The 57,671-nt window shown below is 41.9% G+C and carries 55 protein-coding genes and 1 riboswitch (2 of these 56 cut by a window edge); of the genes, 37 read left to right on the top strand and 18 right to left on the bottom strand.

From position 1 onward, the window contains the following. The 9 genes from CO692_RS06965 to CO692_RS06920 all read left to right on the top strand — a co-directional run. Positions 1-208 carry the end of a PTS sugar transporter subunit IIC gene (locus CO692_RS06965; RefSeq protein ID WP_096741909.1) on the top strand. It extends 1,085 nt beyond the left edge of the window, so the window shows 208 of its 1,293 coding nt (coding positions 1,086-1,293); the start codon falls outside the window, past its left edge; the stop codon is at positions 206-208. Between the two features lie 63 nt (positions 209-271). Beyond that, positions 272-1,741: a glycoside hydrolase family 1 protein gene (locus tag CO692_RS06960; RefSeq protein WP_096741908.1), complete on the top strand. Its 1,470-nt coding sequence runs from the start codon at positions 272-274 to the stop codon at positions 1,739-1,741. Between the two features lie 298 nt (positions 1,742-2,039). Next, the gene (locus CO692_RS06955; RefSeq protein WP_096741907.1) at positions 2,040-2,492 is read left to right on the top strand and encodes a MarR family winged helix-turn-helix transcriptional regulator; all 453 of its coding nucleotides are present in this window, start codon (positions 2,040-2,042) and stop codon (positions 2,490-2,492) included. 198 nt (positions 2,493-2,690) lie between these two features. Beyond that, entirely contained in the window at positions 2,691-3,389 is a 699-nt protein-coding gene (locus CO692_RS06950) for a B3/4 domain-containing protein (protein WP_096741906.1), read from the top strand. Positions 3,390-3,645: 256 nt separating this feature from the next. Beyond that, a complete protein-coding gene (locus CO692_RS06945) occupies positions 3,646-6,207 on the top strand; it encodes a cation-translocating P-type ATPase (RefSeq protein ID WP_096741905.1) in 2,562 nt (853 codons plus the stop codon). 309 nt (positions 6,208-6,516) lie between these two features. Beyond that, positions 6,517-6,978, top strand: a complete 462-nt coding sequence (locus CO692_RS06940; RefSeq protein WP_096741904.1) for a helix-turn-helix domain-containing protein — start codon at positions 6,517-6,519, stop codon at positions 6,976-6,978. Positions 6,979-7,120: 142 nt separating this feature from the next. Continuing rightward, the gene (locus tag CO692_RS06935; protein WP_015510561.1) at positions 7,121-7,327 is read left to right on the top strand and encodes a hypothetical protein; all 207 of its coding nucleotides are present in this window, start codon (positions 7,121-7,123) and stop codon (positions 7,325-7,327) included. A gap of 172 nt (positions 7,328-7,499) precedes the next feature. Further along, entirely contained in the window at positions 7,500-7,793 is a 294-nt protein-coding gene (locus CO692_RS06925; protein WP_096741902.1) for a hypothetical protein, read from the top strand. A 13-nt stretch (positions 7,794-7,806) separates the two neighbouring features. Further along, positions 7,807-8,199 (top strand): hypothetical protein, encoded by a 393-nt coding sequence (locus tag CO692_RS06920; protein ID WP_096741901.1) that lies wholly within the window; start codon positions 7,807-7,809, stop codon positions 8,197-8,199. Positions 8,200-8,360: 161 nt separating this feature from the next. Here CO692_RS06920 and CO692_RS06915 read toward each other — a convergent pair whose 3' ends face one another. Together CO692_RS06915 and CO692_RS06910 are read right to left on the bottom strand one after the other, a co-directional pair. Then, the gene (locus CO692_RS06915) at positions 8,361-8,687 is read right to left on the bottom strand and encodes a YbjQ family protein (RefSeq protein ID WP_096741900.1); all 327 of its coding nucleotides are present in this window, start codon (positions 8,685-8,687) and stop codon (positions 8,361-8,363) included. A 15-nt stretch (positions 8,688-8,702) separates the two neighbouring features. After that, positions 8,703-9,434 (bottom strand): MerR family transcriptional regulator, encoded by a 732-nt coding sequence (locus CO692_RS06910; protein ID WP_074934191.1) that lies wholly within the window; start codon positions 9,432-9,434, stop codon positions 8,703-8,705. 461 nt (positions 9,435-9,895) lie between these two features. Here CO692_RS06910 and CO692_RS06905 point away from each other — a divergent pair, with 461 nt between their 5' ends. After that, positions 9,896-12,235: a bacterial Ig-like domain-containing protein gene (locus CO692_RS06905; protein WP_192940730.1), complete on the top strand. Its 2,340-nt coding sequence runs from the start codon at positions 9,896-9,898 to the stop codon at positions 12,233-12,235. A 777-nt stretch (positions 12,236-13,012) separates the two neighbouring features. Here CO692_RS06905 and CO692_RS06900 read toward each other — a convergent pair. Both CO692_RS06900 and CO692_RS06895 read right to left on the bottom strand, forming a co-directional pair. Then, a complete protein-coding gene (locus tag CO692_RS06900; protein ID WP_096741898.1) occupies positions 13,013-14,827 on the bottom strand; it encodes an alpha/beta fold hydrolase in 1,815 nt (604 codons plus the stop codon). Positions 14,828-14,881: 54 nt separating this feature from the next. Beyond that, positions 14,882-15,466 (bottom strand): TetR/AcrR family transcriptional regulator, encoded by a 585-nt coding sequence (locus CO692_RS06895; protein WP_087628122.1) that lies wholly within the window; start codon positions 15,464-15,466, stop codon positions 14,882-14,884. Positions 15,467-15,642: 176 nt separating this feature from the next. On the opposite strand from CO692_RS06895, the gene CO692_RS06890 reads away from it, so the two are divergent. The 4 genes from CO692_RS06890 (at position 15,643) to CO692_RS06875 (ending at position 17,237) form a co-directional block, all read left to right on the top strand. Next, entirely contained in the window at positions 15,643-15,891 is a 249-nt protein-coding gene (locus tag CO692_RS06890; RefSeq protein ID WP_096741897.1) for a hypothetical protein, read from the top strand. A 283-nt stretch (positions 15,892-16,174) separates the two neighbouring features. Next, positions 16,175-16,459 (top strand): hypothetical protein, encoded by a 285-nt coding sequence (locus CO692_RS06885; protein ID WP_086338784.1) that lies wholly within the window; start codon positions 16,175-16,177, stop codon positions 16,457-16,459. Positions 16,460-16,576: 117 nt separating this feature from the next. Then, the gene (locus CO692_RS17890; RefSeq protein ID WP_096741896.1) at positions 16,577-16,948 is read left to right on the top strand and encodes a hypothetical protein; all 372 of its coding nucleotides are present in this window, start codon (positions 16,577-16,579) and stop codon (positions 16,946-16,948) included. Between the two features lie 31 nt (positions 16,949-16,979). Then, positions 16,980-17,237 (top strand): hypothetical protein, encoded by a 258-nt coding sequence (locus CO692_RS06875; RefSeq protein ID WP_081117146.1) that lies wholly within the window; start codon positions 16,980-16,982, stop codon positions 17,235-17,237. 636 nt (positions 17,238-17,873) lie between these two features. On the opposite strand, the gene CO692_RS06870 is transcribed toward CO692_RS06875, so the two are convergent. Next, the gene (locus CO692_RS06870; RefSeq protein WP_186366407.1) at positions 17,874-18,302 is read right to left on the bottom strand and encodes a hypothetical protein; all 429 of its coding nucleotides are present in this window, start codon (positions 18,300-18,302) and stop codon (positions 17,874-17,876) included. 152 nt (positions 18,303-18,454) lie between these two features. On the opposite strand from CO692_RS06870, the gene CO692_RS06865 reads away from it, so the two are divergent. From CO692_RS06865 to CO692_RS06850, 4 genes are all read left to right on the top strand, one after another. Continuing rightward, on the top strand, positions 18,455-19,096 hold the full coding sequence (locus CO692_RS06865; RefSeq protein ID WP_015510550.1) for a hypothetical protein: 642 nt from the start codon (positions 18,455-18,457) through the stop codon (positions 19,094-19,096). 26 nt (positions 19,097-19,122) lie between these two features. Then, positions 19,123-20,532 (top strand): amino acid permease, encoded by a 1,410-nt coding sequence (locus CO692_RS06860; protein WP_010748933.1) that lies wholly within the window; start codon positions 19,123-19,125, stop codon positions 20,530-20,532. 29 nt (positions 20,533-20,561) lie between these two features. Then, on the top strand, positions 20,562-21,956 hold the full coding sequence (locus tag CO692_RS06855) for a glutamate decarboxylase (RefSeq protein ID WP_005233215.1): 1,395 nt from the start codon (positions 20,562-20,564) through the stop codon (positions 21,954-21,956). Positions 21,957-22,491: 535 nt separating this feature from the next. Beyond that, positions 22,492-23,940, top strand: a complete 1,449-nt coding sequence (locus CO692_RS06850) for a helix-turn-helix domain-containing protein (RefSeq protein ID WP_096741895.1) — start codon at positions 22,492-22,494, stop codon at positions 23,938-23,940. Between the two features lie 292 nt (positions 23,941-24,232). On the opposite strand, the gene CO692_RS06845 is transcribed toward CO692_RS06850, so the two are convergent. The 6 genes from CO692_RS06845 to CO692_RS06820 all read right to left on the bottom strand — a co-directional run bounded on the left by CO692_RS06845 (position 24,233) and on the right by CO692_RS06820 (position 31,410). After that, entirely contained in the window at positions 24,233-24,631 is a 399-nt protein-coding gene (locus CO692_RS06845) for a YxeA family protein (RefSeq protein WP_096741894.1), read from the bottom strand. Positions 24,632-25,041: 410 nt separating this feature from the next. Beyond that, a complete protein-coding gene (locus CO692_RS06840; protein WP_096741893.1) occupies positions 25,042-26,463 on the bottom strand; it encodes a cryptochrome/photolyase family protein in 1,422 nt (473 codons plus the stop codon). Between the two features lie 240 nt (positions 26,464-26,703). Then, positions 26,704-27,069, bottom strand: a complete 366-nt coding sequence (locus CO692_RS06835; RefSeq protein ID WP_096741892.1) for a DUF2512 family protein — start codon at positions 27,067-27,069, stop codon at positions 26,704-26,706. Between the two features lie 385 nt (positions 27,070-27,454). Further along, positions 27,455-28,639 carry a PTS transporter subunit EIIC gene (locus CO692_RS06830; RefSeq protein ID WP_096741891.1) on the bottom strand — a complete coding sequence of 395 codons (1,185 nt, stop codon included), beginning with the start codon at positions 28,637-28,639 and terminating at the stop codon, positions 27,455-27,457. Between the two features lie 11 nt (positions 28,640-28,650). Further along, the gene (locus CO692_RS06825; RefSeq protein WP_096741890.1) at positions 28,651-30,732 is read right to left on the bottom strand and encodes a glycoside hydrolase family 3 protein; all 2,082 of its coding nucleotides are present in this window, start codon (positions 30,730-30,732) and stop codon (positions 28,651-28,653) included. A 204-nt stretch (positions 30,733-30,936) separates the two neighbouring features. Beyond that, a complete protein-coding gene (locus CO692_RS06820; RefSeq protein ID WP_096741889.1) occupies positions 30,937-31,410 on the bottom strand; it encodes a DUF3955 domain-containing protein in 474 nt (157 codons plus the stop codon). Positions 31,411-31,835: 425 nt separating this feature from the next. On the opposite strand from CO692_RS06820, the gene CO692_RS06815 reads away from it, so the two are divergent. The 5 genes from CO692_RS06815 (at position 31,836) to CO692_RS06795 (ending at position 36,007) form a co-directional block, all read left to right on the top strand. Beyond that, positions 31,836-32,150 carry a rhodanese-like domain-containing protein gene (locus CO692_RS06815; protein ID WP_010748940.1) on the top strand — a complete coding sequence of 105 codons (315 nt, stop codon included), beginning with the start codon at positions 31,836-31,838 and terminating at the stop codon, positions 32,148-32,150. Positions 32,151-32,152: 2 nt separating this feature from the next. After that, a complete protein-coding gene (locus CO692_RS06810) occupies positions 32,153-33,811 on the top strand; it encodes an FAD-dependent oxidoreductase (RefSeq protein WP_096742858.1) in 1,659 nt (552 codons plus the stop codon). Further along, positions 33,804-34,103: a rhodanese-like domain-containing protein gene (locus CO692_RS06805; protein ID WP_010748942.1), complete on the top strand. Its 300-nt coding sequence runs from the start codon at positions 33,804-33,806 to the stop codon at positions 34,101-34,103. Before CO692_RS06810 ends, CO692_RS06805 begins: the two co-directional genes overlap by 8 nt. Next, a complete protein-coding gene (locus CO692_RS06800; RefSeq protein WP_005230585.1) occupies positions 34,100-34,360 on the top strand; it encodes a metal-sensitive transcriptional regulator in 261 nt (86 codons plus the stop codon). Before CO692_RS06805 ends, CO692_RS06800 begins: the two co-directional genes overlap by 4 nt. 330 nt (positions 34,361-34,690) lie before the next feature. Further along, the gene (locus CO692_RS06795) at positions 34,691-36,007 is read left to right on the top strand and encodes an MATE family efflux transporter (RefSeq protein ID WP_096741888.1); all 1,317 of its coding nucleotides are present in this window, start codon (positions 34,691-34,693) and stop codon (positions 36,005-36,007) included. 65 nt (positions 36,008-36,072) lie between these two features. On the opposite strand, the gene CO692_RS06790 is transcribed toward CO692_RS06795, so the two are convergent. Both CO692_RS06790 and CO692_RS06780 read right to left on the bottom strand, forming a co-directional pair. Then, positions 36,073-36,279: a hypothetical protein gene (locus tag CO692_RS06790; protein WP_005230591.1), complete on the bottom strand. Its 207-nt coding sequence runs from the start codon at positions 36,277-36,279 to the stop codon at positions 36,073-36,075. A 368-nt stretch (positions 36,280-36,647) separates the two neighbouring features. After that, positions 36,648-37,388 (bottom strand): SDR family oxidoreductase, encoded by a 741-nt coding sequence (locus CO692_RS06780; protein WP_096741886.1) that lies wholly within the window; start codon positions 37,386-37,388, stop codon positions 36,648-36,650. 165 nt (positions 37,389-37,553) lie between these two features. On the opposite strand from CO692_RS06780, the gene CO692_RS06775 reads away from it, so the two are divergent. Then, positions 37,554-37,991, top strand: coding sequence for a MerR family transcriptional regulator (locus CO692_RS06775; protein ID WP_005230594.1), 438 nt, complete (start codon positions 37,554-37,556; stop codon positions 37,989-37,991). Between the two features lie 142 nt (positions 37,992-38,133). Here the strand turns inward: CO692_RS06775 and CO692_RS06770 are convergent, their stop codons facing one another. The 4 genes from CO692_RS06770 to CO692_RS06755 form a co-directional block, all read right to left on the bottom strand. Then, positions 38,134-38,883 carry a SagB/ThcOx family dehydrogenase gene (locus tag CO692_RS06770; RefSeq protein ID WP_010748947.1) on the bottom strand — a complete coding sequence of 250 codons (750 nt, stop codon included), beginning with the start codon at positions 38,881-38,883 and terminating at the stop codon, positions 38,134-38,136. 351 nt (positions 38,884-39,234) lie between these two features. After that, positions 39,235-41,118 (bottom strand): glycosyltransferase family 2 protein, encoded by a 1,884-nt coding sequence (locus CO692_RS06765; protein WP_096741885.1) that lies wholly within the window; start codon positions 41,116-41,118, stop codon positions 39,235-39,237. Positions 41,119-41,288: 170 nt separating this feature from the next. Continuing rightward, a complete protein-coding gene (locus CO692_RS06760; RefSeq protein WP_096741884.1) occupies positions 41,289-42,389 on the bottom strand; it encodes an iron-containing alcohol dehydrogenase family protein in 1,101 nt (366 codons plus the stop codon). Next, on the bottom strand, positions 42,325-43,326 hold the full coding sequence (locus tag CO692_RS06755; RefSeq protein WP_010748949.1) for a bile acid:sodium symporter family protein: 1,002 nt from the start codon (positions 43,324-43,326) through the stop codon (positions 42,325-42,327). Before CO692_RS06755 ends, CO692_RS06760 begins: the two co-directional genes overlap by 65 nt. A 600-nt stretch (positions 43,327-43,926) precedes the next feature. Here CO692_RS06755 and CO692_RS06745 point away from each other — a divergent pair. The 9 genes from CO692_RS06745 (at position 43,927) to CO692_RS06705 (ending at position 54,673) form a co-directional block, all read left to right on the top strand. Further along, positions 43,927-44,562 carry an NAD(P)H-binding protein gene (locus tag CO692_RS06745; RefSeq protein WP_005230609.1) on the top strand — a complete coding sequence of 212 codons (636 nt, stop codon included), beginning with the start codon at positions 43,927-43,929 and terminating at the stop codon, positions 44,560-44,562. 345 nt (positions 44,563-44,907) lie between these two features. Beyond that, entirely contained in the window at positions 44,908-47,556 is a 2,649-nt protein-coding gene (locus CO692_RS06740) for an HAD-IC family P-type ATPase (RefSeq protein WP_096741883.1), read from the top strand. A gap of 194 nt (positions 47,557-47,750) precedes the next feature. Continuing rightward, positions 47,751-47,889: riboswitch (FMN riboswitch) on the top strand. 112 nt (positions 47,890-48,001) lie between these two features. Further along, entirely contained in the window at positions 48,002-49,078 is a 1,077-nt protein-coding gene (gene ribD, locus CO692_RS06735) for a bifunctional diaminohydroxyphosphoribosylaminopyrimidine deaminase/5-amino-6-(5-phosphoribosylamino)uracil reductase RibD (protein WP_096741882.1), read from the top strand. Then, positions 49,063-49,650, top strand: coding sequence for a riboflavin synthase (locus CO692_RS06730; RefSeq protein WP_096741881.1), 588 nt, complete (start codon positions 49,063-49,065; stop codon positions 49,648-49,650). Before ribD ends, CO692_RS06730 begins: the two co-directional genes overlap by 16 nt. Next, on the top strand, positions 49,628-50,839 hold the full coding sequence (ribB, locus tag CO692_RS06725) for a 3,4-dihydroxy-2-butanone-4-phosphate synthase (protein ID WP_096741880.1): 1,212 nt from the start codon (positions 49,628-49,630) through the stop codon (positions 50,837-50,839). The genes CO692_RS06730 and ribB overlap by 23 nt, the downstream gene beginning before the upstream one ends. Before the next feature lie 21 nt (positions 50,840-50,860). Continuing rightward, a complete protein-coding gene (gene ribE / locus CO692_RS06720) occupies positions 50,861-51,334 on the top strand; it encodes a 6,7-dimethyl-8-ribityllumazine synthase (RefSeq protein WP_005230622.1) in 474 nt (157 codons plus the stop codon). A gap of 472 nt (positions 51,335-51,806) precedes the next feature. Further along, positions 51,807-52,880 (top strand): FecCD family ABC transporter permease, encoded by a 1,074-nt coding sequence (locus CO692_RS06715; protein ID WP_005233272.1) that lies wholly within the window; start codon positions 51,807-51,809, stop codon positions 52,878-52,880. Positions 52,881-52,884: 4 nt separating this feature from the next. Beyond that, positions 52,885-53,667 carry an ABC transporter ATP-binding protein gene (locus CO692_RS06710; RefSeq protein ID WP_096741879.1) on the top strand — a complete coding sequence of 261 codons (783 nt, stop codon included), beginning with the start codon at positions 52,885-52,887 and terminating at the stop codon, positions 53,665-53,667. Next, entirely contained in the window at positions 53,660-54,673 is a 1,014-nt protein-coding gene (locus tag CO692_RS06705) for an ABC transporter substrate-binding protein (RefSeq protein ID WP_005233274.1), read from the top strand. Before CO692_RS06710 ends, CO692_RS06705 begins: the two co-directional genes overlap by 8 nt. A 149-nt stretch (positions 54,674-54,822) precedes the next feature. On the opposite strand, the gene CO692_RS06700 is transcribed toward CO692_RS06705, so the two are convergent. After that, positions 54,823-55,164, bottom strand: coding sequence for a MazG nucleotide pyrophosphohydrolase domain-containing protein (locus tag CO692_RS06700; RefSeq protein WP_034872892.1), 342 nt, complete (start codon positions 55,162-55,164; stop codon positions 54,823-54,825). Positions 55,165-55,250: 86 nt separating this feature from the next. Between CO692_RS06700 and CO692_RS06695 the strand changes: the two genes are divergently transcribed. The 4 genes from CO692_RS06695 to CO692_RS06680 form a co-directional block, all read left to right on the top strand. Continuing rightward, positions 55,251-55,811 carry a TIGR00730 family Rossman fold protein gene (locus CO692_RS06695; protein WP_096741878.1) on the top strand — a complete coding sequence of 187 codons (561 nt, stop codon included), beginning with the start codon at positions 55,251-55,253 and terminating at the stop codon, positions 55,809-55,811. Positions 55,812-55,957: 146 nt separating this feature from the next. Further along, positions 55,958-56,944: a tRNA dihydrouridine synthase gene (locus CO692_RS06690; RefSeq protein ID WP_096741877.1), complete on the top strand. Its 987-nt coding sequence runs from the start codon at positions 55,958-55,960 to the stop codon at positions 56,942-56,944. 150 nt (positions 56,945-57,094) lie between these two features. Then, positions 57,095-57,535 carry a MarR family winged helix-turn-helix transcriptional regulator gene (locus CO692_RS06685; RefSeq protein WP_096741876.1) on the top strand — a complete coding sequence of 147 codons (441 nt, stop codon included), beginning with the start codon at positions 57,095-57,097 and terminating at the stop codon, positions 57,533-57,535. Beyond that, positions 57,532-57,671, top strand: the beginning of a protein-coding gene (locus CO692_RS06680) for an MDR family MFS transporter (protein ID WP_226818265.1). The gene runs 1,297 nt beyond the window's last position; the window shows 140 of its 1,437 coding nt (coding positions 1-140); the start codon lies at positions 57,532-57,534; the stop codon falls past the right edge of the window. The genes CO692_RS06685 and CO692_RS06680 overlap by 4 nt, the downstream gene beginning before the upstream one ends.

Here is a 57,671-nt window from a genome sequence, read left to right as displayed (position 1 = left end):
AGCGGCGCTGTTATTAGCTGCCAATCAGTTTGGACTAATCGGCTCGAACATTGTGGATGTACCTTTTGGCTTACCGATCATTGTCGGTGCCTTTCTTGGCTGGGGAATCAATGGAGTCATTTTACAATTGCTGATTATTGTAGTCGGGGTGTTCATTTATTTGCCATTTATTTTCTTGAGCAATCGTCAAAGTGAGTTAGCTGAATAGTAAGAGGATTCTCAAGATGGGTCTGTTTAAGAATACAAGGGAATAGAATGAAGGAGGAGTTTTATGACAAAAAGTTATTTTCCAGAAGGATTTCTATGGGGCGGTGCGATTGCAGCCAATCAAGCAGAAGGGGCATGGAATGTTGACGGCAAAGGCATGTCAGTTGCAGATGTGGCACTATACAAGCCAGATGTTTCTGTAGAAGACTATAAGAAGCAGTGGCATGTCGATGAACAAGCCATTGCTGAAGCGATTGCCGAAAAAGGAACAGGGAACTATGCAAAACGCCGTGGCATTGATTTTTATCACCGATACAAAGAAGATATCGCACTGTTTAAAGAAATGGGCTTTAAGGTACTGCGAGTGTCGATCGCATGGACGCGGATTTTTCCTCGGGGCGATGAAGCAAAACCAAATCAAGCAGGACTAGCATACTATCGAGACCTTTTGACTGAACTGAAAGAGAATGGCATTGAACCATTGGTGACGCTTTCTCATTATGAAATGCCGCTGCATCTTGTCACCGATTATCAAGGGTGGGTCTCTCGAGAAGTCGTTGATTTCTTTGTCAAATTTTGCAAGGTCGTTTTTGCCGAATACAAAGATCTAGTGACCTATTGGTTGACATTCAATGAGATCGATAGTGTCTTCCGTCATCCCTTTACGACCGTGGGTGTAGTCGAAGAACGTTATGAAACAAAACAAGCCGCAGAAGCCGCTATCTACCAGGCCTTGCATCATCAATTTGTGGCAAGTTCGTTGGCAACCAAGTATGGGCGTTTATCAAACCCACAAGCAAAAATCGGGGCGATGGTCACCAAGCTCATGACCTATCCAGAAGATTGCCATCCCGAGAATATTGCTTTAGCAGAAAAAGCTAACCGAGAAAATCACCTGTATTCTGATGTACAAGTCTGGGGAGAATATCCAAAATGGCTTTTGCGAGAATGGCAGGAAAAAGGCATTGAAGTGGCGATGGAAAACTGGGATTTGGCAACAATCAAGGAATACACAGTAGATTTTCTTTCCTTCAGTTATTACATGTCCCTAGTAGTTTCAAAAGATGCCGAACAGCGAGAAAAAGTCAGTGGCAACATTGCGACAGGGGTGAAAAATCCCTACTTGCCGATGACAGAATGGGGCTGGCAAATTGACCCAGTCGGACTCCGAATCTCATTGCTCTCCTTGTATGATCGCTATCGAATCCCTTTGTTTATTGTAGAAAACGGCATAGGCGCAGCAGATGAAATCGATGAGAAGGGAGAAGTCAATGATCAATACCGCATTGATTATTTCAAAGCCCACTTTGAACAAATCAATTTAGCCCTAAAAGAAGGCGTTGAACTGATGGGTTATACCTCATGGGGCTGCATTGATATCGTCAGTGCCTCGACTTCGCAAATGAGTAAACGCTATGGCTTTATCTATGTTGATGCTGATGATGAAGGAAATGGCACCTACGATCGGAAGAAAAAGAAATCCTTTGATTGGTATAAAAAGGTGATTGCGTCAAATGGGAGTGATTTGGCGTAGGGGGTTAAGACGAATTTCGCAGGCTAGGAAACCTTCCTTTCTTTCTCTGTTGGTCTAAGCAATCATCTTCATGAATTTGATTTTGAAATTAGGAGAAATTTGGATAGTATTTCCACTTGTAATGTTTGTAAAAGGAGAGTACAGAGAAGTTTTTCTCGGTATTCTCCTGCTTTTTTGAGACAAGCTTATTCAATACACCCATTTTCTAAGAGTGAGTAAAAAAGTAAATCAAGCCCATTATTGTTGCATATGCAACAATAATGGGCTATTATAGTGCTAGATAGGGAGGGGATAGTTCGTGGAGGATATACTTCGTGAGATAGGTTCGATCAGTAGAATGTTGGAATCCATTGCTAATATTGAATTTAAAGAGGTTCAACTCAGTAAAGGACAATACATTTACTTAGTTCGTATATTTGAAAATGAAGGAATTATTCCTGAACGATTAGCCGAACGGATCAAAGTTGATCGCACGACTTTGTCCCGGGCGGTAAAAAAGTTAGAGGAAAATGGGTTTATTCTAAAAGAGTCAGACAAAGAAAATAAAAAAATCAAACACTTATACACAACCGCCAAAGGGAAACAAGCGGTTCAATTAATCATAAGAGAAAATAACTATTCAAATAAAGTAGCGATTCAACAGTTATCTGCTTTAGAAAGAAAAAAGCTTGCGGAAATGCTGAAAAAAATAAAATCTTCGGTAGAAGTTGATTGGGTCAACGTCAAGAATGGGATCAAAAGAAACTATTAAACGAATAACGCCGCTGGGGAGATTGGATCTGATTGAATGTACATTCATGCTACCTAGGGTAGGAAGCACAGGTAGCTGATATTTTGTTAAAAAGGATATAGCTCGGCTGGCTGCTGAAAAAACAGATATCCTGAAAAATAAAGGACATGAATTTGTTCAAATAAACTAAGTAGGAGTGTAGAGAAAGTGAAGAAAATAATGATCGATCAAGAATTTTGGGCGCTATTTCCAGAAGCCCAAATCAACTGCCTTGTTGTAAAAAATATAAACAATGTTGCCGATGCTGCACACGAAACGTTTTTTACTGACTTGCTAAAAAGTAGTAAAGAACAAGCAAAGCGCTACTTAACGACCGACACCTTCAGTGAAAACCAAGTGATCCAAGAATGGCGAAGTGCTTTTCAGCAATTTAAAACGAAAAAAGGGGTACGCTCTTCCATCGAAGCACTATTGAAACGTGTGAACCAAGACAGAGAATTTTCTCCCATCAACCCCCTAGTAGATATCTATAATAGTATTTCCTTGAAATATGGTGTCCCTTTAGGCGGAGAAGACCTCGATACAATCGTTGGCGACCTTCACTTAGGCGTTGCAAAAGGTGGTGAATCTTTCTTCCCTTTAGGTGCAGATACTGATTCCCCAGCCTTGGAAAAGGAAGTCATTTACTATGATGAGAAAGGTGCAATTTGTCGATGCTTGAATTGGCGGGAAGCCCAACGTACGATGCTAACAGAAGAGACCACCCATGCTGTTTTATTCATTGAATCGATCAATGAAACGCAACGGGCTCGGGCGAATGAAGCAATCAAAGAGTTAAGTCAGTTGGTTCAAGAGTATTTTAACGTAACAGGTAATGATTATGTGCTAAGGAAAGAAAATCCTGAAATCATTTTGTAGAGGCGTGCTTCTTATCTTTAGGATAAGGATGTACACGTACTTTTTCTCGATTTTGCATACCATTCTCTCATTTTGATTGATTAGTCATCTTGAAAATCTTGACCCGAATATTCGGATGTGCAATAATTAGGTGGAATTTAAATAATGACATTAGATTTGTTCGCCGGAATAAATCTTATTGAAGTCAGAAAAACTAACCTTAGGCTTTTATGGTTAGTTTGTCTGACTTCTTTTTTGTTTTAGGAGGTATAGGCAGATGTTAAAAGAACAATTGAAAGAAAAAGGAAACAGCCCTAACCAGTTGGGACTTTCCAGCAAAGAAGCAGAAATGAAGCTAGAAAAATATGGGTTTAATTCCATAGAAAGCGAAGAGGAGAAGCACTTTTATGACTATTTGAAAGAGTCGATGAAGGATATTACCATCTTGATATTAATCGTTGCAACACTCTTATCTAGTTATGTTGCATTTCAAAACCACCCTGATGATTTTACGGAACCAATAGTCATCTTTTCAATTGTCATTCTTAATCTATATTTGTCGATTCGACAGCAAAAACATGCGGAAAAATCAATAAGTGAATTAAATAAGATGAGTGTTCCCGTAAGTAAAGTATTCAGAGATGGGGCGTTAAAAGAGATTGAAAGTTTGAACATTGTTCCTGGTGATATTGTTCAGTTGGCATTAGGGGACCGTATTCCAGCAGATGCTAAGCTTTTAACGAGTAGTAGTTTCTTTGTTGATGAATCGTTTCTAACTGGTGAAAGTGAACCAAGTGAAAAAGACCCCACCTATATTTCTTCTAGTGAAGATTCTTTAGGGGACAGAAAAGACTTGGTTTTTTCTGGCTCATTAGTAGTCACAGGAAAAGCAAACGTTCGAGTTGAAAAGACAGGAATGAATACGGAAATTGGTAAAATATCGAGCTTATTAAGCAAGGAAGAAACAACCATAGCACCTCTACAAATAAAAATGCAAAAACTTGGGAAAGTTCTAGGACTAATCGCTATTCTCTCTGGCTTTCTAGCGATTGCTATAGGAATCAGCAAAGGATTGTCTTTAGAGACCAGTATCATGACTGCAATATCAATGGCTGTTGCTGCTATTCCAGAGGTTTTGCCAGTCGTAGTAACAATCTCTCTAGCTGTTGGGATGAGGAATATGGCACTGAAGAAAACCATCGTTAGGACTCCTTCAACAGTAGAAACCGTTGGGGGTGTTTCAATCATCTGCTCAGACAAAACTGGAACGATTACCGAAAATAAGATGATCGTAAAAGAAGTTATTATGATGAAGGATAGACTGACTTCCTGCTTAGAAATAACAGAAGAGAAGGAAAAAAATCTCTTATTTCTTTTCTATCTTGCTAGTTCGATGGAAGAAAATACAGCAGTAACCAGCAATCCAACAGAGTTGGGGATCAGAAAAAAACTGGCATCGCTCTTCACTGAAGAGGAATTAGGTAAAGTCGCTTCAACCTTTGAACAGATTCATGAAGTTCCCTTTGATTCAAAACGAAAAAGGATGACCGTCTTATATAAAGTAAACGACCAATATGTTTCTGTCACAAAAGGGGCTTTTGATCGCTTGAATCTCATTGATGCGAACAACCCTGCCTACTTGAGTAAGCATGATGAGTTGGCCAACCAAGCCTATCGTGTTTTGGGCGTTGCTTATAAAAGATACGATGAAAAACCTACACGTTTTACTGAAGAAATTCTTGAAAGTCAGTTAGAATTTGCAGGATTTGTTGGGATTATCGACCCAGCTCGGCCCGAAAGCTATACGGCTGTTTCTATTGCAAAACAAGCAGGGATTCAAACCGTAATGATCACAGGGGACCACTTACTGACAGCAAAGAAAATCGCAGAGGATGTAGGAATTCTCACCGATGGGAAAAAAGCAATGACCGGAGCGGATTTATATGAAATGAGCGATGAAAAATTAGCTCGTGTGATTGATGACTATCGAGTCTTTGCTCGTACTTCCCCAGAAGATAAAATTCGAATCGTAAAAGCATTCCAAAAAAACGATGAGATTGTCGCTATGACTGGCGATGGTGTCAATGATGCACCTGCATTAAAAGCAGCTGATGTAGGGATCGCAATGGGAGGTGGCACAGAAGTAGCAAAAGAAGCCTCTGATATGGTTTTAGTAGACGATAATTTTGCGACGATTGTGCAGGCGGTTGAAGAAGGACGACGGGTATACAGCAATATCAGAAAATCATTATATGCGATGTTAGGTTGCAACATTTCTGCACTGACAATCGTTTTAATTTCCTTGCTCGTTGGGTGGGGAGCACCTGTTACAGCGGTTCAATTGTTAATCATAAAAGTAGTTGCAGATGGAATCCCAGGAATGAGTCTTAGCATTGAACCAGTCGATAAAAAAGCAATGATGGAAGCCCCTATCACTAAATACACGAGCATTTTTGCGCAAGGATTATTGGTAAAAATTGTAGAAATCTCAATTGTTTTTACAGGCGTCACATTAGGCGCGATTCTAATTGGACGTCTAGAATCGATAGAGGTTTCGCAAACAATGACATTTATTGTATTGGGATTATCAACTATTGTGCATATGTTTAATTGTAGAAGTAAAGAATCTATCCTGAAGCTGCGTTTTTTGAGCAATCCGTTGTTAGTAATGACAACCTTCATAGGTGCATTGATCATTATCTTGTTAGTAACGATTCCATTCACGCAAACCATTTTTGGCTTTGTCTCTCTTCGTGCAGTTGACTGGCTATGGGTAATCGGCTTATCCATTTTTCCTTTAGTGTATATTGAAGTGAAAAAATACTTTGGCTTGTTTTAATGTGAATGATAGGAAGAGAATCTTCTATTAACATATTTTCTTGAGAAATGAGGGAGGGCAAAAACTGGGAAGTTTTTGCGTCTCCTTTAATTATTTACAGATGCTTATGATTTCTGGTTTGATATTATTTAGAAGATATCAGAATGCACAACAACTATTGTTGTAAGGAAGGATTCGGTAGTATATTTCAGGTAAATCACCAGAAGTAGCTAAAAATCCCCTCTATTCTACTCTCTTTTTCAAGAATTCCTGTTAAATGGTAGGTTTTATGTCAAAATGAAAGGTAGAAATCGATGAGGAGTGGTCAATATGAAAGAAACGATATTAGCAATGAAGCTGAAAGAATATAGAGAAAAAAACAAGCTAACGCAAAGTATGCTAGCAGAATTATTAGAAGTAAGTGACAAGACAATCTCAAAATGGGAGTTAGGTGCTACCTACCCTAGCAAAAAAAATATGATCAAAATAGCCGAAGAATTGGATATCTCATTAGAAACATTACTTTTGGAAGAAACTAAGAAAGACAATGAGAATTTAAAAGTAAGTATCAAGTATGGGGTGATTAGTTTTTGCTTGCTCTTTTTTGTCACGATGATCGTTACTTCGTTCAATCAAGACTTCAGCACGATTATGAATCTTTCTATTCAAGAAAAATTTGGTGTGCTTTTAAACACTGCTTTAAAATTATTGAGTATCTCTGTGCCGCCAGCGATCATCATTGGCTCCGTGTTTTATTTTTATATCTTCCCTAAAAATAAAAAAGAGAACTAACCATTTCCTCGGTTTCGACAGAAATGGTAGATTAGAGTATAGGAATCAAGTAATGGACAGAAAAACGCATTTTAGATAAAAAAGAATGCTCAGTCTGGCTGGTGTGAAAAGCGCATAAATTTTATAAGAAGGGGAGAACAGGATGGGATTCTTTGGTAAAAAGAAAGAAGTCAGAAATTTAACGAAGGAAGAAGAAGCAGAGATCAAAGAAGAAATGGCACGACAAATGCTTTCAAAAAACGAAAATGATATTGGCATGGTCAAGAAAATTAAAGTCCTGACAAACATGAGTACAGGACAAGCGAAAGACCTATTCCTGAAATTCAGGGATGAGTTAACCGAGAGATAGCGGATAGGGAATCAGCCAACAACAGCCTTTCAAATGCGAGGCAGATTCGCTTCATTGACAGCTTATGCGGTTGAAAAGGATACTGTCTTCTGGTCGATTAGTATTACAAAATTCGGTTACGCCGTAGCACTTCTATTACAATCAATTTTTTCTTCAAATGGAGGGCACAACGATGTCGAAAGAGTTAAAAAAGGTTTACAGTATTACGGTTATTCAGGTAGTGATTTACGTGATTGCATTCGCCATGGCTTTTCTTAATCGCGGGATCTCACCGAACTGGCCCTTCTACTTGGTCCTAGTAGGAATATTAGTAGGATTTTTTATCCCCCAAAAATATCGCTCCCAATTTTCTTCGACTGCTTCGAGTATTTTTTTAAAGAGCCGTACGAGACGTACAGAAAATATAATCGAACTGACCGTCACTTGTTTCGTCATTTTTCTGGTTATTTATTTAAATCTTGTCTAGAGGGGGTGTGACTATGAATACTAGCAAAAAGAAGCGGCGGTTAGGATTGGTGGGTCTTTATTTACTTTTAGTTACAGTGTCCGCACTTATACGACAAGTGAAGTACTATGGCATAACGACGATGCTTATGATCATTCTCACTTTCCTCGTACTGGTCATTTTATGGGGGTCTTTGCTTCGTCACAAAGTTATTCGTGTCACTTGGACAAGTATGGCATATGAACCAAATCTTCATAAAAGTGAACGGGCGTTTTTGTTTAGCCTCGTTACTTTAGTAGCGCCGATTCTTAGATTTCAGGACCTAACTGTCTATGAACTAATCGTTTCTGTTGTAGCTATATTGGTAGGGATAGTTGGTTTTGTAATAAATGAGCATCGATTAAATCGGAAAAAACAAACACTATAGTAGAATTTTTCATTTGATCTCAGAAGTGACCGTTTTTATGCGGTCGCTTTTTTAATGAAATAAATGATCTTTTAAGTGTATAGAAAATAAATCAGATCACGGTGATCCGCACCGTGTCTACTTTATTTTGAACCGCTTTTTATAGAAACATACAGAATTCTCTAGTCTTCAACAACAACCGCTGTTCCACTGGCTGTCACCACAATTAACATAATATCTGAATTTACAAATTGATTGTAGCTGATATGCGTATTGACTATGGCGTTTGCCGATAAGCGATGCGCTTGTTCTTCCAACTCCAATAGAGCCAACTTTCTTCCTTTAGAGTATTCATCAGAATAGGTAGTAGATTTTCCACCAAATATCCCTTTGATCCCACTTATGGCATCCTTTACGATGTTCACGGAAATCACTTGTTCATTAAAAATAGCTCCTTTTACTTCACTGATTTTTTGGTCTGCAATGGTCTCGGTTGTTACTAAAAACATAGTAGATTCCTTCTTTCACAATTTCATTTCTACAGTAAAAATAGTGGCGCTGTTATAGGCTAATGAGCAATAGACGTTTTCAAAAAATAAAAGTTGATTTTGAGAAATATCTCTGACAGATAGCAGTTTGTCCGCTAAAAAAAGGTCGATATTTTGCTTGATACAATCTTCCGTCTCCACGATAAAACTCATACTTGCATAAGTCCCTTTAGTAAAAGTAAATTCCCCTTCTTCCTTTTTACTTTCAAGACAAGGTATATCTTCATTTTCATGATGAACATAAAAAATTTGATCGAGAGAGGATAGATTCATATTATTGGCTTTTATCAAATCCACCTCGCCATTTTCAACAACTGATTCTGGAAAAGAATGAAAATAACGATCGGACCTCTCGAAGAAACTTATTTCGTTTAACTTGTAGGAATTTTGGGCCTCGATAACGGCGTGTACGGTATTTTTTATAGCCAGTAATTCATCGATCTTTTTTTGGATCGTTTGTTCGGCTTCAATAAAAAAAGGTGCCATGTTTGATTGGGTCAAAATGGTTTTGATGGAACGAAGCGAGTAACCAATATTTTTAAAAACGAGAATCTGATAGAGTTTGTAGACATTTTCTTCATCAAAGAAAAAATACCCGTTTTCATTCCGTTCCTTTGGTGTGAGCAATTCGATATCAATATAGTGTCGAATGGTGTGTTTCGAAATAGAAAACAATGATGCTAGTTCACTTGTTGTAAGTAATTTCATAAGTAGCCTCCTGAGGATAAGTATATCGTGTCGGGTAACCACACAGTCAATAGCTTATGAAAAATATGGAATATATCTTCTTCTAAAACACAATTCTCGTACACTGTTATACCAAAATGTCAGTTCTCTAGTGAGAAGCATCCAAAGTCTGCAGTTCTAATATTTTAGTTCCATGAAAAAAATAGAAATTCCTATGCACAAAAAAAAAGGATAATAGAAAAAGTACGTTTATAGTTTTGGATTATATAATTATAAGGATGAGATGGTTAAGATGAAGAAATAATAGATAGTAAGCCTCCCTTGAATTGTAGGTTACGCACTTGTGATATAGACATTATAAATCATAGCATTTAGCAAATAATTTTATGTAATAACCGTTGTTAGGTGTTTTTTTTTAATAAATTAAAATGCGTAGTTTAATGCTAAGATGCCGTTTGTTAAATCGAAACGAGGAGAAAAAAATGAAAAATAAACATATGCACCTTTTTTTAGTTGGATTATTGTTTGGGTCAATTGTAATGAATCCAGTACAAGGATTGACAGATACGCTCGGAATAGCACCCGCTCAGGAACAAGAAGCTGCCAATCTTTTATCGGAACCTTTGAATAGCTTTGAAAAAAGTGAAAATCAGGAACCGGCGCCTGATAACAAAGATGTATTTTCTGAAAGTGAAGCTAAGGAAAACCTTTTGGAGAATGAAACGTTAAGCAGTCTAGAAGATGATGCTGCTATGAATGAGGAGCAATCGGATGACAGTAAAGAACTATCCGATAGTCAGTCATCTGAAACCGATACGAGTGAAAGTGTGACAGATAATGCTGACCAGAATCAAATAGATAAAACAGACACGAAGATGCTTATGGCTCCAATGGAAGCTTCAGAGACGTTCACTTACGACTTAACAGTTGAATATGATCCTCTTAAGATTCAACCATTGGTAATCGACTTACCTATTCCTGAAAAATATATAGAGGATGAACTATATTTTCGTCTTTTTTTAGGTGGGGATGACGGAAATTTTTACGAGTACAAATCGGATCAGCAATATTTCATGACAGGTTCATCACATAGCAATCCAGTAATAGGAGTGAACACTTTACAAATGTCATGGAGTAATTTCACTCAAGGTTGGAGCCCTGATGATTTTGAATATTTTGGGTTTACTGTGGTTATTCCTTACAAAGATGCTAACGGGAATGACCTATTTACAGCTGCATACAATATTCGTTTTACAAACAGTCATTTAACTATTAAGTATGTAGATGAATCAGGTAATGAAATCTACCCTTCACGTCGAATTGATAATAGTACAAATCAGCCCTATGACGTTTCAACTAGTGACTACATTCCAGAAATTCCTGGATATGAGCTAGATACAAGTAAGTTGCCTTCTAATGCTATTGGAGTATTTCAACGTGGTGAATTTACTGTTACCTATGTTTATCAGAAAGCGCAAATTGATTATACCGATATTTCGATTAAAGATAGTACTATTCATACACAGGACACATGGTCACCGATCGATAACTTTATCGAGGCTTCATCAAAAGAAGGGAAACAGCTAACCTATGAGGAATTTTTGGCAAACGGCGGGATTGTTTCTGGTACAGTAGACACACAGACAGCGGGTACTTATACGGTTCGTTATACTCTCAATAATCTAACCAAGGATGCAACAATAGTTGTTAAGCCTCGTCTGACCGCCATAAATGTCTCTGATTCAACGATCTATGTAGGGGATAGCTGGGAAGCAGAAGATAATTTTGATAGTGCGTTAGATAAAGATGGTAACGACGTTGCACTTTCAGATCTGACGGTCGATGCTAGTAAAGCCGACACGAGCAAAGCAGGGAGCTTTGACGTCACGTATACGTATGATGGTGTAACGAGTACAGCGACTATCACGGTTAAAGAAAAAATGACAGCCGTCAACGTCCATGATTCTACGATTTATGTGGGAGACAATTGGGAAGCAGAAGATAATTTCGATAGTGCGTTAGATAAAGATGGTAATTCAATAGATTTCCAAGATCTGACGATTGATGCTAGTCAAGCAGATACAAGTAAAGCAGGGAGCTTTGAAGTCACCTATACGTATGATGGTGTAACGAGTACAGCGACTATCACGGTAAAAGAAAAAATGACAGCTGTCAATGTCCATGATTCAACGATCTACGTGGGGGATAGCTGGCAAGCAGAAGATAATTTCGATAGTGCGTTAGACAAAGATGGCAACAATGTTGATTTTTCAGCTCTAACGGTCGATGCTAGTAAAGCAGATATGGGTAAAGCAGGAACCTTCGAAGTTACCTATATGTATGATGGTGTAACGAGTACAGCGGTCATTACGGTTAAAGAGAAAATGACAGCCATCAATGTCCATGATTCTACGATTTATGTGGGAGATAAATGGACGGCAAAAGAAAATTTTGACCATGCATTAGACAAAGCAGGAAAGAAAGTCGTGTACGAAGACTTGACAGTAGACGCCAGTCAAGTTGATCCGAGCAAAGCAGGTAGCTATGAAGTATCGTATAGTTATGATGGAATTACGGTAACGGCTACAGTCACAGTAAAAGAAAAACCTAGCCAAGAAAAACCTGCAGATGATTCAACGCATGCGACACCAGAACAAGAGAAAGAGAATCAGAAAAAAACAACTCCTGATAGTAAGAAACAGGTAACACTTCCTAAAACAAATGAAAATAAATCAGTAGTTGAATTAGTAGCAGGTGTCATAATTGTGCTTCTGACAGGTGTAATTTTCTTTTGGAAAAAAAGAAAAGTGAATAAAGAGTAAGATCTAAAAAAATAAAGTATGCGGGATTTATTTCCGGGTACTTTATTTTATTTAAAAAAGACTTCAGCCAAGCTTCTCTTTCTTGATAGGTAAGAGATGGAAACCTTCACAGAGACCATGTAGATTACACAAAATCAACTCCCGAACAACAGAATATAGATGATGAATCTATTAAATTTACTGTTCAGAAATGACTTTTGCGAATTTCTTTATGCAATTTTTTAGAAATTATTCGATACAGTGTACGGGACTATAATACCCTGGATTTTATTACATTTCTTGTATAATTTATTCGCTTTATTACTCTCTCTAACATGGAAAGAAGCTAATCAAAGGATCGTTTCTTATAATTAGCTTCTTTTTTATTACTTAGCTATTGTGGAGAGATACCATTTTATTTACTTATCCTAGATAGTTTTCTTATCTTAACTTTTTGTTTATCTGATTTTTTTATAACGATAACCAAGAGTCTCTTGGCATAATACCAATTTTGACTCCGATACTATTTTCATCAAAAATAGTAGAGCAGGCTCCTGATAGAATCGTTTCTTCTGGAAAGCTAACAATTGTGGATGTCCGTGCCGCCAGAAGAGCTATGGATAGATTTTTCATGTAAATTTATTTCATAGAGGAACATATCTTCTTATATGGAGGATGTTAGGAAGGTACTGACACTATTCTCATCAAAGAGAGGGACACCTTTCAATAACTAATTATATTAAGTAGGAATTTTCGTAAGTAGATTAGCGTACTTAATAAAATCATGCCTCCCTAAAATCACCCTTCGATTAACTCTACCAACACATCAGCTGTTTCTTGCGGATGGCTGATTGGAAAATGATGACCCAATGGCAGATCGACTATTTTAGTCGTTTCTCTTGGCGGTAAATAGCTTTTATCCTCGGTTCCCCATATGATCGGAATTGAAGGGTCTATTCTTTGGTGAAGGGTCATTTCTTTTAACAACCGATTTAGTTGAAGTGTTGTGTTGACTATCCGTGAAGAACGAACACTCTTCTTCACTCTTTTTAAATATTCACTAGAAGAGGCTGCTTCGTCTATCAGCAGTCCTTTTTTTGTGAAATAGGCGAGTAATTGTCGTTCAGATGCATGCTTTAAAGCTAGTTTACTGAGCCATGTTGCAGGGACCGAATCGGTTTTGTGAATAGGTGGTTGTAAAAGAATCAGTTGATCGTTCTCTGAAAAGAAGCGCTGTTCAGCGGCTGTTAATAACAAGGCGGCACCAAAAGAATGGCCGATAAAGACAGAGCCGTCAGGCAGGATATTCTTTAGTGAGCGTATCAACTCAAGATATGGTGTCAACAGCTGTTGCTTTTTAATAAACGGAGATCTTCCGAATCCTGGTAAATCTGCAATGATAATTTTTCTGCCTGTTTGCTTATTCAATGCTAGTCCCAGTTGAAAGAGATCGGTACCATCGCTAAATAAGCCATGCAAAAGCACGAGAGGAGTAGCAGAGCCCTCCAATTGATAGACCGTCGCTTCGTCGACAGCTATGCGTGTGTAGGGTGTTAGGCTTTCTTCCCCATAGGTCAAGCGAAAATCAATGTCAGCTACTGCTAGCAGGATGTTTGATGCTGCTATTTTTTTAATCAGTTCCGATTCAAAATCGCGTTTTGTCAGCCGATTGTCAAAGGTTCTATTGGTTAAAAAGTTTAAACTGCTTTCAGGAATACCCGTTAATTTGCTTCCGCCAGCTGCCATAACGAACTTGAGTAAACCAAAAGGAACGCTCAGACGAGGTTTGCTTCGATTAAGACTTTCAGAAATCAGTCCCATCAGTTGAACGATCTCTTTATCGGCGTGTTTATCGGCAACAAGGGGATACGTCATTTCGTCTTTTGTCTCATTGAATATGGTTTTGACAATAAATTGAGCGAGTACATTTTTATTGATCAACGGCAGTCGATAGTCGGTTCCTCCGGGGATAACAGGTAAGGCTCCACTTCGGATTATTTTTATAAATAAGCCAAAGCCTTCGAGTTGTTCGGTGCTGCCTGTTTGCTCATCACCGATGACGGTTGGCGGATTGATTACTGCTAAAGGAATATGGTGCTTTTTCGCTTCTTGTCGAATATAAATATCAGATAAAAACTTCATCTGCTCATAGGGCGGGGTTCCAAGTAACGCTGGATGCACCTCTTTGAATACATCCGTCGTTTCCCAGACAGAAGCATCATCCGTGAATGGGCTCATGTACCCAGCTACGTGGATGATCTTTTTCAATTTGTTTCTCTTGTTGATTTCTTTTGCAAGGGACATGAGATTTTTGCTGCCTTCTAAAAAGGAGCTCTTCGCGGCTGCTTCTGATAAGGTGATATCCATCGGACCGCCGCAGTGAAGAATCATGTTGCAGTGCATTGCTCGTTCGTGGTCGATCGCATTTAAGCCTAAGTTTTCTTTTGTTAAATCGCCTGTTACCAACGCTATTTTTTCAGGGGCTAATGCTTGCAATGGTCTTGCTTTCGCTGAATTTCTGACAAGTAATGTTAAGAAAACATCTTCCCTTGCGAGTTGTTTGACGATTTCTTTGCCAATAAACCCAGTTGCTCCGATAATTAAAATATTCATTATTTTCTCCTTTTTAGAACTATTTAGTCCTAATTTTATATAAAAAAATTACTCTTAAACGAGTAATTTAAATAAATTTTTGGCTGTAGTAGTGAGATACTGACTCTCTTTTTTTACTTCTGCTAAAAAGAGTGCCCCTTCAAGGTTGTTTACAAAAATCTCCGCCGTTTCTTTGACGTTGATGTCTTCACGAAATGCTTTAGTATTTATTCCTTCTTGAATCAATCCCTCGCAGATACGCGTTAAATAATCAAAAAAATGATTGATTTTTTCTTGGACCTGCCGATCATTTTTCGGCGCTTGCATAATGAAAGTAATGAAGGGACAGCTGCCTTGATAGTCCCGCTCTTCAATTTCTTCAGCCAAACTTTGTAGAAAGGTCAGCATTTTTTCTTCTAAAGTTAGATTGGTCTGTTTCAAAATGTCTTCTAGTTTTTCTCGGTATATAATGATCCAAAAATCAATCACTGCTAGTAATAATTCCTCCTTACTTGAGAAGTGGTAATAGACATTTGATTTTGACACACCGCTTTGTTGCACGACCTCATCCATACTGGTATACGTGTAGCCGACTTTGAGAAAAAGGCTGGCGGCTGTTTCGATCACTCGGTTTTTATTTGAACGTTTATAATTTTCCATAATAGAACTATATAGTACTAATTGAGTCTTGTCAATTTTTTATTCACTGATTGATTCATTTTCTTTTTATTGTTGTAAAATTAATGTTAAAAAATAATTTAAGGTTCTTTTTTTAATGATTGGTATGTATAATAAGAACATACAGTAAGAAAGTGTATGCTGAAAAGAGGACTCTTATGAAAAAATTTGCAATTGGCTGTTTTGGGATCAGCCTTTTTATGACGATCGTTGGCCTTTTTTTACAGACGATTTTGATCCCTATTCAAGATTTTGACACAATCAGCAAAGAAGAACTTAAGAATATCCAACTTGATCTTGCTATTAATTATCCGTTAGGAATTGCCATGCTTCATGTCGGGCTTCCTTTGTTAGTATGCTCTAGTGGTTATTTGGTTTTTTGTTATTTTAGAGATAGGAAGAACTGAAGCTGTTTTTGTATCCCTTAAAAAGGAAAATCACTCATACAAACACCACTTTTCATCACAAAAGAAAGAGTGCGGATCTCGAAACTTATAACAGAAATCATACGTGCATTGACTAGTAACATCTGTAAATTAGTTTTGAAAGATAGCGAAGCTTCTCTTGAAAAAATGCTTAAGAGGAACGCAATATAATATGATGTACGTTTGTATTTAAATGAAAAGGTAAATATTGTTTGTTTGGATCTGTAATGTTTGAGGAAATACTAACTAATTAAGGAAGTGCTTTATGAAAATAAATGATGTTTTGCATAGACGCCAGTATACGATTAATTTATCTTCTAATACGCCACCGCTTGATTTAGCTTCTTTAAGTAATATGGGGGTCTGGAGTAAACCAAAAGAGAAACACTATATATTGACTTTGACACACAATGACGATCCCATTAACGATTCTTCTATGTTTGAGAAAATTTTTAAGGAGCGTACTGGATTACAGTCAAAAGATTTTATATATGAAGCAAAACATGGACCGATGACCCTACAACGTGCTGTTGATTCGACTTGGTTTTGAAAATATAGATTTTTTTGAGTAGATGCAATAGCACAAATGCATGAAATCATGGCATTGAGATTATTTTGAAGGAATTGAAAATAATGAATTTTTTTAGGGAAGCAGGTCTGAATAGCTATGAACAATCACGAAAAGAATAGAAAACAACATTCAATTAGCAATCTATCTAGTAATTCCTTTAACGTAATGAATACAAAATCTGATCCTTCACAAACTGGATCACCAATACCTTTTCAAAATGGCGACTTTTCATCAGTTGATCGAAACGTTCATTCTTCAAAAACAGTCACTGAACTGCTTTGTTTCTATTTAGCAGGTAGTATTATTGCGGCAATTGGGTGTTATTTGTATATTAAGCTGCCCTTATTTGCTAATTTACTGGAGAATACGATTTTATCTTTTGCTATTACTTTTGGGATTATCATCCTAAGCTTTGTTTTGTCTCATTTTATAACGAAAGTACTTACTGCTCATAACAGAAATAAATGACCAATATGAAATGAATTGTGAGGATAAATAGATGTATTCAAATTACCAGAAGCTGCCGCACTATTTAAAAAAGTGGTATGCATTATTTTATATTTTACCATTGATGCTTCTCTTATTTGTTAATGCCCTGACAGCTTGGTTAACTTTTCCCATAAACATAGGAATTCTATTGATTCTTTATGGAGTAAGTTGTTTGATTGCTACCAAGGCGTCTCAAGGTAAAAAAGAATGGTTTGTTCTAGATGGCATCACTTTTGGGATTGCCTTGATCACTCTTTCTATCATTTAATTGAAATAAAGGGGTAGCCTTTGATACAGAGATAATAGTGGAGAACCGATTATTGCGCATGTCGTCTCTTCTTTCTTTGTGATGGCAGCAGTTATCACGATTTTAAAGACTACTTTTAATTGTTTATCCATATGAGTAAAAGATTTGATGTTCGTTTAGCTATATTTTAGAATTTTAAAAATATGTTTGATTGAAGTCATTTAGATAGTTTAAATATTCGCAATAGATTTGGCAGTTTCTGCAGTTGATATATAATTGTATCCAAAAAACTTTCCGATTTGAATGAAAAGCTCACCCCAAGCAGCCCCCGAAAAATAGTTTCGGGGGCTGCTTGAGGTTTGGGGGGCTTAGCTAGCTAAGCAATGATCGATCACTAAAAAATGATCAAAACAGAATAGGCAATTTTTTGTTTTCAATCAAAAAATGTTGATCGTTTTATCAAGCAGAGGATGGCACAAGTAAGTGGAAAGTAGGTAGTGGCTATTTTTGTGTTCAGGATGGGGAAGTAGATTTGTCTAGGATACACGTGAGGATAAACGTTTGAGGATCATTTGTTTTTGACTTACCTATGTGCCATCACTGCGAAAACACTGTGGATGAAGGCGTCATGTACGATACCACATACTCGGATGAGAGCTAAGGACGGTTGATTGCCCGAGCTTGCCCGGATTTCTCCAATAACAAAACAGTGTGGGTTGAAGAGCTACAGCGCTGAAAAAAATAGCTGCCCCGTGCGGTTTTTGGTGTTTTTTGAACCCTACAAGCTGCTATTGCTCCTCGTCTATTCGTCGCAAGCTTGGAAGATCTTTTCAAAAAATGCCCGTCAGCTGTCAGCACGTTGTCTTTTGCATCAGGAAGCATCAGCGTTTCGACGAATCTTTGTGACCCAGTAGGCGCCCACTCATTTTGGGCAACTTCTATCCGAGAAATCGTTGCGCTAGAAGTAGGTCCGTCCGTACTTTCCAGACAAAAGGCAGCTGAAAGTGGGCTGATATCCAACAAAAAGGCGGTTATAACGACCACAAGCGCTCTCAAAAATCTCAGTCCTTTCTTTTCAATGGTCATTGTTCTTATCTGCACTTCATGATAGCACCGAAACGCGAAGTATTTTTCGCGTTTTTTTGTTTTTAAAATAAAAAATTAGGTATTCGCTTTTTTTGGTTAAATGGTATACCTGAGATGGAATAAAAATAATAAAAGAAAGGACAGGATTTACAATGAAAAAAACATCATTAGTTGCAGGTTTCGTTTTAGGTGTAGGCGTTTTGTTCACTCTAGGTGCGTGCTCAACAGTGGAAGAGTCAGGGGAAGTGGTCTCTGGGTCAGGAACCGAAACGTTGATCAGTGATTCTTCAGATGAGGTGATCGTGGGAAGTGAAAAATTGAGTGATGACGGGTATTTTGAAGAAATCGTAACCAAGGGAATCGATCCGAAAGTCAAAGATGTTGTTTGGTATGAAACGAATTATGAAAATGCTGGTTGGGATCACATTCGCTTTTTAGTGAACCATGTAAAAATTGTGAATGTAGAAGCGTTCAAACACAAAGACAAAGAATACAAAACATTGCTTTCACTGAAATATCAATTGTTTAATGAAGATTCGAAAGACAAAAAAATCAAACCTGACAAAGCATATTTGGTGTTGAATGATGGCAAGAAAATTGAAGCGGAAGTATTTGTGGACTATTTAGATGATGAAATTTTGACCCATGACAAACACAAAGATGGCTTTATTCACTTTAAAGTAGCACAAGAACAAAGTTTGCCAGCGATCAAAGCAATCGAAATCGAATTTAAAGCAGATGGCGATCTGACACATACGTACCATATTGATCTTTCTTCCGCTGCTGAAAAATAGTATCTAACGATAGGAGGTTGAAAAAAATGGATACTAGCAAGAAAAAACTATCATTGTTGAGTTTTTTTGCGATAACTGCTTCAATGGTGATGACGGTATATGAGTATCCAACCTTTGCGACATCGAAGATGAATCTAGTTTTTTATTTACTCGTCGGCGGTTTCCTCTGGTTTATCCCTGTAGCCCTTTGCTCTGCGGAGATGGCTACTGTAAAAGGATGGGAAAAAGGGGGACTCTATACCTGGGTCTCAAAAACATTAGGGAGAAAATGGGGCTTTGCTGCCATTTTCTTCCAATGGTTCCAAATCACGGTAGGCTTTATTACGATGATTTACTTTATTGTTGGGGCGCTTTCCTATGCCCTAAATTGGCCGGCTCTTAATACGAATGTTTGGCTGAAGCTGATTGCCACTTTAGTGATCTTTTGGCTGATCACGATCTCACAATTTGGCGGAACAAAAAATACCGCGAAGATTGCCAAAGTAGGGTTCTTTGTGGGGATCGTCGCAACTGGGATCATACTTTTTATCCTAGGAATTGTCTACATTGCTCAAGGAAATCCCATCAAAGTTTCCTTTGGCTCAGGCGCATGGATTCCTGATTTCACGAAAATCAATACGCTGGTCGTTTTTGTTTCCTTTATTTTGGCCTATGCAGGGGTTGAATCTTCTGCCAGTCACGTAAAAGATATGGACAATCCTGGAAAGAATTACCCGAAAGCTATTTTGATTTTAGTTGTAGCAACGATTCTTTTGGATACGTTAGGTGGGGCAACGGTGGCTGCCACGATTCCCCAAAATCAATTGTCTCTTGATACTGGCGTGATTCAAGCCTATTCTTATTTGATCCATCATTTTGGCGGCGGAGAATGGCTGGTTCGCTTGATTGCCGTGGTCATCTGTTTAGGTGTCATTGCAGAAATTGCTGCTTGGGTAGTCGGCCCATCGACGGCGATGCTTGAAGCAGCTGAAAATGGCTTGCTGCCAAAACAAATGGCCAAAGTCAATCAACACAATGTCCCAATCAATATCGTTTTGGTACAAGGCATCATTGTTTCCATTTGGGCGGTTGTCTTGACATTAGGCGGTGGAGGCGCCAATCTATCCTTCTTCGTTGCGATGGCTTTGACGGTCTGCATCTATCTGGTGGCTTATGTCCTCTTGTTTCTTTCCTATATTAAATTAGTCAAAGAAAAAGACGACTTAACAAGAACGTATCATATTCCTGGTGGGAAAAATGTGAAAATTGGTGTTGCGATGGTTGGTTTGCTTGTTTCTATTTTTTCTTTCTTTATTTCCTTCTTTCCACCGAGCGATATCGGCTCCGGAAAGGGTGGAACCTATTTAGCCATCTTGATCATCAGTTGGCTGATTATTGTCGTGATACCGTTTGTCATCTATAAATATGTAGGTGAAAAAGCAAGCGATAAAAAATAAAAAGCACAACCTATGAGGAGGAGAGCTGCATGTTATTTAGTAAAAAAAATCGAAAAGAAGCCCAATATTTGGAGCCTATCTATGGGAATGAGGCAATGGATCAAGCGATCCCTATGTACAAATTACCAAAAGAGTCCTTGGTACCGCGGGATGCCTATGAATTAGTCAAAGATCAATTGATCGATGAAGGGGTCTCAAGACAAAATTTGGCGACGTTTTGTCAAACCTACATGGAACCAGAAGCAGTCAAAATCATGAGTGAAACCCTTGATAAAAACGCCATCGATAAAACCGAGTACCCACGGACAGCAGAAATTGAAAACCGCTGTGTCAATATGATCGCTGATTTATGGCATGCCCCAGAAGCGTCCGATTTTATCGGTACATCAACGGTAGGCTCAAGTGAAGCGTGTATGCTAGGTGGATTGGCCTTAAAATTTGCTTGGCGCAATCGGGCAAAAAAACTTGGCTTAGATATCAATAAACAAAAACCAAACTTAGTGATTTCTTCTGCCTATCAAGTCGTTTGGGAAAAATTCTGTGTCTACTGGGACATTGAAATGCGAACGATCCCTATCGATGAAGAACATGGCAGCATCAATGTCGAAAAGGTCACGGACTATTTAGATGAATATACGATCGGAGTCGTCGGTATTTTAGGGATCACTTACACTGGACGATACGATGATATCAAAGCACTAGATAAGAAATTAGAGGAATACAACAAACACACCGACTACAAAGTCTACATCCACGTGGATGCGGCTAGTGGTGGATTGTACACACCATTTATGGAACCAGAACTTGAATGGGATTTCCGTTTGAAAAACGTTCGTTCCATCAGTACGTCTGGACACAAATATGGGTTAGTCTATCCTGGTATCGGTTGGGTGCTTTGGAAAGAAAAAGATTTCTTACCAGAAGAGCTGGTCTTTAAAGTAAGTTATCTTGGCGGTGAAATGCCAACGATGGCCATCAACTTTTCAAGAAGTGCCAGCCAAATCATCGGACAATATTACACCTTTATCCGTAATGGGTTTGAAGGCTACCGCTTGATCCACAAAAAGACCAGTGATGTTGCCCAATATTTAGCAAAAGAGATTGAAAACATGGGTTACTTCGATATTTATAATGATGGTTCACGGTTGCCGATCGTCTGCTACAAATTAAAAGAAGATGCCGATATTTCTTGGAATCTGTATGATTTGACGGATGAATTTGCGATGAAAGGCTGGCAAGTCCCTACCTATCCATTACCTGATAATCTATCACATATCAATATCCAACGCTTTGTCTGTCGGGCAGATTTAAGTATGCAAATGGCAATGGATCTGGTGCAAGACATGAAAGAAGGAATCGAGCGCTTGAACAAGCGACCAAGCCGTCATGTTTCATCCGATCAAACCTATGGCTTTTCACATTAAGAAACGGTATCGCTAGAAACCCTTTCATTGCTTTTTTCAATGAATAAAAAGTCCCTTTATGAAACGTTTTTTGCAAGACTGAATGAACATTGGTTTATAGAAAAATCAAAGGCGGTTGCATCGACTGCCTTTGATTTTTTTGTTTATAAGAACGGGTAAGCACTTGATAGTGTCATTTTTTAAGAGTAAGTAAAAAAATGGCGCTTGATAATTTCATTTATTGACATTTCTAGCTTGTGATAGTATTAATTATTATGGTCTAAATATATTTTTTTAGAGAAGAACGTTTTACATAAACAAAAAGGAAATCTTGAACGTTGTCGTGAGGGAATTCTTAGGGAAATTCGTCTTGCATCGAGGGTTTTTGTTTGTCAGTCATGGTTTGCTGGGGAGTAAGTGAAGGAAAAGTATGTGTAGAAAGGGCCTGTTTTTACTGCGCTTGTTTGTTTCATAAGTAACGTACTGCTATCTTTTTCTGTAAATTGGTTGTAACTATTCTGAATGAATATAGATTTACACTGGAGGAAAAACAGTCATGTATAAAGAAGACTTACTGGATAAGGACTTGAAATTAGAGTATATCTTGCTCAAATTTTTGTATTTATCGACCGGTCATATCAAAAAAAGTGATGCGTGTCGGGAATTAGATATTACGATGCCGACCTTGACGAAATTATCAGAGAGCCTTCAACGGCAGCTAAAAAATGAGAAGGTCTCATTTATCATCAATCGTTATACGTTGGAACTGCAAGTAACCGATAGTGTCTCACTGGATGATTTGACCGACACGCTATTGAAAAAATCTGCTAAATATCAAATCATCCATTATTTGTTTCAATATGCAGGCTATGATGCCTTCGTCTTGGCTGATGAATTAAACATAAGTGTGGGGACCCTCAATCGGTTGATTGCTGAGTGCAATCAGTTGTTGCAGCATTTTGAATTAAAAATCAGAAACAAAAAACTAGTTGGAACGATGACACAACGCATTTATTTTTACTATAATTTTTTCAAAATGGGTGCAACAACGATCGATTCTGTTTTGATCGATGACTTGGTTGCGGAGTTAGCGAAAAAAATAACTTTATCGATTGCCCAACAAAAGCAGCTGAAGATCTGGTTGTTTGTGATTATGAAAAAAGTCACGTCTCACACGACCTTGGGAAGTTTAAGTCCGGAAGAACAAACCAAAATCGAGCGCTGCCAAGAGATGCCCCTCTGTCACTTTATTCGACAGATCTATGCTTCTAAAAAATGTATCTGCTCAGTAGATGAAGCGAAGATCGTGCCATTCTTTATCTGTCTCTTCCTCATTACGGTGGGCGGGATTCCTTACGAGGAACTTCGCTTAGGACTGTACACCAATAAAAATCCTGTCTTTGAGATCACCGATGAAGTCATGGCGGCAATCCAGTCCATTTATCGTCTTGATACCTCGCATACGACGATCGATATCAAAGCCAATGTCTTTTCCTTAATCGCACAAGTTTATTACTTTCATGGAGTGAATTATTCCATCGATCGAGTCACGCTAAATTATTACCACAAAATGTTTCACAATTCCTTGCGAGATCAAGTGATCTCAGACATTCTGGAACACATTATTGCACCGACCAACTTGTTTACGCCCACGAAACTCAACTATCTCAAGAAACGCCTAGTCTTTTTAATTTATATGTTATCGCCTAAAGAAGAATATCGGGTACGGATCGGGGTCTTAAATATGTGCTCTAGTCTTTTGGCGGATGCTTCGATTTACTTGTTAAAAAATGAACTAAAAGGCAAGCAAAATGTTGTTGTTTTACCCTATACTCCGGACGAGACATTTGACTTGTTGATTTCCAATGCCAATCTCCCCCAATTAGGGAACAATTATGACCAATTTTATCAAGTGACCGCCATTGGTGCCGATTTAGACGTCAATCAGGTTTCTGCGATCGTCGATCAAATTGCTTATTCTAAGTATCATTCTTTTGTGGTGTGAGCAGTCATTTGTTAGTTAAAAAGCAGTGAGTCAACGGATAGGTGATTCGCTGCTTTTTCAATTATCTGCGAAGTAGGGAAAGGAAACGGCGCTTGAATTGCTCTTATCATTGATGACGGAATGAAAATAGGGATCAGTCAAGCAGCTTTCTGCTAGATAAATGTGCCCAGTATCCTTGTATACGTATCGCAACAGAGCAGAAGACATCAATGAAACGAACAGAAGGGATTCAAAATGCTGATTTTGGAAAGATGTAAAAAAAGACCCACATAGAGATATGAGTCTGGCATCGTTAGTTCTGATTTTCTAATTTCTCTAGAATCTTTTTGGGAATTGCGTCTTTTTCAACACCATTCGGGCCTTTTATTGTACGCTTTTCACTGATCACCGCTTTTACATATGAATTTGGTGTTAAGGGTTTTGCGTTATCTTCTGATAATGAAACCTCAAGGGTTTGGGTACTGCCATCTTCTTTTACAAAGTTTAATGTGTAATCGTAAGAATACCAAGGAGACTGGTCACCGATGCCGCTCTTACTTTCGTGTTGGACTTTAGGCGGAATCTCAGACGGGACATACGCGTAAGCTGTTTGTCCTGAGTAGGTGGATTGATAATATTCATATCCTTTGTATCCAACAAACCCTAAAAGTACGACTAAGATGAATCCGATTATTTTTTTCATATAAACCATCCTTATCCTCAAATATGGAGCTATTATAACAGAATGGTTCTATAGATGACCTTTCATCAGACGAACAGTTTTGCAAGGAGAAACGTTGCTAGCCAGTCGTGAAAAAGCAGGGAACGCCGCTAATAAAGGGTTCGATCTATAAATTGTCAGAGGAATGTTGCTTAGAGCGATCAGAAATAAGGGGGAAAGCAGAAAACAAGACCTTAATTAAAAAACACAACATGAAAATGCTTCTTTTATGTATGCCCAGCAGCAGACAGCTTGATGAGACGTGCCGTTTGTTTTTTCACTATAGAAAGGCGAAAGAGGGCGCACCAGTTTCATAAAAAACCAGCAAAGGCGCTCCGTAAGAGACCGTCTTTGCTGGTTTTTTCTACCGAAAATGCTTGAGAGCAGTCCATGGCAGCTTTTTATGGTTCGATTTTACTATACAAATCGAGGGCTCTTTTTCTGGCTTCGTTGTGGTCGACTATAGGTGACGGATAGTCGGTGCCTAAAATTACCTTTAGGCCGGCTTGCTCTTGGTCAGTCATCAAGTAGGGTTCATGGATGAATTTTAGCGGCAACTGGGCGAGTTCGGGAACAAATTGTTTGATAAACGTCCCATCCTTGTCGAATTTTTTCCCTTGTGTGATAGGGTTGAAAATTCGAAAGTAAGGAACCGCATCGGTGCCTGTCGAAGCTGCCCACTGCCAGCCGCCGATATTGCTGGCAGCGTCGTAGTCGATCAATTGTCGAGCAAAATAGGCTTCTCCTTGCCGCCAATCGATCAGTAAATCTTTGGTTAGAAAGGAAGCGACGATCATCCGTAGACGGTTATGCATCCAACCGGTCTGATTCAGCTGCCGCATCGCGGCATCAATGATCGGATAGCCGGTTTGCCCTGTTTGCCATTTGGTTAACTCCTCTTCATTCTTTCGCCAATCCATGTTTCGATATTTCTCAATGAGTTCATAGTTTTTTTGTTCAGGATGGCTGAAGTAGATCATATGATAAAAATCTCGCCAAGCCAGTTCTTTTAAAAAGGTCGCTTTGCCAGTGCTTGATGGCATTCCTTGGCAAGCGGCCCAAACCTTCCGAATGGAGATTTGTCCAAAAGACAAGAAAGGGGACAGGCGGCTCGTTCCTTTGATCGAAGGGATATCACGGTCTTTTTCATAGGTGGTCAAACGCTTTTGCACAAATGCCTGCAATTGTTTATGCGCATAGTCTTCCCCAACGATCGTTGAAAAATCGGTCTTTCTATTTTCTAGCAGCTTAGCAAGCAGCGCTGTCCCTGCTTTGAAGTGAGGGGCATCATCAAAATGAACGGCTTTTTCAAAATCGAGGTCCTGCTTTTGATACACCGGTTTGGGCAATTGAATCCATTTCTTATAGTAAGGGGTAAATTTTTTGTAGTACGTCCCATCCTCTTTGGTGACTTCTGTTGGTTGATGCAGATGATGGTCTTCAAAAGAATGGACAGTGACGCCTTTTTTCTCGACCAATTCTTTTATGTAGAGATCACGTTTACGACCAAATCCACGGTTATCAAAGTTGAAGTAAAGCTGGCTCCATTCTGGATAGCAAGCGAACAACTGATCAAAGGCTTCTGTCAAAGTCCCTGTCAATAGGTGGATCGTCAGATTTTGCTTTTTGGCAGCCTCGATAAAGTGAGCAACTGCGCTAAAAAAGTAATCATGGCTTGGCGCCTCGGGGAGAAACTGCTTGTCATTGAGATGAAATACACACAACAAATGGTCGTTTTCTTGAAGAGAAAAAAGCGCCTCAGTCAGTGCCGTGTTGTCCTCTAAGCGTAGATCCTTTCTAAACCACATCACATGAATTGCCATACAAACCTCCTTGATAGTATAACCGTGCAAAAAACGATCGGATTTCGTTTATAGTAATGGAAAGATGGGATTTATTCAAATTTGGCGATTGTTTCAGCTAACCAGAAATCTTGGCAAGCGTGCGTGACTATAGAAAGCGTATGGAACATGAAGATGCGTCGCTTTTCAATAGCCGATCTTGTAAACAAAAAAATCGAACACAGAACAAGAGTCTGCGTTCGATTCTAGCAATCAACAAAATTATTTCATTTTCCGTTCATCTGGCACGATGTCTGCTTTTAACAACCATTTGTGGAAGAACCATTCTGCCATACCGATCAATACTGCTGGGATCAATACTAACATCCAGATGTCATTTGTATAGTCCATATAAGTCAGATACAGCCATAGGATAAGGGCTGCTGCGCCGGCATCTGCGATCGTGGCCGCAATGTTACCGATCTTGCGCAAAATGACCAAGTCGCCTAGCACATAGATCATCACCACAATGATCACACCGACGATCGTCGAGTCCATAAAACTGACATCGTAAATCCCTGACAATACAATCCACAAAATCGCCCAAATCATTAGTGCTTTGACAACCAACGCTTTTAGATGTTTCATTTCATACACTCCTTTTTATTATTTATTCCAAAAGCAAGAAGGTCATCTTAGTGATAACCTTCTATTTCAAGGCTATCATCTGACATTTTTTGTGTCAAAAAAAATGATTGGTTTGATTTTTTATTCAAAAGCACTAGCAAGAGGCACATGTTGCGAGCAGATTCGCTTTCTCCATTCATTTACTTGAGAAGCGATCTTGTTACATGGTTCGATTGTTGGTTATCAGTTGGTATTTGTTTTAATATATCTTGTAAGATTAGTTAGTAGTATTGCTAATATTATTCTTAAAAAAAAGCAGGTAATCGCCTATTAGATAGTTTCTAGCAGGATAAATAAATTCGACTCTTTTCATCAATATCAGAAACAATGTTTAATTGAAATTCGCTTAGTTTACTAGGGCTTCTTCTGCTTGATCTGGTTCTAGTACAACTTCCTTTCCTATTTCGGAACCAGCAGCTTCTTCCTCAGGATCTTCAATTCCTAAGAATAGTTGAATAATAAATGATGCGGAAAAAGCAATGATACAACCGATGATTGCATAGATAAAATTCGAAAATCCATCCGCGCCAATATAGCTTGGAAGTGATACGAGACTTGGTGCAACTTGGGCATAGCGTCCAACATTCATAACTCCTATAAACAGACCACCCAATCCACCTCCGACCATTGCTGAAATCAATGGTTTTTTAAACCTTAAGCTAATGCCGTATAGGACAGGTTCAGTTATTCCTAAGAGAGCAGAAATACCTGAGGAAATCGCAAGTTGCCTAACTGAACTATTTTTTGTTTTGACAGCTACTGCAAAAGCGGCGGCACCTTGAGAAACATTCGAAATCAACATTCCCGGTCCAACGACTGTATCGATCCCTATCGTGGCAAGAGAATTGATGCCCAATGAAATCAATACATAATGCATACCAGTCATCACTAAAAGAGGATTCAAAATACCAACCACAGTTGGTGCCAGCCAACTTACATGTTCATTCAGAAAAGTTACCATATCTCCTAATCCTGAGCCAATCAGAGCACCTAATGGTCCTAGTAAGACTAAAGTTACTGGCGCAACAATAGCTAGAGTTAGAAGAGGTACCATAATGAGTTTGATGGATTTATGAACAATTTTATCTATAAAAGGTTCAACATAAGACATAAACCAAACTGCAAGAATGATTGGTACAACGGATGAACTATAAGTGGCAACTGTGACTGGAAAAGCAAGAAACCTTACGGCATTTCCCGTCTCTATACTGTTATTCAACAGGCCTATGAAAGTGGGATGAACAAGTGCTCCTGCTATAGCCATAGCAATGTAAGGATTGACGGAAAATGTTTTAGCAGCTGAATTTGCTAATAAAAGTGGTAAGAAGTAAAAAGCAGCATCACTTATCATCTCTAGAAGAATATAGGTTTCTGATTCTGTTGACAAGATTCCTAATAAAGAGATGATTGCAAGCAGGGCTTTTAACATCCCGGCACCAGCAATGGCAGGGACGATTGGCATAAAAATTCCTGTGATCATATCGATGATTTTAGTTAACACACCATTTTTCTTTTTCGCTGTGGATTCCATACTAACCCCCGTTAAACAGTTATAGTTTCTTTTATTAAATCTGTTGGTGAACTGCTGTTTCCTAGATAGACTTCGTAAGGAATTTCTTCTAGCTCCCATTGTTCAGAATCAGGATTGTACCATTTCAATTTTTCGATAGGACATTTAATCGTAATATTCTTTTTTTCTCCAGGAAGTAGATGCACTTTCTTGAATCCGCGTAATACTTTGATGGGACGATCGATTTGCGAGTGACTAAATCCTACATATAATTGAACAACTTCTGCTCCAGGTAGTTTCCCTGTGTTTTCAACTGTACATTTTGCTGTCAAAAGCTTTTTATCTATTGTAAAATCATGGTTTGAAATATCAAAATTGGTATAAGAAAGCCCATAACCAAAAGGAATCGACGGCACTTTTCCTTCCTTTTCCAACTTCGCATATCCATGGTAATACTCATAGGTGATTTGATCTGCATTCCAATCAATCTGTGGCAGATCTTTCTCTTTGTAAGGGATTACAAATGGGAGTTTTCCACTCGGATTGGCTTCTCCAAAGAGGATTTTTGCCAGCGCTGTGCCACCTTCCATTCCTGAGTAGTAGGTAAAGAGAATCGCAGATACTGCATTTTTCCATTCTTCAATCATAATTGTGTTACCACCAACTAAAGCAACAACTGAATTATTGTTTTCTGGGCCAACTTGGTTTATTAGTAAAATATCTTCTGAATGGAGTTCTAATGATTCTTTTCGATCACCGCCTTTAGCGTCAAAAATCGCACCAGCAGGAACCTCTCTGTTTTCTGCTTCACCAGTATATTCACCTTCATCATCATAATTATATCCAACAACAAAAATCGCTGCGTCCGCTTCTCTGGCAATCGTTTTTGCTAATTCAATATCTGATCCTTCGTTATAAATAACCTGAATGTGTGGAGAGTATTTTTTTAATCCTTCTAAATAACTGATAACATAGGGAGGGTAAACTCGACTAGAACCACGATCGCCTGTATTTTCTTCAGTCGCTAATTTTCCAAAAATAGCAACTTTTTTAATATTTGCGTTTAAAGGAAGACAGTTGTTTTCATTTTTTATCAAAGTAATCGATTGTTCTGCAGCATCTAAAGCTAGACGTATATGTTTTTTGTAATCAATGGTTTCTTTGGAATCATCGTTTTTCCTAGCTTCTTCAAAGACGAGTAGGGTACGAATAATTCTTAATGCAGCATCGTCAATTGTTTCTACAGGTACTAATCCATCTTCGACAGCTTTTTCTAATTTTTCTCCGTAATGATTTGTTACATGCATTTCAATATCTAATCCTGCCAATGCTGCTTTTACAGTGTCTCTCGTTCCGTTAACGAAATCACTAATGACAAAGCCGTCGAAATTCCATTCATTTTTTAGTACATCTCGAACTAAATAAGTACTATTACCAGTATGTTCGCCAAAATATTTATTATAAGAAGTCATTACCGAAGCTGCACCAGAATCAATAACATCTTTAAAATGCGATAAATAAATTTCTCGTTCTGTTCTTTTGCTAGCATGAACATCGACTTTAAAACGAGCATTTTCCATACTGTTAAATGCATAATGCTTGACGCAAGCAACCACACTTTCAGATTGAACACCTTCTGAAAGGGCAGATCCCATCGCACCGAGAAGGAATGAATCTTCTCCGTAGACTTCTTGACTGCGCCCCCAACCGGGATTATAAGGTAAATTAATACACACGCCGCCAAAAAAATTCCCACCACTATCTTTGATTTCTTTCGCAATCGCTATTCCAATTTGCTTTTCTAACTCAGTGTCGAAGGAAGCGCCCCTTGCCATAGAAACTGGAAAACAAGTTGTTTTGTCTCTGCCGGTTACTGCACCGCGAGGACCGTCTACAAATTTCATGGAGGGAACATTCAATCGTTCATTTCCACCGGCCTCATAAGGAAATTCGTTGTAATGCTGCCCATTTGCCATATCCCTTCTTACATCTGCTAAAACCATATTGCCGCTCATCAAGTGCACTTTTTCTTTTAGGGTCATTTGCTTCAAAATCTTCTCAGCTGCTTCCGTATATTGGAGCCGATTTTTTCTCATATTCACATCAATTTTCATTTGATCTCCTTCCTTGTTACATTTTATCTGTTAATGATACCGTTTCCATCATTAAGTTAGTTTTGCGTACTAACTTAATAGGTGAAATATAAATCATAAAACATAAAAAGTCAATGTAAATTTTAGTTATTATGATTAAATGAATAGATATAATTTGGAATATTGAAGAAAAAAGAGCACGACCCAATAGAGTCGTGCTCTTAATCATTTTCTCCTAACAGCTCGAAAATAACTGATCCCGGTTCCTGCAAATACTACGAAACTAGCCAATAGGAACAAAAATCCTACAGGAATCAGGTAGAAATTTTCATGTAAAATGCCGGTTTGATCGATATATTCCACGGCGCTTGCTTTGATGAAGAAGCAAGCAAAGCCGAATAGTAGTAAAAATGTTCCGATCAAGGTCGTGATCAAATTGAGTTTGGCGCGTCGGGTCTCGCTGCCGTCTTTGATTAGTTTTTCAGTGATCCTGTTCACTTGAGTTCCTCCTAAAATCAATTCATCAAGCGAGAGTTCAAAAATCGTGGCGATGGCAATCAGCATTTCTAAATCTGGTAGATTGCGATTGTTTTCCCAGTTCGAAACGGCTTGTCTTGTCACGTGTAGTTGAGTGGCAAATTGTTCTTGGGTCAAGTTATTTCTCGCACGTACTTCTTTGATTTTTTCGCCAAATTCCATCTTTTCTTCCTTTCGCTGAAGTGACTTAAGCATAGTCGAAACCCTCGTTGGTTCCAAGAAAGCAGGGCTTGCTGCTTGATAAATCAAGGGAAAGTAGTGCTTGCGTCGCTTTTTTGTCAGATCTTGGTTAGGGCGGGAGCCAATCACCTTTAATAATCAAAGCGATCAGCTGCTAAGTAAACGATTTGATGTGTGTTATTTTTACAATGTATCTTTTCTTTTATTATAGCATTGTGATCGAGGGTAGGGAAATGTGTGATACGGGTCTTTCGCTACTTGATTGGTAGATGTCTAACAGCTGTCGAGAGTATCGAGCGGGGAGTAGTGCAACAGCAAGTTTCTTTTCTTAAAGAAAATCACTTAGTTGACAAATCGCAAAACATCTTGTTTAATATACCCCAAGGGGTATACGAAAGGAGCAAGAAATGTTTTCACTATTTAAGCGCATACCAAGTATGTCAACAGCAGATTTACAAAAAGAAGGAGCCAAAGAATGGACGGTTCTGGATGTACGCACGCCAGCGGAGTACCGCAGCGGGCACATTGCCTATGCGAAAAATGTACCGTTAAATAAGGTTGCTGGATTTACTCAAAAAGGCGACAAGAAACTGGCAGTCATTTGCCAATCGGGGATGCGAAGCAAACAAGCAGCCAAAATCCTAAGTAAAAAAGGTTTTGATGTGGTCAACGTTCGTGGCGGCATGAATCAATGGCGCGGAACAACCAAAGGAGGAAAGTAATGATGGAAAAAATAGTTATTGTCGGTGGGGTAGCAGGGGGAATGTCGGCAGCCACGCGCTTACGTCGGCTTAAAGAAGCAGCGGAGATCATTGTTTTTGAAAAAGGTCCTTTTGTCTCTTTTGCGAATTGCGGGTTGCCGTATGCCATTTCTGGTGAGATCAAAGAGCGAGATGCCCTATTGGTCCAAACACCTGAAGCATTAAAGAAACGGTTCAACTTAGATGTGCGACCTTTTCATGAAGTGCTGGCGATCGAGCCAGAGGAGAAAACGGTGACGGTCAAACATGGCGAACATGTCTTCACGGAATCTTATGATGCGTTGATTTTATCGCCGGGGGCAAAACCGCTAGTACCAGCGATCAAAGGGCTAGAAGAAGCAACCAACGCCTTTTCTTTGCGCAATGTTCCTGACTTAGACCAAATCATGGCGCATCTTGAAGACAAAAAGCCTCAAAAAGCCACGATCATTGGCGCTGGGTTTATTGGGTTAGAAGTCGCTGAAAATTTACATAAAAAAGGCCTCGAAGTAACGATCGTAGAAAAAGCACCCCACGTATTGCCACCTTTGGACGAAGAAATGGCTGCGTATGTCAAAAATGAATTGATCAAGCAAGGGGTCAAAGTTTTGACCTCGCAGTCAGCGACCGCTTTTGAAAAAGCAGGGCAAGAAATCGTTCTGGAAGATGGCACGGTCCTGACTTCAGATCTCATGATTCTTTCGGTTGGTGTCCAACCAGAAACGGATTTGGCGAAACGTGCTGGTATTGAATTGGGATGCCGGGGGGGTATCTTAGTAGATGAGCAATACCAAACCAGCAAGAAAGATATTTACGCGGTGGGTGATGCCATCGTTGTGAAACAACAAATCACCAACGAAGACACGCTTATCTCCCTGGCTTCACCAGCCAATCGCCAAGGTCGGCAAGTAGCTGATGTGTTGGGAGGACTGGCTCGCAAAAACAAAGGCAGTATCGGGACTGCGATCGTGCGCGTATTCGATCTTGCAGCAGCTTCCACAGGGTTGAGTGAGCGCAGCGCCAAACTGGCAGGGCTAAATCCCCAGGTGGTTCATCTTTCAGGCAAAGACCATGCAGGGTATTATCCGGATGCGACGGATATTTATTTGAAACTGATTTTTGATGCGGATACTGGAAAAATCTACGGTGCGCAAGGCATCGGTGCCAAAGGGGTCGATAAACGGATCGATACATTGGCAACAGCGATCAAAGGCGGCTTAACGATCTTTGACTTGCCTGAACTGGAATTCACCTATGCACCGCCTTTTGGCTCAGCCAAAGATCCAGTGAATATGCTTGGCTATGCAGCGATCAATCTGGCGGAAGGAATCAGTGAGAATATTCAGTGGCACGAATTGACGGATGCCTTAGAAAACGGTAAGCAGTTGTTGGATGTTCGTTCAGAGATGGAATTAGCCAATAATGGACGTTTTCAACAAGCGCTCCACATTCCGTTAGATGAATTGAGGGATCGGTTGTCTGAATTGGATCCAAGCGTTTCGTATGTCGTTACGTGTCATAGCGGATTGAGAAGCTACATTGCCGAACGCATCTTAAAACAAGCGGGCATCAATTGTCAAAACCTCGATGGTGCCTTTTCGTTGTATAATACTATTAAGCCGGAGATGATTATTCATGATTAAAGCAATATCTATGGAGGAATTTGCCCAAAAAGAAAAACGTGAACCACTTGAGATCCTTGATGTCAGAGAAGTCGATGAGTTTGCACAAGGACACATCAAAACAGCACAAAACCTACCGTTGAGCGAGCTGACAGAACAAATCAGCGACTTAGAGAAGGATAAAAACTACTATGTCATCTGTCATTCAGGGGCTCGTTCGCAAATGGCATCTGAGTTTTTGAGCCAGCAAGGGTTTCAAGTGACCAATGTCCTCGGCGGCATGTCAGCATGGAGAGGAGAAATCAAACGATGACCGCATGCAACAAAGATATTTTGAATCGGTTAAAACGAACCGAAGGCCAGTTGCGGGGGATTCAAAAAATGATCGAAGACGAGAAAGAATGCGTCGATGTCATCACGCAATTGTCCGCCGTCAGTTCCAGTGTTAACCGTATTATGGGGATCATTGTCGCTGAAAATTTGAAAAATTGTTTGGAAAATCCAGACAGCGACACGGAAACCCAAAAGCAGAAAATCGATCAAGCCGTCCAGCTGATCGTGAAGAAGTAGCGGGATTTTTGAAAGGTTTGTCGCGTTTTTTATCATCCCATGGAAAAGGTTCAGAAGAGCAGCATGTTCTTCTGAACCTTTTTACTCTTCATCAGCGATTGCTTGTCGACGCCAATAGAGGAAATAAGCGGAGATTGTCGGTATGTTTTGTTTTTTAATTACGAAGGAATATACACCGAGAAGGCTGTATGGTTAAATGGAGGGAGAAACGTCAAAACGCCCGATGGGTCGTTGAGTATATTTAGCGACCAACGATCGCTTTCCTTGTGATTAAAATCACAATAATCGAGTGGGTGTTGCGTGTTATGACGAATGAGAGAGGAGAGCTTCTTGAACAAAAAAATACAGTCTTTTACATTGCCTTTGATTGCTTCCAATTTGTTTCAAATCATTATTGCGCAAGTTTCATTAGCGATTATTTCAAGAAGATCCACGGAAGCGCTGGCGGCGATCGCACTGATCGACGGATTTCTCTACGCTTTTGCGGGTATTTTAGGTGCGATTGGCCTTGCTTTTAATATTTATGGCGCAAAGGCAGTCGGACAAAGAGAAGAGACGCAGTTAAATGATTATCTGTCCTCGGTTCTTTTTCTAGTAGTCGCGATCGGCGTGAGCTTTTTCCTGATTTTCCTGCTTTTTGGACGAGGCATTTTGCAGGTTGTCTACGGATTTAGTGGGGAGCTGCTAGGAACTGCGACATTGTATCTTGCAATCATGTCTCCCTATATTTTACTTACCTTAGTCACGTTTGTTTTTACTAGCCTTTTAAAAATTGAAAAGAAAACGAACTACATCCTCGGTGTTTCCATTATTAGTGCGTTGGTACAGGTGTTGCTTAGCTATTTATTGATCAACGGCAATCTCGGTTTTCCCGCAATGGGGGTCTTAGGCAGTGGCATCGCAAATATGCTTGCGACTTTGTGCTTGCTGGGGATTTATGGGGTTCTTTTACGAGAAAGTCTAGCCAGGGGGCTGAAACAAAGACCACGAAAACGCACCTTTTTATTGAAAAAAGCGGTCCCCTTAATGATTCAGGAATGCTTTGAAGGCTTAGTCTTTATTATTGCTTTTGAAGCTTTCGTCTCACGATTGGGTGTCAGTACGCTGGCAGCCTATGCGATCGGCAGCCAAGGATTGATGATCGCACGGTTGCCTGCTTTGATGTATGGCAACGCAGTGACCGTCTTTGCTAGTGAGGCGAATGGACAGAAAAACCGCCAGAAGATTTTAGCAGTGGGAAAAAGTGCCTTCGTTTCTTCTTTTGTGGCTTATGTCGGAATCGGCAGTCTGATCTGGGTCTTTCGTCCTGCTTTTTTTCAGTTGTTTACTACAGATGTCGCTGTTTTAGACTTGTTGCCAGCTATTCTACCAATTATGCTGGGGATAATGCTCGTCAGTCCGTTATATGAAATCACAAAATACCTATTACAAAGCTTGGAGTGCAGTCGCACGGTTTGTGTGTTGACAGGATGCGTCAACAGTCTGGTTTTAATGGGAATCATGGGCTTTTGGCGCAGTGGGCAGCTGAACTTTTTCTTCCTCTACTGTCTATACGGCATGAATTTCCTGATTCTCGGTGGTTTCTTTGCAGGACTGTTTTATTGGACGATCAAGCAGCGTGATCCTCAGGGCAAAGGACGCCTTTGAGGGTTAAAAAAGCGAAGGTGCTGTTGATCCTTCGCTTGTTCGTCGCCTACAATTGGACAGGGGGATTAATTGTGGCTGACTTCTTCGTAAAAAATGGCGTTGCGTTCTGCAATCAGTTGGGTTTCCCTTCGCTCTAATTCAAGAAAGGTTTCATCTGCCAGCAATTCGGCAGCAGAGTAGCCGGCAGCCAAGAAATTTTCGGCATAGGTCAATTTTTGATTCGTAATGTTTCTTCGTTGCTCGGCAATAATGAGTAGCTGTTTTACATTCATATACACACTCCATTCTTTTATAAAAAGCAAGTACTAAAAAGAGGACAGCTAAGGCAGTACTTGCAAGTCAACGGTGAAGGTAGGGCTGCGCGCTTGCTTGGCTATTCATCGTTCATGAGGAGAACGTCCGGTTTGTTTCTGATTGGTCGTTTTTATACGGAAGCTTTGTACTAAGTATAAAAAATTTTCCCCCGAAGCAACAGAACCTAGTCGTTTACATAAAGCAACCATTGGTTTACATTCTTTGGACAAGCGGGTGTTACAAGAAAATCAAGCAATTTTGTCCTGGAAAACGGTGGGATTTGACGACAAAAAAACCTGCGACCAGCTTGAAGCGGTCGCAGGTTTCATAGATTAGTAGAAATAGCTTAAACGGTTTGTTTTGCTGGGCGCAGCAAGACTTCGCTGATCGCCACATGTTTGGGCTGTTGAATGGCATAAACCACTGCATTTGCTACGTCTTCTGGCGTTAGGCTGTTGCCTTCCACGCGAGAGGTTTCTTTCAAGGTTGCTTCTAGTTGAGCATTGCCGACGGTTTCAAACAATTCCGTGGAGACCATTCCCGGAGAGACGATGGTTGAGCGAATGCCATGTTCACGTTCTTCTTGGCGCAAGCCTTCCATGATTGCACGAACTGCAAACTTTGTCCCGTTGTACACGGCAGAACCTGGGTAAATGACATGTCCGGCAACTGAGTCAGTGGCGATGATCAAACCGTCTTGCTGTTTTTGCATGATGGGCAACACAGCGCCGATCCCGTTCAATACCCCCATGATATTGATATCCAGCATTTTTTGCCAGCTGTCATAGTTCAACTCTGCCAAGTTTCCTTGAGGCATGATGCCAGCATTATTGAAAAGGACATCAATCCGACCAAAGGAGGTCATGGCTAAATCAATGACTTGTTGGACTTGTTCGCGATTGGTGACATCAGCTGTTTGATACAAGACATTTTCTCCTAATTTTTCAGCCAGTGCTTTGATGCGCTCTTCACGGCGGGCAGCGATCACTACTTTTGCCCCTTGCTCGGCTAGTTTAACGGCAGTTGCTTCCCCAATTCCTGAAGATGCTCCCATAATTACGATAACTTTTTCTTTGATTTCTGTCATTTGTATTTCCTCCAATGAATGATTTTTTCAGCGAATCCTGCTGCTGCCAATGGTGAACCTGTGAGACGATAGGTGATTGACAGTACAGTGCTTGCGGTGTATTTTAATTGTAGAACCTGAAGTTAGGTTTAGGTCAAGTAATAAACAAAATTTTTTTTAGGAGCGATGCAAGTGAGTTACTCGATTGGCGAAGTATCACAAACGACCAATATCCCCATCTCGACTCTGCGTTATTACGATCGAGAAGGGATGTTTCCGAAGCTGGCCCGCAGTAATGGCGGCATTCGGGTGTTTTCAGAAAAAGAAGTAGCGACGATCAAAGTGATCGATTGTTTGAAGAATACTGGCATGCCTATCAAAGACATCAAGAATTTCTTGGATTGGGGCGAGGAAGGCGATGCGTCTTTGCAGAAACGGCAGCAGCTGTTTCATGAACGTCTGGAAGAAGTCACAAAGCAAATGGCAGCCTTGCAAGAAACCATGAATACGATCAAATACAAATGCTGGTACTACGATACAGCGATGGCAGCAGGCACCGAAGCGGTGGTAAAAGAGTTGCCGCTAGAAGAAATACCCGAAGAAGTCCGAGCATACAAACTGTAAGTCCATCGAAAAACCACCTGCTGTTTTTGCAGGTGGTTTTTCGATTCTACTGGTTTTTCTGGGAAAATCAACCTTGCCAGTTGCCGTTTTCTAACGGCAGTTCGTCAGTTCCATGAAAATTGGGTTTCGTTCGTCGGCAGTGTTACTCAATAACGCCTACAGGAATCAAATAGCGGGGTTCATTTTCCGTTGGCAGCTGCAGCAGCTCTGTGAGTTCATGATCCGTGAAGGCGCCGATCGGCACAGCGCCTAAGCCTAACGCTTGGGCTTGTAAAAGGACATTTTGGGCGGAATGACCGACTTCGATATAGGCATAGCGTTCGATTCCTCGGTCCCCATAGCGCTCGATCAGTCGTTCATAAACCACTGTATAAAGCAATGTGGCAGGTGCCCGTTGGATCGCTTGCTGGTCCAACGAACCTTCCGCCAGTGCGGTCCGAAAATCGCCGGCAAGAACTTTTGCTAAGGTATGCTGCTCTGGTTGATACAGATAAAGCCCTGGCTCAAGCCCCGTTACCTGTGTGACCACGACATAGAGGTCTAAGGGATACAAGGCACCAGCCGAAGGCGCTGTCCGGCGACCATCTTCTGTAGTGACACCGGCAGCGGCCCATAAAAGCTGTGCCAGCTGTTCTTGTGTTAGCTCAGTGTCTAGAAAATCCCGTTGCGAGCGCCGCTCGAAGAGAGCTTCCGCCACACTGGTTTCCCCGTCTAAGATTGGTTGCGGCAATGGAAAGGTTTCATAGGAAACTGCTGGTTCAGAAGAAGTGGCGGTGTTGGTAGTCGGTTGTTCTTCAATTGGTGCCGTATCCGCACTGCAGCCAGTGAGGAGTAAGCCCAACACCAAAAGAGCGCCTAAATGAACAAAGCGAAATCGTTTGTAACGGGTCATGAGGGTTCCTCCTTTTCTAAGGACTTCGTGTTATTTATAAGTATAACAAGGATTGCTTTTTCATGCGCTTTTATTCACAAATGGGTGAGCAGTGACAAGCGTATCAGCTCAGTCAGGTCATAGGAAAAGCAGACTTTTTAATATTTTCTAAAGGCTTAAAAAGTATTTGCCATCGAGACATCATCAAGATTTTGTTCTGGCTCTTTCAATCAATGATCATTGGAAAAGGATGCAGCAAATGCCAGAGTGTTATCTAAAGGAAGAGAATCATCAGAAGATGGAGAACTGCCCTTTAAGGAGCTTTCTGGAATCAATAAAGCCCCTTTGTCTCTTGCGACAAAGGGGGCGGGGCTAACTATTCATTTCTGCGACTTCTTCCTCCATATCAAATTCCAACTGTTTGGCAGCATTGAGCTGGTCGCTATAGTAGCTGGCAAGCTCTTCAGCAGATTGCGGTGTTAGATTGTTGAAGACAAAAGTCACATAGGTGCCATGATCTTCCAGACAGATCGAATTGATGGTGAAGCGGTGTTTATCATCGTAAAAGGTATAACTTTCACCTGGTACGAATAGTTGCTCGGGATGAGTACGGATACGGAAGCCGTTGAAACTCATTTGATACATTTCGAACGTCTTCGCATCATAAGAAAGCTGACGATTGATGGCGATACTCAAGGCTTCACTATCACTTTCGATAAAACGGTTTTTCCCGATCAAAATGGCATAAAACAAGCCATAGAGGTTATAGAGCGACCAAATCAAGGTCACGATATAGCCGAATTCATAGCCTTCTCCTCGGTACAAACGATACCCAGCCACCAGACAGGCAAAGGAGATCCAGGTAAAGAGGATGATGTGGGGCAAGACGGTCCGCCAATCAAAGGCGTTGCTGCCGACGATCTCTTTTTTGGTCACGTTGAATTTTTTCTGTGATTTCATAAATTCTTTGATCAATGCCCCAGTGTGGATAGGAGCGACAAAGCAATCATAGATGTGGGAGCTTGTCAGGTTCCTGATCTTAGGGACATACAGCCGAAACGACAGGGAAATCATAATGAAAGGCGGTAAAAAGAACAGCAACAATTGGTGATTGTTGCTTCTGACGATAAAGATATCAAAAACCATAAATAAGGTTGGTGCCAATAAAAAGATGATTTTTTGGAAAGAGGTAAACCAATACAAATAGGAGTTGTAATAACAAAGTTTTTGCATGAACGACAATCCATTTAAGCGGCGTGGTTTGAAGTGATCAAAAATTTGTTTCGTTCCTTGCGCCCACCGAGTCCGTTGTGAGGTCAGCTCTTTGGCAGTGTAAGGAGTGATCCCCAAGGCATAGGCTTTATTGATAAAAATCGTTTCATAGCCGGCGTCTTGTAAAAGCATCCCGGTCGCCATATCTTCTGTGATACTGCTGGTAGGAACGCCGCCGATCTCTTCAAGGGCACTGCGACGAATGATGGCATTGGTACCGATATGGATCAAAGCATTCTCACGAGAAAGTGCGGGTTCTAGAAAGCGCATGAATAATTCCTGTTCGTTGTACATGGATTTGCGCAGTAATTGAAAAGGATCTTTGTTATAAAATGTTTGTGGATATTGCACCAATGCAACTTTAGGATTGCGAAAATAGTCGACAGCTTCAAAAATAATGTTCTTTTTGACGATAAAGTCAGCATCCAGAAGCAAAATCAAGTCACTGCTGGTTTGGGACAAGGCATAGTTGATATTCCCAGCTTTAGCATTGGCATTTCCTTCGCGGGTCAAATAGCCGAGGTTCATTCGCTCGGCCATTTCTTTTAGTTCCTCTCGATGGCCATCATCGCAGATATAGATTTTTTTGTTGGGGTATTTCAAGGCTTTGACAGCAAGTGCGGTGGCGATCACCAGCTTGATGTCTTCATTGTAAGTACAAATAAAAGCGGCGACACTTGGCAAGAATTCTTCTGCTTCATCCCCCTCGTAGCGGTATTCTTTTGAGAGCTTATTGGAAAAAAGGTAAACAAAAAAGCCATAGACAAACAAACCAATGACTTCCGCAATATAGAGAATGATCCCAAATACTAGTGAAGCAGAACTATCCATAGGGATCGTGAAAAACAAACGCCAAACCAAGTAAATAAGCAGAAAAGCAATCGTGATCTTCGAAAACAACTGTTTGATGCGATTATTTTTCTTTGCCAGAAAATACAACAAGAAAATGACCAAAAACAACCCAGATAAATAAACCAATTCCAAACCGATCTCCTCCTTTGTTATACTAAAATAGTAATAAGTTTTTAAAAATAAATCAAAGCAAACGATTGCATGTTTTTTAACATGTAAGAAAGAAGAAGGAGGACAAGTACGAAGAAGCGAAAAAAGGACATACAAAAACCCTCCAACAACGAATTGCTGGAGGGTTTCATTTAATTGGCAGCTGCCAATGCTGCTTGGTTTTGTTTGGCATGATAGGCTTCCACGTCTAGGATTGCCTGTTTAAACATTTCTCGCGTGATCTCATAAGGCACGTGGACGATGTCATTGGTGGTCATTGCTTTGTCTAAGATTGCCTCAAGATCGCTGGTGTCGTTAAGGCCCATATCCGCTAGGCAAACCGGCAGTTTGTTTTCCTTCATAAAGGCGTAGATGCGCTGGAAGAGGGCATCTTGCTGATCGAGCTGCAACAAGGCCAAAACGCCGTAACTAACGGATGCGCCGTGTAAATAGTCTTCCATTTTTTCCAAAACGGTCGTTCCGTAGTAAAAGGAATGGGCAAGGGCGGAGTTGTAATCATTGATGACTAAGACGGAAACTAAGCCGGTGGTCACGATGATATCCAAGACGACTTGCTCAATGGCATAAGACGGCTGATTGGCGGCACTGTCTTTCAAGGCTTGTGTGCCGTATTGCAATAAGCGTTCCGTACACATTTTGCCGATTTGGATGCCTAACCCATCGGTGTAATCTAGCTGATCGCCCCGCGCTGAAAATGTCGATTCGATCTCTTTGGAGAGGGCATCGCCGATTCCTGCCCATAAGTACTTGTCGGGGGCTTGGGCGATGATCTCACTGTCGATAAAGGCATGGGTCGGCGGTTGCGAAGGGAAAAACAACCCTTGCATCTCGCCGTTTTCTTTATAGATGACACAAACCGCGGTGACTGGTGAGCAGTTGGAGCCGATCGTTGGGAAGGTGAAGACTGGTTTGCCAGCTTTTTCCCCAACCACTTTGACGGTATCGCAGACGCGGCCGCCACCAACGGCGAATAGAACATCGGCGGCTTGGACACTTGGAGTAGCTAACAGCTGATCGACGTTTTCATAGGTCGAGTTGCCGCCGTACCACAAGGTATCCGTCACTTGGACTGCTGACGTTAACGCGGCTTTGATCTTGTCTTCGGCTTTTTCAAGGGCGGTTTTTCCGCCGATGATCACGGCATTGGTGCCGTATGGTTTTACGATGTCATTTACTTTTTCGTAGGCGTCCGCCCCGATTGTGTAGTTTGGCAAAAAGATACTTTGACTCATACTTTTCTCCTTCTTTCTTGGCCACGAGATTGGCTAAAATTGGTCCGGTAATTTGATGGATCACCATGCCGACTGCGGCAGGGGTAACGGCTGCAGCAATGGCGGCAAAGTGGGCATTGGCTAACGAGATCGCTAGGCCAGTATTTTTCATTCCTAATTGAAACATGATGGATTTGGCTTGGGTGGCACTGACGCCCATCACACGGCTCAGACCATAGCCTGCGCCGTAGCCGATCAAGTTATGGAGCAAGACTAAGAAAATCACGATCAAGCCAGATTGGACGATGACGGCGCCGTTGCGAGCGACAGTTCCTGCAACGATCAATAAGATACTGACGGAAGAAATCAACACAAATGATTGCAGAAATCGCTCGATGTGCTTGGCAATGAGTTTGTGGACGATCACCCCTAAAATGATCGGCAAAAGCACCATCTGCAAGACAGACAAGAGCATTTCCCAGAAGGAAATCTCGGTGTACTGACCAGCCAAGACATAAACCAAAAAGGGTGTAACGACGGTCGCTAACAAGGTCGATACCGTGGTCATGGAAACGGTGAGGGCGACATCGCCTTTGCCGATGAAGGTCATGACATTGCTGGCGGTTCCGCCAGAAACGCAGCCTAGTAAGACAAAACCGATGATCAAACCGGAAGAAAGACCAAACAGCTGCGCTAAGCCGTAAGCCACCAAAGGGCTGATGGTGAACTGGAAAAGCACCCCTAAGATGAATGCTTTGGGCTGTAAGACGACCATTTTAAACGCAGCAACGTTTAGAGTCATCCCCATACAAAACATGATGATGCTCAAAAGAATCGTTGTACGAGGCGGAATCCATAAGAAGGGTTGCGGGAAAAAATAAGAGACGATCATCAATAAAATCATGATGTAGATCAAATACTTGTTTACAAAAGCAGCGATCGTGTTGACGGTTTTCATAATAAAAAATCATCCTTCCTTTTTTCTGCTTGACCAATCAAGTGTCCAAACAGAAGGGGTCTTTAGAATAAGTGCAGTGCATAACCGCGGGGAATCGGCAGCAGTTGGTCAACGAGCGTTTTGGATCTATCTGACATCAACGTGTCAGCTTGCAAAAGGCCGCTTTCTTGAAAATGGGTATAAAAAAACACTCCATCTCAAGAAGCTGTTCTTCTTTTTGGATGCAATGTGAATAGGGACTCTTTGAATGTATAAAATCAAACAGTCCCGACTATAATAATAAAATAATTCGTTTGCTAACATTGGTGCGGGTCATATGCGCCACCGTCCTTTTCTTTATTTTGAATTTTCTAAATATTTAAATTATTTCTACCTAGTCTACAAAAGAGTCAACGCTTTGTCAATCGTTTGAGAAAATTTTTTTCATTTTTTTGGGTGTTTTTTAAAAAACATGGGTTTCTATGGGGAAAAACAGCAAGAATTGGGTTGTGCTGTGCTTTTTTTCCCTTCGTTTAGAAACAGAATAGTTGTTGGATCTTGGTTTTTGTCCTACGATGATACTAGCAAGTGTTGGAAAAAGAAACGAGAGGAGCAAAGAAAATGAAAATTTTTGTCGTTGGTGCTACTGGACGAGTAGGCCAAAAATTGATCACCTTTCTAGAAAAACAAGGACACATCGTTTATGCTGGTGCGCGCAGCAGTGAGAAAATCACAGAAACGGAGACGATCAAGCCCGTGTTCTTTGATTTACACACGGAACCGGAAGAGATGGCGGCGAAATTCGCAGATGCGGAAGCGGTATACTTCGTGGCGGGTTCCCGAGGCAAAGACTTGCTGCAATCTGATCTGTATGGTGCGGTCAAAGTGATGCAAGCCGCTGAAGCAAAAGGAATTAAGCGCTACATCCACCTTAGCTCAGCCTATGCCTTAGAACCTGAACAGTGGCAAAGGGAAGGCATGGCGTCATTGATGGATTACACGATCGCCAAATTTTTCTCTGATCGCTGGCTGATCGACAACACCGCACTAGACTATACGATTTTGCAGCCGGGTGCGTTGAAAGAAACACCAGGATCTAGTTTGATCGAGATCAGTGAAACGACCTCTGGTGCGATCCCCATCGAGGATGTCGCCGTCTTGTTAGGTGAAATGCTGGAACGTCCAGCAACTTATCAAAAAGTCATCAAAGTCCAAGCTGGGGAAACCCCCATCAGCGAGGCACTGGATCAGCTTTAAGGCGAGCCTTTGGACTTGAAGAGAATGTACTGAAGGAGCTGCACGGCAATGAATCGTTGGCGTGCGGCTTTTTTTTGTGAAGAAGCCAGTCACTTTTCATTTTTGAAAGCGGTGACTCTTGACTTTGGAAAAATAGTTTGTTACGCTTATTGCTAACTTTAGAGGGGGTGGTAAACGAATGTCAAGCGACTCGAGTGACGGTGAGCAGAAACACTATTTTGACTTGCCTTACTTTTTAATTGAATAGGAGACCAACCAATAGTAGCGCGTTATTTAGGAGCAGTTTCTAAATAAGGGGCTTATTTGTGTTATCCATCAATGAAAAAGAAAAGGAAGAAGAAAAAAATGAATAAAAAAGAGTTTCAGTTATCAGTGTCAGAAACAATCGAACAGTATCAGGTGCCGTCAATCGATCAAGGGTTGACTGAGGCGCAAGTAACCGAGCGGTTAGAAACCTACGGATTGAACCAATTAGCGGTCAAAAAAACCGCCAAGTGGCGTTTGCTGCTGCGACAATTCCATAACACGATCATCTACATTTTGATTTTCTCTGCCATCTTAACGCTGCTGATGGGGCATTTCTCTGATGCCGTGATCATTGGCATCGTCGTGCTGGTCAATGCGTTGATCGGTTATTACCAAGAAGCGAATGCTTCCGATGCATTAGAACGGATCAAAGAGATGCTATCAGCAGAAGCCACGGTCTATCGGAATGGGATTCGTCAAGATATTCCAGCTGCCGAAGTCGTTCCAGGGGATGTCGTATTCCTAGAAGCTGGTGACAATGTGCCCGCAGATCTGCGAATCATCGAAGCCGACAACTTGCGTATCCAAGAATCCGCCTTGACTGGTGAAGCCGATTCGGTGGAAAAAATAACAGATGCCTTAATGGATGAAGCAACGCCATTAGCGGAACAACGGAATTTGGCGTTTGCTTCGACTTCCGTGACATCAGGAAGCGGGAAAGGGATCGTGATCGCTACTGGCGTCACGACTGAGATCGGGAAAATCTCAGCTGAAGTCAATCAAACGGAAGAACGAAAAACGCCGTTGATGAAAGAGATCGATGGACTGGGGAAAGGCATCACCTATGTGATTATGGGCGTGGCGGTCTTGCTATTTGTTGTCAGCTTGTTCCAGCAAACCTATGCGATCTCTGTCTTATCCTTAGCCGTTGTCACCATGATCGTCGGCTCGATCCCAGAAGGATTGCCAGCAACGACCTCGGTGGTTTTGGCGATGGGTGTCAGCGACATGGCAAAAAACAAGCACACCATCATCAAAACGCTACCAGCGGTTGAAACGCTAGGCTCAGTCGATGTGATCGCGACGGATAAAACAGGTACCCTGACCAAAAATGAAATGACAGTCAAAGACATCGTATTGGCTGAGCAGGAATATGAAGTGACGGGTGACGGCTATGCGCCGGTGGGAGAAATTCGTCCAAAGCAGGAGGACGTCCACGCGCAAGACACCTTGCAGTTGTTTTTGGAAGCTGGTTACGAAGCCAACGATACGGTATTGGTCCCAGAAGGAAATCACTGGACGATCAATGGGGAACCAACAGACGGCTCCTTTTTGACGCTTTATCATAAGCGATTTGCCTATCCGCAAGCACCTGCTTACCAAGAGCTGGATATGCTGCCCTTTGATTCGGACAACCGCTACATGGCGAAACTAGTGGCAAACCCTGCGGGGGAACGCTTGCTATTTGTTAAAGGCTCCCCAGATAAATTGTTTGAAATGGTGCAAAAACAAGCGGCGCCTTTTGATGAAGCCTATTGGACAGGCCATGTCCGCCGCTTGTCGGCAGAAGGCAAACGAGTGGTAGCGGTGGGCTATCAGAAAGTTTCGATTGATCACATTGATGAAACGATTTTTGAGCAAGGGCTGCAATTACTAGGGATCGCTGGGATCATCGATCCGCCGCGAGAAGAAGTGATTGCCTCCTTGAAGGAAATGAACCAAGCCGGTGTTCAAGTGAAAATGATCACTGGCGATCACCCTCTGACCGCCAAAGCGATTGGCGAAAAGCTTGGCCTAGCGGATGAGATTCACGTTGTGACTGGTGCCGAGTTGGATCAGATGAGTGAAGCCGAATTTCAAGATGCTGCCTTGACGAATCAAGTCTTTGCACGAACCACGCCGAAAAACAAATTGGACATTATCAAAGCGCTACAAGCCAAAGGCAAAGTCACGGCGATGACAGGGGACGGTGTCAACGATGCCCCTGCGTTGAAGCGGGCGGATATCGGTGTAGCGATGGGGATCAGCGGCACGGATGTAGCCAAAGATTCTGCTGATATGATCTTGACTGATGACAATTTCGGTACCATGTCCTTAGCGATTCGCGAAGGACGCAGGATCTATGACAACATCAAAAAGAGCATTCTGTTTCTGTTGCCGACATCTTTTGCTGAAGGGCTGATCATTGCCTTTACGATCATGATGCAAAAAGAATTGCCGTTGCAGGCGACGCAACTGCTGTGGATCAACATGGTTTCTGCTATTACGATCCAGTTTGCGTTTATCTTTGAACCAGCAGAGTCTGGGATCATGAGCCGCAAGCCGCGAAAGACAGGCAATAAATTGTTGAATCGCCACGATATTTGGCAGATGGCGTATGTGTCGATCTTGATGGCAGTCATCAGTTTGATCGCCCATGACTGGCTCTTGCTGCAAGGCGTCAGCGAAGCCGTTGCTAGTACCATGATGGTCAATATCGTGGTCTTGAGTAAGATTTTTTATTTGTTCAACATCCGTACCAGTGCACCAGCGTTTTCTAAAGCTTCCTTCACCAATCCAAAAGCGTTCGTGATTATTGGTGTGATGCTGGTTCTGCAACTGTTATTGACCTATGTTCCATTTATGCAAAGCGCCTTTCATACGGAGGACATGTCCTTGATCGGCTGGGTCATCTCAGCAGCTTCTGGGATGGTCGTCTTACTCGTGACGGAGTTCGATAAATGGCTTCGTTCGAGAAAAAATATTTAACCTAGGTTTTCTCGTGTTTTTTTACAGGCAAAATCGCCTTGCTGCAGCTTAGGTAAATGGCGGAACGACAAGGGATTTCTGCTGTTGCTGCTTTGGGGTTGTCAAAAGAAAAAGCCAAGAGGAATTCCTATCGGCTCGTGATCAGGCCTATTGACAAACAAAAATGGTCGGGCTAAAATGCACATGAATTGAATAGTATTCTTCGGGGCAGGGTGTAATTCCCGACCGACGGTGACAAGCACAATGCTTGAAGTCCGTGACCCGCATAGCTATGCGGTGGAGCCAGTGTGAATCTGGCACCGACAGTGAAAGTCTGGATGGGAGAAGAAAAACCACAAAATTTCAAGGGGCGCAGTGCGTCTAAAATTGATTTTTTGCCGGTCTTGTTTGTCTATGCCTCGTGAGATTCTCACGAGGCATTTTTTTATTGAAAGGAGGAAGGAAGATGCATAACGAATACATGCGTCTGGCGATCGCAGAAGCCAAAAAAGGGCGTTACCAAACCTTTACCAATCCGCTAGTGGGCGCTGTGATCGTCAAAGAGCAACGGGTCATTGCCAAAGGGGCTCACTTAGTCTATGGGCAGCCCCATGCGGAACGAAACGCCATCGAACAATGCCATTCCTCCGAAGACCTAATCAATTCGACTTTATACGTGACGTTAGAACCTTGCAACCATCAAGGAAAACAGCCGCCTTGCACCCAGCTGATCATCGACAGCGGCATCAAAAAGGTAGTCATCGGCCAGTTAGACCCTAACCCGATCGTGGCTGGACAAGGCAAGCAATTTTTAGAAGAACAGGGCATCGACGTGTTGGTGGGCATCGAAGAAACAGCGGTGCGCCGTTTGAATCCCCACTATAATTTTTACCATCAGCATCAGCGACCTTACGTGGCGTTGAAGCAAGCGATCACTTTAGATGGCCGGATCGCTCATGATGCGTTAACCCGCAGTGCGATCACTGGTTCAGCGGTTTGGCAAAACGTCCATCAAGAACGTGGAGACTATCAAGGAATCTTAGTGGGCAGTCAGACGGTGTTGACGGATGATCCCACGTTATTGACCACGGTTGAAACCAGCTTTCCGCCGATTCGCATCGTGTTAGACCGTCGGGGGCGAACGCTGTCGCAACCCCATTTGGCAATGTTTGCCGATGATTCGGCACCTGTGTGGATTTTTACGCAGCAGACAACTGTCAGTGATTTGCCAGCTCATGTGTCAGTGATCCAGCTGGAAGAGTTGACAATTGTTTCATTGCTGAAGGAGCTTGCCGCACGACAGGTCCAATCGCTTTACGTAGAGGGAGGCGCTGCGATCCATGATGCCTTTTTAGCCAGCGGACTGTGGCAAGAAAGCATTACCTATGTGGCGCCAAAGTTTCTTGGGGGCAATAGTCTTGCAAGTTTTACCAGTGAGCGAACCCCGAAACAGCTGCAGCAGCTAACAGAGGTGACGGTGACTGCAGTTGGGGAAGATGTTTGCATCCGAGGAAGGAGACCAGAGGAATGTTCACAGGATTGATTCAGGAAAAAGGCCGCATCAAAGAGATCCGCAAGCAAAGCCGCACGATCCAACTAACTTGCAGTGCGTCCGAAGGATTACTGGCGGATTACCAGATCGGAGACAGTATGGCGATCAACGGGACGTGTTTGACGGCGATCGCCAAACAAGCGACGACGTTTACGGTGGATATCATGCCAGAAACCTTTCAACGAACGACCTTTAAACAACTCTCGGTGGGTGCCGAAGTCAATTTGGAGCGAGCGATGGCAGCAACGCAGCGTTTTGAAGGCCACTTTGTCGCAGGCCACATTGATGTAACGACCCGTTTGATCCAGAAAAAGCAGTTGGAAAATGCCTTGATCTTGACGTTTGCTTATCCTGTCAGTGTGCAAGGGGAAATCATTCCGCAAGTGTCGATTGCGATCAATGGCGTCAGTTTGACGGTTACCCAGACGACGGCACAGGCATTTTCCGTTAGCTTGATCCCCCATTCCAAAGACCAGACGACGCTGGGGCAGTTGAAACAAGGGGAGTGGGTCAATATCGAGACGGATATGATCGGGAAATATGTCAAATACCAACGAAAATGAAAGAAGGCAGACGATGCATAAAGTAGAACAAGCAGTGGAATGGTTAAAAAAAGGCGGCTTAGTGATTGTCGCCGATGATGAAAATCGAGAATCAGAAGGAGATTTGATTGGGATCGCTGAATACGCAACGCCAGAATCTGTCAATTTTATGGCGACTTATGGCCGCGGCTTGATCTGTGCACCCATCTCACAAGCAATCGCTGAAAAGCTGGCATTGCCTGAGATGACCGCCAATAATACGGATGCCTTTGGCACCGCATTTACCATCAGTGTCGATCACGTGACGACGAGTACGGGAATTTCTGCGAAAGACCGGGCAGTGACGATTGAAAAGTTGGCTGATCCTGCGTCACAGGCTGCGGATTTTTATCGCCCTGGCCATATCTTCCCATTGACCGCTCAACCTGGCGGCGTGTTGGAACGCAGAGGACATACAGAAGCGGCTGTGGATTTAGCAAAGCTTGCTGGCAGCGTGGAAGCAGCCTACATTTGTGAGATTTTAAATGAAGATGGCACGATGGCTCGGGTCCCAGAATTGAAAAAATTAGCAGAAAAATGGCAGCTGCCGTTTTTGACCATTGATGAGTTGGCGGAATATCTACGAGGAACCACGCCTATCACGGTGGATCTGCCAACGGCTTATGGGGCGTTCCAATTGTCCTTATTTGAAGATGAGTTCGGCAATGAACACCTTTTACTAGCCAAAGGCGAGATTCAACATACTACCGAGCCGCTGTTACTACGGATCCATTCAGAGTGTTTAACAGGCGACGTCTTCGGCTCTCATCGCTGTGATTGCGGCGAACAGCTGCAAGAAGCGATGCGGCAGATCGAAGCAAAAGGCCGCGGTGCGATTTTGTATCTACGCCAAGAAGGCCGCGGTATTGGCTTGCGGAACAAGCTCCGTGCCTATCAGCTGCAGGAACAAGGCATGGATACTTATGAAGCAAATATTGCATTAGGGTTTGCAGCAGATGCCCGTCATTACACGTTTGCCGCTGATGTTTTACGTTCCTTAGAAGTGCAGGAGATTCAACTGATGACCAACAACCCTGACAAAGTGAAGGAATTAGAAAGCTTAGGGATCAAGGTCGCAGAACGAGTACCGCTGGAGATGCCTGCGCATAAAGAAAACAGCAGCTATTTGAAAACGAAGAAAGAAAAGTTTCACCATTACCTATCTATTTAATCAACCAAAGGAGAATGAGCGATGACAGTATTTGAAGGAACGTTTCAGGGAGAGGCAGTCAAAGTAGGGATCGTGGTCTCACGATTCAACGAGTTTATCACTTCCAAGTTAGTGGAAGGCGCCAAAGACAATTTGTTGCGTCATGGAGTCAAAGCAGAAAACATCGATGTGTATTGGGTTCCAGGGGCTTATGAGATTCCGTATATTACCAAAAAAATCGTTGACCACAAACAATACGATGGGATCGTGACATTAGGTGCCTTGATTCGCGGAGCAACGACCCACTATGAATTGATCTCAAATGAAGTGGCGAAAGGCGTAGCCCAAATTGGTCTGAATGCCGACATTCCGATCATGTTTGGTGTGTTGACGACTGAAACGATCGAACAAGCCATTGAACGGGCGGGAACCAAAGCTGGCAACAAAGGCAGCGAAGCCGCTCAAGGTCTTTTGGAGATGATTTCGTTGAATCAGCAAATCCTTGGCAACGCATAGGTTTCACGTTCGAACAAAGGGAAGCTAGCAAGAAAAAGCCTGCCTAAGCATAGGCATTAGACTGGAGACAGACTTCGTACAAAATGAAGTCTGTCTTTTTTTCATCATTAAAAAAACACTGGATTATTATGCCAAAGGATTCGCTTCTTCACGGGTACCGTGTTTTCGATAGGTCAATGGAGAGGAAAACGCCCATCAATCACGAACATTAGAATAACTCTTGTTTAAGGAAATTTTCAGAAAATTATTTACATTTCACAAAAGGTTCCTTATAATGACTCTATTCATTGAGAGTGATTCTCATTTGCAAATAGATGTCAAAGTAGCACATGGCTTTGGCGCTTTTCATGAGAAGAACTGTTATAAGCGAAAAAACGCACAGATGCTTCTTTTATGATGGCGGCGAGGCAACAGTCAAGGTTGTTTTTGCTGTGAAATCAGGAGAGGATCGTGCTGAATAAAGGAGAATCACATGTCGGTAGGGTTGATTAAATCAAATCGTTGGATGGTTTCGACAATCATTTGCTGTGTTTTAGTTGTCGCCATTCTCTTATCTGCAGGAGTTGCTTTGGCAAACGGCCAAGCCAATATCACCCTTGGCGAAGTTTACCAAATTCTCTTCTATAAAATCAGCCATGGATTGGTTGGTGATCTTTCAGGCATTTCAGACGCAAACATCAATATCGTCTGGTTTGTTCGGGCACCGCGGGTCTTGCTCTCTATTTTTGTGGGCATGGGGTTAGCAATCAGCGGGGCAGTGATGCAGGCAGTGGTCCAAAATCCGCTGGCAGATCCCTATATCTTAGGAATCTCTTCTGGCGCATCCTTAGGGGCGACCTTCGCCATCTTAGTCGGTTTTGGCGGCTCAGCGCTAGTCTTGCAGCTGGGCTTATCGTTTGGTGCCTTTGCAGGAGCGGGGATTGCGACTATTTTGGTGCTGCTGCTTGCCAGTATCGGTGGGAAAATGACTTCCACAAAACTTGTGCTGTCGGGGACGATCGTCAGTGCCTTATGTAGCTCTGTTTCAAACTTGATCATCTATCTGGCTAGCAATGCAGAAGGGATGAAGACCGTAGCGTTTTGGTCGATGGGCAGCCTAGCCTCGGCTTCTTGGAACAAATTGGGCTTTATCGTGGTTCTGGTTTCTTTGATCACGCTGTTCTTCCTGACGCAATACCGTGTTTTGAATACGCTTTTGCTGGGGGATGAAGTTGCCTCCACCTTAGGGGTCAAGCTGACCTTCTATCGGCGTTTTTACATGCTGCTAGCAGCGCTATTAACCAGTATCATCGTTGCGAATTCTGGCATGATCGGCTTTGTTGGCTTGATCATTCCTCATATCGTACGTGGAGTCAGCGGGTCGGATCATCGCCTGTTAATGCCTTTGACCGCTTTGACAGGCGCGTTGTTTTTGATTTGGGCGGATGTGATCGCCCGCTCGACTCTGCAAGGAGTCGAACTGCCGATCGGGATCATTACAGCGCTGATTGGTGCCCCGATCTTTATCTATATCATTGTCAAACGGCAATACAACTTTGGGGGGTGACGGAATGAAATTAGCAGTTGAAAAGCTCAATCTAACGATCGGGGATCAGCAGATACTAAAAGACATCTCCGTCCAAACCGCACAAGGGCAATTTGTCGGCTTGATTGGGTCCAACGGCAGCGGCAAATCGACATTGTTAAAAGCTATCTACAAAACGTTGAAACCTGATAGCGGCGACATTTATTTGGGTGAGATGAATATTTTGAAAAGTTCCGAAAAAAAAGTCGCCCAGCAACTCAGCGTCGTCAGTCAGTTCAATGAGTTGAGCTTTGATTTAACAGTAGAACAGATGGTACTTTTAGGCCGCACGCCCCACAAGGGTCTATTGGAACAAGACACCAAAGCCGATCATGAGCTGGTCACTGAAGCCTTAGCCAAAACAGGGCTAAGTGCCTATAGAAAACGCAGTTACCTCTCATTATCAGGAGGCGAAAAACAGCGGGTCGTCCTTGCTCGTGCCATCACCCAAGAACCGAAATTTATGATTCTCGATGAGCCGACCAATCATTTGGATATCCGTTACCAGCTGGAAATCTTAGAGACCGTCAAGCATCTGAAGATTGGCTTGTTGGCGGCGCTGCATAATTTGGAACAAGCAGCCAACTATTGCGACATCATCTATGCCTTAAAAGATGGTCGGGTCGTAGGGTATGGCGAACCAGAAACGCTGCTGACAGAGGAACTGATCGAAGAAATCTATGGTGTGAAATGCAGTATTTACCATCATCCGATCACAGGCGGATTAGGGTTTCATTATTATTTTGAAAAGGAGCAAACAGATGAATAAATGGGGAAAAATGATTGGGGTAGGATTGGCAGTTTTTACATTAAGCGCTTGCGGCAATACGAAGGATGAAGGAACTTCGGCTTCTTCCTCACAGGCAGAAAGTACGTATCCCTTAACCATCAGCAACTACACCAAAGCAGAGGGCGGCACGCAGTGGACTGCCAAGGACCAAACCTTTAATGAGGCACCGAAAAAAGTCGTAGCCAACACACGACCAGCAGCGGAATTGCTGCTGCATCTCGGCCTCAAGGATCAGATTGCGGGTGTCGGTGCAACCTTTGGTGCCGCCGATGAGGAAGTTGCTGCTGATTATGCAGAACTCAACGACCTGGGCAGTGACTATATCAGTAAAGAAACGGCGCTAAGTGTGGATCCAGATTTGATTTTTGGTCGCGGGGGACTTTTCGATAACCAAGATTGGGGCGTCGGCACCGTTGATTCCTTGAACGAGATGGGCATTCCGACTTACGTCCAAGAAACCTCTGTCACTGGTGCAACATTTGATTCCGTTTATCAAGACATTGAAAACCTCGGTAAGCTCTTCAATGTCCCTGAGGCAGCCGCTGCTTTTGAAAAAGAATTAAAGGATCGCCAGAGTGCTTTGGAAGAAAAAGTAGCAGACAAAGAAGAGCAAACCTTTGCCCATCTCTTTATGTCTGATCCTAGTGTGGTCAGTGTCTATGCCGCTCAGGACGAGTCTTTTTTCAATAGCAACTTTGATATGATCAAACTGAACAATGTGTTTCAAGACTATTCAGGGGAAGTCAGTGTCGAAACCTTGATCGAAACGGATCCCGATGTCTTGATCGTCGGCGACTGGTCAACAATCGAAGGCAGTGTTTCTGGTCAAGAAATCATTGAAGGCTTGTACAAAAATGACAAACTCTCCAGCATGAAAGCCATCAAAAACAAACAAGTCTACAGCATGGACTACAATTATCTCTTTGGCTACGGCTACCAAGCCTTGACTGGTTTGGAAGAACTGGTAGAGCAAATGGCACAATAAACACCTCCTGTTGCATAAAAAGGAGAACCAACTTTTTATTTAATAGAAGAAAACCAACGTTTCACTGGCCGATCGACCACAGAAACGTTGGTTTTTTGTATTTGGGAAAAGCAACCTTTGCCGCTGCCCGTTCCGCAACAAGTAGCCCGTTAGCTGTTTTTTTCTGTCTCTTGGTTCATTTGATAGCGAGACAATAGCTTCTCTTTGTGTTTTTGCATGATCGTCTCTAGAGAAATATCGTATTTATCGGCGAGAATAAATAAGTTATCCAGTACATCGCCCAATTCTTCCGTCAGGTTTGCCAGTTTTTCTTCTGGCAAGCCTTCTTGTTCATCGGGACGGTCACGACCGATCTCCAATGTCCGAATGGCACGGCTCACTTCCCCGACTTCCTCTGCTAAAAAATTCGCCCGAATAAACGGATCGTACTGATACCAGTTGCGGGCTTTGTAGAAGTCACTGATAAATCGTTGATACTCCTCAATGTTCATAAATTTTTTTCCATCCTTTCGCAGAACCTTTATCAGAATCATGATATACTATTTCAAAATGATTGAGAAGGATGATGGAGAGTTTTATGAAAATTGCAGTCTATTGTGGTGCCAGTGTCGGTAATGAACCTAGTTTTGCAACAGCCGCCCAAGAATTGGGGCAGTGGATCGCTTCACGGCAAAATACGCTGGTCTATGGCGGCGGAAAAGCGGGCTTGATGGGCGTGCTGGCAGATGCTGTCTTAGAAAATGGCGGTCAGGTGATCGGGGTGATCCCAACCTTTTTAAAAGATCGGGAACTAGCATATCCTGGATTGACCGAACTCCATGTCGTCGAGACGATGTCAGAAAGAAAACGAAAAATGTTCGAATTGTCGCAGGCGTTTGTCGCACTGCCAGGTGGTCCCGGGACGCTGGAAGAAATCACGGAGATGATCTCGTGGTCAAGAATCGGTCAGAACCCGAATCCGTGTGCTTTTTATGATGTGAACAATTTTTACCGCGCAACGAGAGCTTTGTATGACAATATGGTGGAAAACGAGTTCTTGACGCAAGCCGATCGCGAAAAAATCGGCTTTGCACAAACAACTCAGGAGCTTGAAGCTTTTATTCAAGCCTACGAACCGCCAGTTATTCGGCAGTATTAAGCGTCTGTTGCAAAAGAGCAAGGCGAAGCACCGGCGGGTGTCGTCTTGCTCTTTTGCTTCTTTGACGCATTCTTAGTATAATGGGGTTTGTTTTGCAAGTGGGGTCATAAAATAAGATCCTTGGACAAAGAAATGGAGCGTAAATCATGACAACAAATTTTTGGGCTGAATTGCCGAAGCCTTTTTTTATCCTAGCACCAATGGAAGATGTCACCGATGTCGTTTTTCGGCATGTCGTTCAAGCTGCCGGCGCACCAGATGTTTTCTTTACGGAATTTACCAACTCCGATAGTTACTGCCATCCAGAAGGACGCGACAGTGTGCGGGGACGTTTAGTCTTCACCGAAGATGAGCAGCCGATGGTGGCACACATTTGGGGTGACAAGCCAGAGTATTTCCGTGAAATGAGTATCGGATTAGCCGAGATGGGCTTTAAAGGGATTGACTTAAATATGGGCTGTCCAGTGCCAAACGTTGCCGGACGAGGCAAAGGCAGCGGCTTGATCTTGCGACCAGACATTGCTGCTGAGCTGATCCAAGCAGCCAAAGCTGGCGGCTTGCCGGTCAGCGTCAAGACGCGTTTGGGCTATACCGAACTAGGGGAAATGGAAGCCTGGTTGACCCATGTCCTGCAACAAGATATCGCCAACCTTTCGATCCATTTGCGAACCCGCAAAGAAATGAGCAAGGTCGATGCCCATTGGGAATTGATTCCTGAAGTGGTTGCCTTGCGGGATAGAATCGCCCCACAAACGAAGCTGACGATCAACGGCGATATCCCTGATCGTACCAAAGGTTTAGAGTTAGCAGAAAAATATGGCGTAGACGGAATCATGATCGGTCGGGGCATTTTCAAGAATCCCTATGCCTTTGAAAAAGAACCAAAAGAGCATACTTCAGAAGAGCTATTAGGCTTGCTACAGCTGCAATTAGACTTGCAGGATCATTACGCCAAAATGGTGCCACGCTCGATCGCAGGACTGCATCGTTTCTTTAAAATCTATGTTAAAGGCTTCCCTGGAGCCAGTGATTTGCGAGCAAAATTGATGAATACCAAATCAACGGATGAAGTTCGGCAACTGCTGGCAGAGTTTGCGGAGAAAAAGAACCACGAGGAAAGTATTGAAGCGTAAGTTTCAATACTTTTTTTGTTTTTGGTTGCTGTACCCGTTCTCATTGTCAATCCTTCCTTGACAATAGATAGGTACCTATGTAAAATGGAGAGCGGACTTTTAACTAGGTACCTATCTAAATAGTGAAGAGGCGAAAGGAGCTGAAGATCGATGGTTTCCGAACAAGAAATCGTGGAACGATTGTTTGAAGTGTATAAATTAAATCGGCGGTATGCGGAACAAAAGTATGGACGCTTTATGCCGGGACGGGGGCAGTTCAATTGTTTACTGGTATTGGACGAAAAAGGCACGTTGACCCAAAAAGATCTCGCCGCGTATTTAGCGATTCGTTCGACATCCACTGGCGAACTACTAAAGAAACTGGCTGAAAAAGGGCTGATTCAAAAAGAAGTCGATCCGAAAGATAAACGCAGCCATTTGATTTCGCTGACAGAAGCAGGCAAGGAAGAGGCACAGCGAATGAAAGAAAAACGCAGCCAGGCGCACCAAGAAATGTTGACCTATTTGACGGCAGAAGAAAAACAAGCCTTTGGTCAAGCCTTAGCAAAAATCGAACAGTTTTATCTTGAGAAGGAGGCGGACGTTGATTGAGTGAAACAGTCCAACGAACGGAACGTCAGCGGACGCTGATTTTTATTAATTTAATGATTACATGTATTGCCGTATCCATGTTGGCGACCGCCTTGACGACGGCTTTACCCGCCATTGTCACTGACCTGCAGATTTC

Source organism: Enterococcus sp. FDAARGOS_375, assembly GCF_002393265.1.
GTDB lineage: Bacteria > Bacillota > Bacilli > Lactobacillales > Enterococcaceae > Enterococcus_D > Enterococcus_D innesii.
The sequence above is the reverse complement of the archived record's forward strand: the minus strand, read 5'-3'. Positions and strand labels throughout refer to the sequence as shown.

Excerpts from the sequence above, each read along its gene's own strand:
- CO692_RS06810 (WP_096742858.1), top strand. The coding sequence starts at position 32,153 with ATGGAAAAAATAGTTATTGTCGGTGGGGTAGCAGGGGGAATGTCGGCA.
- CO692_RS06840 (WP_096741893.1), bottom strand. The coding sequence starts at position 26,463 with ATGGCAATTCATGTGATGTGGTTTAGAAAGGATCTACGCTTAGAGGAC.
- CO692_RS06870 (WP_186366407.1), bottom strand. The coding sequence starts at position 18,302 with ATGACCATTGAAAAGAAAGGACTGAGATTTTTGAGAGCGCTTGTGGTC.
- CO692_RS06925 (WP_096741902.1), top strand. The coding sequence starts at position 7,500 with ATGTCGAAAGAGTTAAAAAAGGTTTACAGTATTACGGTTATTCAGGTA.
- CO692_RS06860 (WP_010748933.1), top strand. The coding sequence starts at position 19,123 with ATGGATACTAGCAAGAAAAAACTATCATTGTTGAGTTTTTTTGCGATA.
- ribD (WP_096741882.1), top strand. The coding sequence starts at position 48,002 with ATGCATAACGAATACATGCGTCTGGCGATCGCAGAAGCCAAAAAAGGG.
- CO692_RS06700 (WP_034872892.1), bottom strand. The coding sequence starts at position 55,164 with ATGAACATTGAGGAGTATCAACGATTTATCAGTGACTTCTACAAAGCC.
- CO692_RS06690 (WP_096741877.1), top strand. The coding sequence starts at position 55,958 with ATGACAACAAATTTTTGGGCTGAATTGCCGAAGCCTTTTTTTATCCTA.
- CO692_RS06715 (WP_005233272.1), top strand. The coding sequence starts at position 51,807 with ATGTCGGTAGGGTTGATTAAATCAAATCGTTGGATGGTTTCGACAATC.
- CO692_RS06900 (WP_096741898.1), bottom strand. The coding sequence starts at position 14,827 with ATGAATATTTTAATTATCGGAGCAACTGGGTTTATTGGCAAAGAAATC.
- CO692_RS17890 (WP_096741896.1), top strand. The coding sequence starts at position 16,577 with ATGAACAATCACGAAAAGAATAGAAAACAACATTCAATTAGCAATCTA.
- CO692_RS06685 (WP_096741876.1), top strand. The coding sequence starts at position 57,095 with ATGGTTTCCGAACAAGAAATCGTGGAACGATTGTTTGAAGTGTATAAA.
- CO692_RS06745 (WP_005230609.1), top strand. The coding sequence starts at position 43,927 with ATGAAAATTTTTGTCGTTGGTGCTACTGGACGAGTAGGCCAAAAATTG.
- CO692_RS06780 (WP_096741886.1), bottom strand. The coding sequence starts at position 37,388 with ATGACAGAAATCAAAGAAAAAGTTATCGTAATTATGGGAGCATCTTCA.
- CO692_RS06910 (WP_074934191.1), bottom strand. The coding sequence starts at position 9,434 with ATGAAATTACTTACAACAAGTGAACTAGCATCATTGTTTTCTATTTCG.
- CO692_RS06820 (WP_096741889.1), bottom strand. The coding sequence starts at position 31,410 with ATGGAATTTGGCGAAAAAATCAAAGAAGTACGTGCGAGAAATAACTTG.
- CO692_RS06850 (WP_096741895.1), top strand. The coding sequence starts at position 22,492 with ATGTATAAAGAAGACTTACTGGATAAGGACTTGAAATTAGAGTATATC.
- CO692_RS06835 (WP_096741892.1), bottom strand. The coding sequence starts at position 27,069 with ATGAAACATCTAAAAGCGTTGGTTGTCAAAGCACTAATGATTTGGGCG.
- CO692_RS06760 (WP_096741884.1), bottom strand. The coding sequence starts at position 42,389 with ATGAGTCAAAGTATCTTTTTGCCAAACTACACAATCGGGGCGGACGCC.
- CO692_RS06705 (WP_005233274.1), top strand. The coding sequence starts at position 53,660 with ATGAATAAATGGGGAAAAATGATTGGGGTAGGATTGGCAGTTTTTACA.
- CO692_RS06695 (WP_096741878.1), top strand. The coding sequence starts at position 55,251 with ATGAAAATTGCAGTCTATTGTGGTGCCAGTGTCGGTAATGAACCTAGT.
- CO692_RS06920 (WP_096741901.1), top strand. The coding sequence starts at position 7,807 with ATGAATACTAGCAAAAAGAAGCGGCGGTTAGGATTGGTGGGTCTTTAT.
- CO692_RS06730 (WP_096741881.1), top strand. The coding sequence starts at position 49,063 with ATGTTCACAGGATTGATTCAGGAAAAAGGCCGCATCAAAGAGATCCGC.
- CO692_RS06875 (WP_081117146.1), top strand. The coding sequence starts at position 16,980 with ATGTATTCAAATTACCAGAAGCTGCCGCACTATTTAAAAAAGTGGTAT.
- CO692_RS06710 (WP_096741879.1), top strand. The coding sequence starts at position 52,885 with ATGAAATTAGCAGTTGAAAAGCTCAATCTAACGATCGGGGATCAGCAG.
- CO692_RS06950 (WP_096741906.1), top strand. The coding sequence starts at position 2,691 with ATGATCGATCAAGAATTTTGGGCGCTATTTCCAGAAGCCCAAATCAAC.
- CO692_RS06805 (WP_010748942.1), top strand. The coding sequence starts at position 33,804 with ATGATTAAAGCAATATCTATGGAGGAATTTGCCCAAAAAGAAAAACGT.
- CO692_RS06945 (WP_096741905.1), top strand. The coding sequence starts at position 3,646 with ATGTTAAAAGAACAATTGAAAGAAAAAGGAAACAGCCCTAACCAGTTG.
- CO692_RS06885 (WP_086338784.1), top strand. The coding sequence starts at position 16,175 with ATGAAAATAAATGATGTTTTGCATAGACGCCAGTATACGATTAATTTA.
- CO692_RS06815 (WP_010748940.1), top strand. The coding sequence starts at position 31,836 with ATGTTTTCACTATTTAAGCGCATACCAAGTATGTCAACAGCAGATTTA.
- CO692_RS06790 (WP_005230591.1), bottom strand. The coding sequence starts at position 36,279 with ATGAATGTAAAACAGCTACTCATTATTGCCGAGCAACGAAGAAACATT.
- CO692_RS06905 (WP_192940730.1), top strand. The coding sequence starts at position 9,896 with ATGAAAAATAAACATATGCACCTTTTTTTAGTTGGATTATTGTTTGGG.
- CO692_RS06800 (WP_005230585.1), top strand. The coding sequence starts at position 34,100 with ATGACCGCATGCAACAAAGATATTTTGAATCGGTTAAAACGAACCGAA.
- ribE (WP_005230622.1), top strand. The coding sequence starts at position 50,861 with ATGACAGTATTTGAAGGAACGTTTCAGGGAGAGGCAGTCAAAGTAGGG.
- CO692_RS06855 (WP_005233215.1), top strand. The coding sequence starts at position 20,562 with ATGTTATTTAGTAAAAAAAATCGAAAAGAAGCCCAATATTTGGAGCCT.
- ribB (WP_096741880.1), top strand. The coding sequence starts at position 49,628 with ATGTCAAATACCAACGAAAATGAAAGAAGGCAGACGATGCATAAAGTA.
- CO692_RS06935 (WP_015510561.1), top strand. The coding sequence starts at position 7,121 with ATGGGATTCTTTGGTAAAAAGAAAGAAGTCAGAAATTTAACGAAGGAA.
- CO692_RS06740 (WP_096741883.1), top strand. The coding sequence starts at position 44,908 with ATGAATAAAAAAGAGTTTCAGTTATCAGTGTCAGAAACAATCGAACAG.
- CO692_RS06825 (WP_096741890.1), bottom strand. The coding sequence starts at position 30,732 with ATGAAAATTGATGTGAATATGAGAAAAAATCGGCTCCAATATACGGAA.
- CO692_RS06865 (WP_015510550.1), top strand. The coding sequence starts at position 18,455 with ATGAAAAAAACATCATTAGTTGCAGGTTTCGTTTTAGGTGTAGGCGTT.
- CO692_RS06960 (WP_096741908.1), top strand. The coding sequence starts at position 272 with ATGACAAAAAGTTATTTTCCAGAAGGATTTCTATGGGGCGGTGCGATT.
- CO692_RS06845 (WP_096741894.1), bottom strand. The coding sequence starts at position 24,631 with ATGGTTTATATGAAAAAAATAATCGGATTCATCTTAGTCGTACTTTTA.
- CO692_RS06915 (WP_096741900.1), bottom strand. The coding sequence starts at position 8,687 with ATGTTTTTAGTAACAACCGAGACCATTGCAGACCAAAAAATCAGTGAA.
- CO692_RS06895 (WP_087628122.1), bottom strand. The coding sequence starts at position 15,466 with ATGGAAAATTATAAACGTTCAAATAAAAACCGAGTGATCGAAACAGCC.
- CO692_RS06755 (WP_010748949.1), bottom strand. The coding sequence starts at position 43,326 with ATGAAAACCGTCAACACGATCGCTGCTTTTGTAAACAAGTATTTGATC.
- CO692_RS06770 (WP_010748947.1), bottom strand. The coding sequence starts at position 38,883 with ATGACCCGTTACAAACGATTTCGCTTTGTTCATTTAGGCGCTCTTTTG.
- CO692_RS06940 (WP_096741904.1), top strand. The coding sequence starts at position 6,517 with ATGAAAGAAACGATATTAGCAATGAAGCTGAAAGAATATAGAGAAAAA.
- CO692_RS06830 (WP_096741891.1), bottom strand. The coding sequence starts at position 28,639 with ATGGAATCCACAGCGAAAAAGAAAAATGGTGTGTTAACTAAAATCATC.
- CO692_RS06890 (WP_096741897.1), top strand. The coding sequence starts at position 15,643 with ATGAAAAAATTTGCAATTGGCTGTTTTGGGATCAGCCTTTTTATGACG.
- CO692_RS06775 (WP_005230594.1), top strand. The coding sequence starts at position 37,554 with ATGCAAGTGAGTTACTCGATTGGCGAAGTATCACAAACGACCAATATC.